The organism is Mucilaginibacter robiniae (assembly GCF_012849215.1).
GTDB classification, from domain to species: Bacteria; Bacteroidota; Bacteroidia; order Sphingobacteriales; family Sphingobacteriaceae; genus Mucilaginibacter; species Mucilaginibacter robiniae.
Genome location: NZ_CP051682.1, coordinates 4,381,435 through 4,439,105, shown reverse-complemented (window position 1 = coordinate 4,439,105; position 57,671 = coordinate 4,381,435). Strand labels below are relative to the sequence as shown.

58 protein-coding genes and 1 riboswitch (2 of these 59 only partly in view) are annotated in these 57,671 nt (G+C 38.1%); of the genes, 34 read left to right on the top strand and 24 right to left on the bottom strand.

Annotated features, from left to right (window positions below; genetic code table 11):
- The 4 genes from HH214_RS19390 to HH214_RS19375 all read left to right on the top strand — a co-directional run.
- On the top strand, positions 1-3,859 hold the 3' portion of the coding sequence (locus tag HH214_RS19390; protein WP_169610462.1) for a PKD domain-containing protein. Its footprint begins 1,733 nt before the window's first position; the window shows 3,859 of its 5,592 coding nt (coding positions 1,734-5,592); the start codon falls outside the window, past its left edge; it ends in the stop codon at positions 3,857-3,859.
- 11 nt (positions 3,860-3,870) lie between these two features.
- Entirely contained in the window at positions 3,871-4,893 is a 1,023-nt protein-coding gene (locus HH214_RS19385; RefSeq protein ID WP_169610460.1) for a PorP/SprF family type IX secretion system membrane protein, read from the top strand.
- An 88-nt stretch (positions 4,894-4,981) separates the two neighbouring features.
- A complete protein-coding gene (locus tag HH214_RS19380) occupies positions 4,982-5,389 on the top strand; it encodes an OsmC family protein (protein ID WP_169610458.1) in 408 nt (135 codons plus the stop codon).
- 373 nt (positions 5,390-5,762) lie between these two features.
- Complete coding sequence (locus tag HH214_RS19375; protein ID WP_169610456.1) at positions 5,763-6,893, top strand: mechanosensitive ion channel family protein; 1,131 nt, start codon at positions 5,763-5,765, stop codon at positions 6,891-6,893.
- Here the strand turns inward: HH214_RS19375 and HH214_RS19370 are convergent.
- Positions 6,890-7,375, bottom strand: a complete 486-nt coding sequence (locus HH214_RS19370) for a DUF4126 family protein (RefSeq protein ID WP_169610454.1) — start codon at positions 7,373-7,375, stop codon at positions 6,890-6,892. The genes HH214_RS19375 and HH214_RS19370 overlap by 4 nt on opposite strands.
- Positions 7,376-7,494: 119 nt before the next feature.
- Between HH214_RS19370 and HH214_RS19365 the strand changes: the two genes are divergently transcribed.
- From HH214_RS19365 to HH214_RS19355, 3 genes are all read left to right on the top strand, one after another.
- Positions 7,495-8,040: a hypothetical protein gene (locus tag HH214_RS19365; protein ID WP_169610452.1), complete on the top strand. Its 546-nt coding sequence runs from the start codon at positions 7,495-7,497 to the stop codon at positions 8,038-8,040.
- Positions 8,041-8,159: 119 nt separating this feature from the next.
- Positions 8,160-9,503, top strand: coding sequence for an adenylosuccinate lyase (gene purB, locus HH214_RS19360; RefSeq protein ID WP_169610450.1), 1,344 nt, complete (start codon positions 8,160-8,162; stop codon positions 9,501-9,503).
- Between the two features lie 83 nt (positions 9,504-9,586).
- A complete protein-coding gene (locus HH214_RS19355; RefSeq protein ID WP_169610449.1) occupies positions 9,587-10,135 on the top strand; it encodes a NifU family protein in 549 nt (182 codons plus the stop codon).
- 88 nt (positions 10,136-10,223) lie between these two features.
- On the opposite strand, the gene HH214_RS19350 is transcribed toward HH214_RS19355, so the two are convergent.
- The 8 genes from HH214_RS19350 to ppk1 all read right to left on the bottom strand — a co-directional run bounded on the left by HH214_RS19350 (position 10,224) and on the right by ppk1 (position 18,355).
- Positions 10,224-11,015 carry an inositol monophosphatase family protein gene (locus HH214_RS19350; protein ID WP_169610447.1) on the bottom strand — a complete coding sequence of 264 codons (792 nt, stop codon included), beginning with the start codon at positions 11,013-11,015 and terminating at the stop codon, positions 10,224-10,226.
- Positions 10,984-11,466, bottom strand: coding sequence for a GtrA family protein (locus HH214_RS19345; protein ID WP_169610445.1), 483 nt, complete (start codon positions 11,464-11,466; stop codon positions 10,984-10,986). Before HH214_RS19345 ends, HH214_RS19350 begins: the two co-directional genes overlap by 32 nt.
- The gene (locus HH214_RS19340; RefSeq protein ID WP_169610443.1) at positions 11,459-12,625 is read right to left on the bottom strand and encodes a prolipoprotein diacylglyceryl transferase; all 1,167 of its coding nucleotides are present in this window, start codon (positions 12,623-12,625) and stop codon (positions 11,459-11,461) included. Before HH214_RS19340 ends, HH214_RS19345 begins: the two co-directional genes overlap by 8 nt.
- A 28-nt stretch (positions 12,626-12,653) precedes the next feature.
- The gene (gene mtaB, locus HH214_RS19335; RefSeq protein WP_169610441.1) at positions 12,654-13,973 is read right to left on the bottom strand and encodes a tRNA (N(6)-L-threonylcarbamoyladenosine(37)-C(2))-methylthiotransferase MtaB; all 1,320 of its coding nucleotides are present in this window, start codon (positions 13,971-13,973) and stop codon (positions 12,654-12,656) included.
- Positions 13,974-14,103: 130 nt separating this feature from the next.
- The gene (locus HH214_RS19330) at positions 14,104-14,571 is read right to left on the bottom strand and encodes a PH domain-containing protein (protein WP_169610440.1); all 468 of its coding nucleotides are present in this window, start codon (positions 14,569-14,571) and stop codon (positions 14,104-14,106) included.
- Between the two features lie 126 nt (positions 14,572-14,697).
- Positions 14,698-15,264, bottom strand: coding sequence for a UbiX family flavin prenyltransferase (locus HH214_RS19325; protein ID WP_169610438.1), 567 nt, complete (start codon positions 15,262-15,264; stop codon positions 14,698-14,700).
- 155 nt (positions 15,265-15,419) lie between these two features.
- Positions 15,420-16,301 (bottom strand): Ppx/GppA phosphatase family protein, encoded by an 882-nt coding sequence (locus tag HH214_RS19320; RefSeq protein ID WP_169610436.1) that lies wholly within the window; start codon positions 16,299-16,301, stop codon positions 15,420-15,422.
- Positions 16,298-18,355: a polyphosphate kinase 1 gene (gene ppk1, locus HH214_RS19315; RefSeq protein ID WP_169610433.1), complete on the bottom strand. Its 2,058-nt coding sequence runs from the start codon at positions 18,353-18,355 to the stop codon at positions 16,298-16,300. The genes HH214_RS19320 and ppk1 overlap by 4 nt, the downstream gene beginning before the upstream one ends.
- 144 nt (positions 18,356-18,499) lie before the next feature.
- On the opposite strand from ppk1, the gene HH214_RS19310 reads away from it, so the two are divergent.
- On the top strand, positions 18,500-18,991 hold the full coding sequence (locus HH214_RS19310) for a YajQ family cyclic di-GMP-binding protein (RefSeq protein WP_169610431.1): 492 nt from the start codon (positions 18,500-18,502) through the stop codon (positions 18,989-18,991).
- A gap of 121 nt (positions 18,992-19,112) precedes the next feature.
- Here HH214_RS19310 and HH214_RS19305 read toward each other — a convergent pair whose 3' ends face one another.
- The gene (locus tag HH214_RS19305) at positions 19,113-19,553 is read right to left on the bottom strand and encodes an Hsp20/alpha crystallin family protein (protein WP_169610429.1); all 441 of its coding nucleotides are present in this window, start codon (positions 19,551-19,553) and stop codon (positions 19,113-19,115) included.
- A gap of 134 nt (positions 19,554-19,687) precedes the next feature.
- Between HH214_RS19305 and HH214_RS19300 the strand changes: the two genes are divergently transcribed.
- On the top strand, positions 19,688-20,134 hold the full coding sequence (locus HH214_RS19300; RefSeq protein ID WP_169610427.1) for an acyl-CoA thioesterase: 447 nt from the start codon (positions 19,688-19,690) through the stop codon (positions 20,132-20,134).
- A 25-nt stretch (positions 20,135-20,159) separates the two neighbouring features.
- On the opposite strand, the gene folB is transcribed toward HH214_RS19300, so the two are convergent.
- Positions 20,160-20,522, bottom strand: coding sequence for a dihydroneopterin aldolase (gene folB / locus HH214_RS19295; RefSeq protein ID WP_169610425.1), 363 nt, complete (start codon positions 20,520-20,522; stop codon positions 20,160-20,162).
- Positions 20,523-20,684: 162 nt separating this feature from the next.
- Here folB and HH214_RS19290 point away from each other — a divergent pair, with 162 nt between their 5' ends.
- Positions 20,685-20,915, top strand: a complete 231-nt coding sequence (locus HH214_RS19290) for a hypothetical protein (protein WP_169610423.1) — start codon at positions 20,685-20,687, stop codon at positions 20,913-20,915.
- A 28-nt stretch (positions 20,916-20,943) separates the two neighbouring features.
- Here HH214_RS19290 and HH214_RS19285 read toward each other — a convergent pair whose 3' ends face one another.
- Together HH214_RS19285 and lysA are read right to left on the bottom strand one after the other, a co-directional pair.
- Positions 20,944-22,302, bottom strand: coding sequence for a GH1 family beta-glucosidase (locus HH214_RS19285; protein ID WP_169610421.1), 1,359 nt, complete (start codon positions 22,300-22,302; stop codon positions 20,944-20,946).
- A gap of 207 nt (positions 22,303-22,509) precedes the next feature.
- On the bottom strand, positions 22,510-23,697 hold the full coding sequence (lysA, locus tag HH214_RS19280; RefSeq protein ID WP_169610419.1) for a diaminopimelate decarboxylase: 1,188 nt from the start codon (positions 23,695-23,697) through the stop codon (positions 22,510-22,512).
- 278 nt (positions 23,698-23,975) lie between these two features.
- Here lysA and HH214_RS19275 point away from each other — a divergent pair, with 278 nt between their 5' ends.
- From HH214_RS19275 to HH214_RS19230, 10 genes are all read left to right on the top strand, one after another.
- Positions 23,976-24,431, top strand: a complete 456-nt coding sequence (locus HH214_RS19275) for a DinB family protein (protein WP_211166266.1) — start codon at positions 23,976-23,978, stop codon at positions 24,429-24,431.
- Positions 24,432-24,668: 237 nt separating this feature from the next.
- A complete protein-coding gene (locus HH214_RS19270; RefSeq protein ID WP_169610418.1) occupies positions 24,669-24,875 on the top strand; it encodes a hypothetical protein in 207 nt (68 codons plus the stop codon).
- Positions 24,876-25,158: 283 nt separating this feature from the next.
- Positions 25,159-25,365, top strand: coding sequence for a heavy metal-binding domain-containing protein (locus HH214_RS19265; protein WP_169605383.1), 207 nt, complete (start codon positions 25,159-25,161; stop codon positions 25,363-25,365).
- On the top strand, positions 25,365-25,781 hold the full coding sequence (locus HH214_RS19260) for a hypothetical protein (RefSeq protein ID WP_169610416.1): 417 nt from the start codon (positions 25,365-25,367) through the stop codon (positions 25,779-25,781). Before HH214_RS19265 ends, HH214_RS19260 begins: the two co-directional genes overlap by 1 nt.
- The gene (locus HH214_RS19255) at positions 25,778-26,443 is read left to right on the top strand and encodes an SCO family protein (RefSeq protein ID WP_169610414.1); all 666 of its coding nucleotides are present in this window, start codon (positions 25,778-25,780) and stop codon (positions 26,441-26,443) included. Before HH214_RS19260 ends, HH214_RS19255 begins: the two co-directional genes overlap by 4 nt.
- A complete protein-coding gene (locus HH214_RS19250; protein WP_169610412.1) occupies positions 26,440-26,856 on the top strand; it encodes a c-type cytochrome in 417 nt (138 codons plus the stop codon). Before HH214_RS19255 ends, HH214_RS19250 begins: the two co-directional genes overlap by 4 nt.
- Before the next feature lie 194 nt (positions 26,857-27,050).
- A complete protein-coding gene (locus HH214_RS19245) occupies positions 27,051-28,445 on the top strand; it encodes an arginine decarboxylase (RefSeq protein WP_169610410.1) in 1,395 nt (464 codons plus the stop codon).
- A 70-nt stretch (positions 28,446-28,515) separates the two neighbouring features.
- Positions 28,516-29,247, top strand: coding sequence for a class I SAM-dependent methyltransferase (locus tag HH214_RS19240; RefSeq protein ID WP_169610408.1), 732 nt, complete (start codon positions 28,516-28,518; stop codon positions 29,245-29,247).
- A gap of 77 nt (positions 29,248-29,324) precedes the next feature.
- On the top strand, positions 29,325-30,176 hold the full coding sequence (locus tag HH214_RS19235; RefSeq protein ID WP_169610406.1) for a helix-turn-helix domain-containing protein: 852 nt from the start codon (positions 29,325-29,327) through the stop codon (positions 30,174-30,176).
- A gap of 84 nt (positions 30,177-30,260) precedes the next feature.
- Positions 30,261-30,962 (top strand): SIP domain-containing protein, encoded by a 702-nt coding sequence (locus HH214_RS19230; protein ID WP_169610404.1) that lies wholly within the window; start codon positions 30,261-30,263, stop codon positions 30,960-30,962.
- Here HH214_RS19230 and HH214_RS19225 read toward each other — a convergent pair.
- Complete coding sequence (locus tag HH214_RS19225; protein WP_169610402.1) at positions 30,959-31,681, bottom strand: RluA family pseudouridine synthase; 723 nt, start codon at positions 31,679-31,681, stop codon at positions 30,959-30,961. The two genes, HH214_RS19230 and HH214_RS19225, sit on opposite strands and share 4 nt — an antisense overlap.
- Positions 31,682-31,881: 200 nt before the next feature.
- Between HH214_RS19225 and HH214_RS19220 the strand changes: the two genes are divergently transcribed.
- Entirely contained in the window at positions 31,882-32,169 is a 288-nt protein-coding gene (locus HH214_RS19220; protein WP_169610400.1) for a hypothetical protein, read from the top strand.
- 52 nt (positions 32,170-32,221) lie between these two features.
- Here HH214_RS19220 and HH214_RS19215 read toward each other — a convergent pair whose 3' ends face one another.
- The 3 genes from HH214_RS19215 to gatB form a co-directional block, all read right to left on the bottom strand.
- Entirely contained in the window at positions 32,222-32,911 is a 690-nt protein-coding gene (locus HH214_RS19215; RefSeq protein ID WP_169610398.1) for a response regulator transcription factor, read from the bottom strand.
- Between the two features lie 87 nt (positions 32,912-32,998).
- Positions 32,999-34,117 carry a TlpA disulfide reductase family protein gene (locus tag HH214_RS19210; protein WP_169610396.1) on the bottom strand — a complete coding sequence of 373 codons (1,119 nt, stop codon included), beginning with the start codon at positions 34,115-34,117 and terminating at the stop codon, positions 32,999-33,001.
- Complete coding sequence (gatB, locus tag HH214_RS19205; RefSeq protein ID WP_169610394.1) at positions 34,118-35,587, bottom strand: Asp-tRNA(Asn)/Glu-tRNA(Gln) amidotransferase subunit GatB; 1,470 nt, start codon at positions 35,585-35,587, stop codon at positions 34,118-34,120.
- Positions 35,588-36,082: 495 nt separating this feature from the next.
- Between gatB and HH214_RS22010 the strand changes: the two genes are divergently transcribed.
- From HH214_RS22010 to HH214_RS19170, 8 genes are all read left to right on the top strand, one after another.
- Positions 36,083-36,268, top strand: coding sequence for a fatty acid desaturase family protein (locus tag HH214_RS22010; protein ID WP_211166265.1), 186 nt, complete (start codon positions 36,083-36,085; stop codon positions 36,266-36,268).
- Positions 36,269-36,512: 244 nt separating this feature from the next.
- Positions 36,513-36,881: a fatty acid desaturase gene (locus HH214_RS22005; RefSeq protein WP_211166264.1), complete on the top strand. Its 369-nt coding sequence runs from the start codon at positions 36,513-36,515 to the stop codon at positions 36,879-36,881.
- A gap of 337 nt (positions 36,882-37,218) precedes the next feature.
- Positions 37,219-37,337: riboswitch (SAM riboswitch) on the top strand.
- A gap of 246 nt (positions 37,338-37,583) precedes the next feature.
- Positions 37,584-38,909: an O-acetylhomoserine aminocarboxypropyltransferase/cysteine synthase family protein gene (locus tag HH214_RS19195; RefSeq protein ID WP_169610392.1), complete on the top strand. Its 1,326-nt coding sequence runs from the start codon at positions 37,584-37,586 to the stop codon at positions 38,907-38,909.
- 89 nt (positions 38,910-38,998) lie between these two features.
- Positions 38,999-40,057, top strand: coding sequence for a homoserine O-acetyltransferase family protein (locus HH214_RS19190; protein WP_169610390.1), 1,059 nt, complete (start codon positions 38,999-39,001; stop codon positions 40,055-40,057).
- On the top strand, positions 40,054-41,268 hold the full coding sequence (locus HH214_RS19185; RefSeq protein ID WP_169610388.1) for a homoserine dehydrogenase: 1,215 nt from the start codon (positions 40,054-40,056) through the stop codon (positions 41,266-41,268). The genes HH214_RS19190 and HH214_RS19185 overlap by 4 nt, the downstream gene beginning before the upstream one ends.
- A 169-nt stretch (positions 41,269-41,437) precedes the next feature.
- Positions 41,438-42,604, top strand: a complete 1,167-nt coding sequence (locus tag HH214_RS19180; RefSeq protein ID WP_169610386.1) for a glycosyltransferase family 87 protein — start codon at positions 41,438-41,440, stop codon at positions 42,602-42,604.
- Positions 42,601-43,557 (top strand): glycosyltransferase family 2 protein, encoded by a 957-nt coding sequence (locus tag HH214_RS19175; RefSeq protein WP_248282147.1) that lies wholly within the window; start codon positions 42,601-42,603, stop codon positions 43,555-43,557. Before HH214_RS19180 ends, HH214_RS19175 begins: the two co-directional genes overlap by 4 nt.
- A complete protein-coding gene (locus tag HH214_RS19170; protein ID WP_169610384.1) occupies positions 43,538-44,338 on the top strand; it encodes a polysaccharide deacetylase family protein in 801 nt (266 codons plus the stop codon). Before HH214_RS19175 ends, HH214_RS19170 begins: the two co-directional genes overlap by 20 nt.
- A gap of 80 nt (positions 44,339-44,418) precedes the next feature.
- Here the strand turns inward: HH214_RS19170 and HH214_RS19165 are convergent, their stop codons facing one another.
- From HH214_RS19165 to HH214_RS19155, 3 genes are read right to left on the bottom strand one after another with little or no spacing between them, the layout of a single operon-like run.
- Positions 44,419-45,846: a dihydrolipoamide acetyltransferase family protein gene (locus tag HH214_RS19165; protein ID WP_169610382.1), complete on the bottom strand. Its 1,428-nt coding sequence runs from the start codon at positions 45,844-45,846 to the stop codon at positions 44,419-44,421.
- A gap of 49 nt (positions 45,847-45,895) precedes the next feature.
- Positions 45,896-47,137 (bottom strand): competence/damage-inducible protein A, encoded by a 1,242-nt coding sequence (locus HH214_RS19160; protein WP_169610380.1) that lies wholly within the window; start codon positions 47,135-47,137, stop codon positions 45,896-45,898.
- Positions 47,137-49,857 carry a putative LPS assembly protein LptD gene (locus tag HH214_RS19155; RefSeq protein WP_169610378.1) on the bottom strand — a complete coding sequence of 907 codons (2,721 nt, stop codon included), beginning with the start codon at positions 49,855-49,857 and terminating at the stop codon, positions 47,137-47,139. The genes HH214_RS19160 and HH214_RS19155 overlap by 1 nt, the downstream gene beginning before the upstream one ends.
- A gap of 52 nt (positions 49,858-49,909) precedes the next feature.
- Between HH214_RS19155 and HH214_RS19150 the strand changes: the two genes are divergently transcribed.
- The 3 genes from HH214_RS19150 (at position 49,910) to HH214_RS19140 (ending at position 52,775) form a co-directional block, all read left to right on the top strand.
- Positions 49,910-50,815 (top strand): N-acetylmuramoyl-L-alanine amidase family protein, encoded by a 906-nt coding sequence (locus HH214_RS19150; RefSeq protein WP_169610376.1) that lies wholly within the window; start codon positions 49,910-49,912, stop codon positions 50,813-50,815.
- A 143-nt stretch (positions 50,816-50,958) separates the two neighbouring features.
- A complete protein-coding gene (locus HH214_RS19145) occupies positions 50,959-51,801 on the top strand; it encodes an N-acetylmuramoyl-L-alanine amidase family protein (RefSeq protein WP_169610374.1) in 843 nt (280 codons plus the stop codon).
- Positions 51,802-51,830: 29 nt separating this feature from the next.
- Positions 51,831-52,775: an MlaD family protein gene (locus HH214_RS19140; protein WP_169610372.1), complete on the top strand. Its 945-nt coding sequence runs from the start codon at positions 51,831-51,833 to the stop codon at positions 52,773-52,775.
- Here HH214_RS19140 and HH214_RS19135 read toward each other — a convergent pair whose 3' ends face one another.
- The 4 genes from HH214_RS19135 to HH214_RS19120 all read right to left on the bottom strand — a co-directional run bounded on the left by HH214_RS19135 (position 52,776) and on the right by HH214_RS19120 (position 56,204).
- A complete protein-coding gene (locus HH214_RS19135; RefSeq protein WP_169610371.1) occupies positions 52,776-53,702 on the bottom strand; it encodes a ribonuclease Z in 927 nt (308 codons plus the stop codon).
- Between the two features lie 22 nt (positions 53,703-53,724).
- Positions 53,725-54,102, bottom strand: a complete 378-nt coding sequence (locus HH214_RS19130; RefSeq protein WP_169610369.1) for an STAS domain-containing protein — start codon at positions 54,100-54,102, stop codon at positions 53,725-53,727.
- A 53-nt stretch (positions 54,103-54,155) separates the two neighbouring features.
- Positions 54,156-55,100 (bottom strand): phosphoribosylaminoimidazolesuccinocarboxamide synthase, encoded by a 945-nt coding sequence (locus tag HH214_RS19125; RefSeq protein ID WP_169610368.1) that lies wholly within the window; start codon positions 55,098-55,100, stop codon positions 54,156-54,158.
- Between the two features lie 141 nt (positions 55,101-55,241).
- Positions 55,242-56,204, bottom strand: a complete 963-nt coding sequence (locus HH214_RS19120; RefSeq protein WP_169610366.1) for a PhoH family protein — start codon at positions 56,202-56,204, stop codon at positions 55,242-55,244.
- Between the two features lie 102 nt (positions 56,205-56,306).
- Here HH214_RS19120 and HH214_RS19115 point away from each other — a divergent pair, with 102 nt between their 5' ends.
- Together HH214_RS19115 and HH214_RS19110 are read left to right on the top strand one after the other, a co-directional pair.
- Positions 56,307-57,083, top strand: a complete 777-nt coding sequence (locus tag HH214_RS19115) for an SAM hydrolase/SAM-dependent halogenase family protein (protein WP_169610364.1) — start codon at positions 56,307-56,309, stop codon at positions 57,081-57,083.
- A 126-nt stretch (positions 57,084-57,209) separates the two neighbouring features.
- On the top strand, positions 57,210-57,671 hold the 5' end (the start) of the coding sequence (locus HH214_RS19110) for an ABC transporter ATP-binding protein (RefSeq protein WP_169610362.1). 1,374 nt of this gene lie beyond the right edge of the window; 462 of the gene's 1,836 nt are visible here — the first part of the coding sequence; its start codon is at positions 57,210-57,212; the stop codon falls past the right edge of the window.

Genomic DNA, 57,671 nt, shown 5'->3' with positions numbered 1-57,671 from the left:
GAAGCTAACCGGTACAAGTAATGAGAACGAAAACACTTATCACTGGCAAGTTACCGCTGCAGATGGTAATATGCAACCAGTCACGTTTGCAGATGGAACAGCAGCAAACAGCAAGTATCCCCATATCTTATTCTCTAGTTATGGCACTTATTCAGTAACAGTATCTCAAAAAAATGATTGCGGCCAGGTAACCTCAAACACGCAGAACATTACCTTTAAAGAAGCACCAACTGTTCACCCGGGTGGTGATCAAACGGTATGTCCGGCTGATAACTTAACTGTACAGTTAAATGGTAGTGTGGATGGCAGCTATAATTCACTAAATTGGAGTACAAGTGGTAGCGGTTCTTTCTCTAACAGTTCTATCTTAAACCCGATTTATACACCTAGCGCAGCGGATAAGAGTGCAGGTAATGTAAAATTAACTTTAACAATCAATACTTCGCTACCGGGGGATTGTGCTACCATAAACGATTATTTAACGCTAACGATTAATCCAGCTAATACAGGTACCAGCACCACTACTAAAACTATTTGTACCGGTAACACCGTTACTTATACACCTACTTCAAATGTTGATGGTAGTATATTTACCTGGACAGTGACAGATCACTCTAATAGCGTAAGTGGCTATACCGCATCTGGTTCGGGTGATATTAATGATTTATTAACCAACTCATCATCTACCACTTCCGGAACGGTAACTTACCAGATTACTCCTCGCGCCAACAATTGTGATGGTACACCATTTAACTTGGTAGTTACTGTTAATCCGAAACCAGTGCTTACTGTAACTGGACCAGCCAATAACACCCTGTGCAGCGGCCAGCCAGCAGGTATTACCTTAGCTTCTTCGGTAAGTAGTACCCAATATACCTGGACTGCTGTTGCGAACGGCAGCATCACTGGTGCTATGAGCCAAACTACACCTACCAGCAACACTTCGATAAATGATGTACTGGTAAATAGCAGCACTACAGCTGGTACGGTAACGTATACCATTACACCAATTAATACAGCATCAGCCGACAATTGTGCGGGTTCGTCAGAAACTATCACCATCACGGTGCAGCCTGCAACACCAGATGCTGCTGCCGGCGATGATGCTGTTTTGTGTAATCAAAGCACCTATCAATTAGCTGGGAATAACGTAACAACACCTTTTTCAGGCGCCTGGACCTTAGTTTCTGGCCAATCAGGCGTAACATTTGACGATGCCAGCCAGCCTAATACTACCGTTAGCGGCTTAAGAGCTGGGCAAGTTTATACTTTTAGATGGACTATAAACGGCGTATCGCCTTGTGGTCCTAAATACGATGAGGTAACTGTTACTGTTAATCCACCTATCAGCAACAACACCATTACGCTGAACGATCAAACTACTTGTGCAGGGCAAACTATCAACATTACGGGCAGTAACCCAACCGGTGGTAGCGGAGCTTACACCTACTTGTGGGAAAGCAGCTTAGATAATATTAGCTGGACTCCACTTTCAAATCAGACCAACAGTAACTTGATTGTACAGGTAACGCAAAGCATCTACTTCCGCCGTTCAGTAAACTCAGCTACTTGTACTGATGATAAAAGTAACGTAGTGCGTGTAAACACTCTGGCGGCTATCAGTAATAATATCATTACTGCAGATCAAACTACGATATGCGTTAACCATACCGCTGGTCAGCTTACAGGCAGTACCCCAACAGGTGCCGATGGTAACTTTATTTACCAATGGCAAAGTAGTACTGATGGCGGTGCAACCTGGGCTAACATCAGTGGTGCTACCGATCTGAATTATACTACACCGGTGCTTATTAACTCTGTGCAGTATCGTCGTATTGTAAGCACTGTAGTATGTACAGGTGAGCAAAGCAATATCAGCAATATCATAACTATAACCGTTAACCCAGATGCGAAAGCAGTAGTTAACTGGACTACCGATGTAGGTTGCGTGCCCTTCGCACTTACCTCTCAAAACATTGTGGCTATCGATTATCCTGACCGTAACGGGCTATACACTTGGTATGCTAATGGCGTACAAATTGGTACAGGCGTTACCTTCCCGGGCTATACCATTGCCAGTGATGGCCAGTCGGTAGAAATTAAGTTGGAAGTTGCCAGCAAATTTGGTTGTGAGCCAGCAGTGTTTACCCATACCTTTACCACCACCAAAAATGTAACGGCCAGCTTTGTGCCAAGCGTTACCAAAGGCTGCGGTAGCGTAACAGTACAGTTCACCAACACATCTTCACCTATAGGCGGCGCTACTTACCACTGGGATTTTGGTAATGGTCAAACTTCGAACGAGGTGCAGCCTGCCCCGGTAACTTACACCGCCGGTACCGATGGTAAAGATGTTACTTACAACGTAGTATTAACTGCTATTACCACCTGTGGCAACAACACTACTACACCTCAGGTTATTACAGTTAAGCCAGCCATTCCTATAGCCCGGCTATCACCTAGTACCACTACAGGCTGTGCGCCACTAACGTTCACGGTTGATAATATATCACCCGGTACCAACACCAGCTACACTTACCATGTGGTAAATGCAAGCGGTATTGATGTACTAACACCAATAACCATTTCTGATAAATCGTCACAGCAAATCACAATTCCGAACTCAGGCAATTACTCGATCTACCTGGAAGCTACCAGTGAATGTGCAACCGGTAAAAGTACGCCTATAGCCATACAGGTATCACCGCGTTCCTTGTTCCCGGGCTTGGCAACAGCGCCTAATGCTGAAAGAACAGGATGTGCTCCGCTAACGGTTAGTTTCCAGAACACTAGCCAAGGGGCTACCTCATACGTGTACGATTGGAACGATGGCACTAAAACATCTGCCACAGATACTAATCCATACACGCATACCTTTACTACCGCAGGGGTTTACCATGTAGTGTTATATGCATCTAACGATTGTTCTCAAAATGCGCCATCGGATGCAATAACTATTACCGTTAACGCCAGCCCTGCTCCTGCTTTCACAATAGATAATCAGAATACCTGTAACAAATCTAATGTGACCTTTACCAATAACACGCCTGAAAACACCAGTACACAATCAAACGATTTAATTTATGCTTGGGATTTCGGTGATGCTAATGCTACAACTGATAATCCGAACACATCAACCTTACGCACACCGGCAGCACATACGTATGATTATACCAAATCGCCTTACACAGTAACCTTAACTGCTACCAGCAGAAGCACTGGTTGCAGTAGTTTTACTACGCAGCAGGTTATAGTAAATGCACCAGCATTAGCCGATTTCAAAGCTGAGCCCGATAGTGTAATCTCATATCCAAATTATGAATTTACCTTTAAAGACCTGACCAAGAACAATCCTGTTGCGTGGCAATGGAACTTCGGCGACCCTAAAGCTTCAGCGTCTCACCCGAACACTTCTACTTTGCAAAACCCAATTCACCTATATTCCGACACTGGCTTATATAAAGTAACATTAACCGCTATTAATAAATATTGCGGTACTACCAAGGTTCGCTATGTACGCATCAATGGTGTACCAGGGCAATTATACGTGCCGAATGCTTTTGAACCATCTAGCAGCATGTTGGAATTGCAAACGTTTAAAGCTAAAGGTTCAGGGTTAAGTGCATGGCATATGCGCATTTTCAACAACTACGGTCAGCTGATTTGGGAAACCACTAAGCTGGACAGCAAAGGCGCACCAATGGAAGGTTGGGATGGCACATACAAAGGCGCTGCCGTACCACAAGGCGTGTACATCTGGCAGATTGAAGCAGAGTTTATTAATGGTTCTTCCTGGAAAGGCATGACTTACGATAACTCATCACCTAAACGAACCGGAGCTATACATTTAATAAGATAAGCTAAGTAAACATGAAATATTTACGCTACCTGCTCATGTGGATGCTGATTTATGCCGGTGTAAGCCAGGCTCAGGATCATATGTATTCGCAATTTTTTAACTCACCTGTATATTTGAACCCTGCCCTGAACGGGCAGTTTGATGCAGATTTTAGGATGAACCTGATTTACCGTAGCCAGTGGACATCTGTACCAGGTTCCTTATCCTACATCACTGCTTCAGCCGATTATAACATCCCGAAATTTGGTGGTGGTGTGGGTCTGCTCTTTACAAGAGCTAACGAAGGTACAGCCTACTTTGTGCGTAATAATCTGGCAGGTATTTATTCATACAGTGTAGGGTCTGATAATTATGTATTATCCTTCGGTTTGCAAGCTGGTATCAGCAATCGTAGTATCGACCGCGGCAAATTGGTATTTGGCGATCAGATTGACCCAACATTAGGTTATATTCCAGGTTCTGTATCAGCTGCCGATTTGGGTCAACTAAACAATCGATTTTATTTTGATTCTGGCGCTGGTGTAAATTTAGTAGTAGGCGAATTTATGGTAGGCTCGGCTTTGCAACATATTAACCGCCCTAATGATTCATTTACTGGTACACCCTCCAAACTGCCTATGCGTGCTACTGCTCATGTTAGCTACCGTATCAACACCAACCGGTACAGCAATGGTGATGACAATGATTCGTATTTTATCCCTTCGGTTGTGCTATATAAACAAGGTTCTGCCAGCTCCATTAATGCTGGGGTACAGTATAAAAGACGGGGCGTTAATGCCGGTGTATGGTATCGTAATGGTGGTACTGATGGGCCGAGTGCTTTTGTTGTTTCATTCATATTTGACTTGTTCATCAACAAAGAGGGTGCTGAAAAAATACGTTTTGGTATTAGTCATGATGCCCCTACTTCTAAATTAAACTACAGCAACACCAGTGGTACTACCGAAGGCAGCTTAAGTTATGAAACTACTACACCATCACGTAACGAAGATCATAAGTTTCAGGGTTCACGCCGTTGTTATGATTTTTATTAATAGGTTAGCATAAACAAACAGCATGGCTGCAACAAATGTTGCTTACAGCATTATATATACTTGCTGTTGCAACTATCACTGATACCAGATGGACTTACAGAAAAAACTTATAACCAAAGGCTTTGCCCATATTGGCCGCGAACATTATCACACTACAGCAGGTAGCGGCAAACACACTATTGTAGTTGATGAACCTGCAGAAATGCAGGGAACTGATGCTGGCATGAACCCTTTTGGCTTATTGGTAAGCAGTTTGGGCAGCTGTACCATTATCACCTTGCGCATGTACATTGATCGCAAAGGCTGGCCAGTAGATGAAATACAAGTAGATTTGGCCATGTACTCAATAACTGGTGGCTACTTAATTGAAAGAAACTTGACAATTAAAGGTAATTTGACAGAAGATCAACTAAAACGATTGGAGCAAATTGCAGATGCCTGTCCTATACATAAAGTTTTAACCGGAAGTGTAATGGTTGAAACACATTTACAGTAACCCTACTTAAATAATAGAAGAATAAGTACTCACATAAAAAAACCGGCTGAAAAATATTCTCAGCCGGTTTCAATCACTCTAAAACAATCACCTCTAACTTTAAGAAGTACCTTTAATAATCTATATTGTAGTAAATTATTACTAATTAATCTCGGACAAAGAGACTGCTTATTACAGCATGTATAACTTACACCAACTGGGTTTTACGCCTGTATTACAGATAGTAAACCAAGTACATTTAATGTATGAAAACATAAACGCTGGCTCATAAAATATATTGCTTTATAAAAAGCTCGACACATACGTAACTTGTTCTTTAAGCATCATGCACAAACATTTACTGTATTAAGTAGTATATTCTATCAATTTAAATATGCTACTGTTTATACAAACTTCATTACCACCTGATATATTAAGCTGGTCACAACAGTTGCCAAGCTGGCTCTGGAACATCTCTATCGTGGTAATTACCATTATTATTGGTCTGGTTATAAAATTTATAGTTACCCGACTATTTAAATATTACGCCCGGCAAGAAGGAGATTACTCCTTATTCCGTTCTATGGTATTCCACTTGGGAGTACCACTATCTTACTTCATCCCGTTAGTAATGTTAAACCTAGCTATACCATTATTGCGTTTACAAGCGTCATTTCACCGGCCGCTTGAACATATTTTTGGAATAGCTTTAAGTTTGTCATTCGCCAGTGTACTTATTAGTGCCATTAAAGTATTTGAAGACTATGTATATCACGTTTATAGTTTAGATAAAACCGATAATTTAAAAGAACGAAAGGTACGTACTCAACTACAATTTATCCGTAAGTTATTAATTGCAGTTATCATATTTGTGACCATTGCTTTAATTCTGCTTAGCTTCAAAAGTTTGCGTGAAATCGGCACCGGTTTACTTACCGGTGTAGGTGTAGGTGGTATCATAATTGGCTTTGCAGCTCAAAACTCATTAGGCAATTTACTAGCTGGCTTTCAAATTGCTTTTACCCAACCTATTCGTATTGATGATGTACTGGTAGCCGAAGGTGAATGGGGCCGCGTTGAAGATATAACGCTTACCTACGTAGTAATGCGCTTATGGGATCAGCGCCGCTTAATTTTACCTATCAACTACTTTATTCAAAAACCTTTTCAGAACTGGACCCGCATATCAGCCGAAATTGTTGGAAGCGTTTTCCTTTACCTGGATTACAATACGCCTGTAAATGATCTCAGACTAGAATTTGAACGATTAATGCAAGCTACGCCATTGTGGGACCAACGAGTGAAAGCCTTACAAATTACAGATAGCAAAGAACATACTATTGAAATTCGGATGCTGGTAAGTGCCCGCAATTCATCTGAGGCTTTTGACTTACGCTGTTATATTCGGGAAAACATGGTGAACTACGTACAAAGGAATCATCCCAATAGCTTACCCAAGTTCCGTACTGAAATATCGGGCTTTGTTTCTCAAACAAAGCCCGATATTCCAAATACAAATATTTAAGCAACTTTTGCTAAACCTATACTACTGCCAGCAACCAAAGCATCTTCAATACCTCCAATTATTGGATCAATTATTTTTGTATTCTTTACGACAGACTTACGCAGGTAAAAACTACCAAAGGTAGAAAGCACAGCTGCACTGCCACCGATAAGTGCGCCCAAGTAAGCTTTATGCCCGCTGGCTTTGTAAATGCTTGCTCCAGACAATGCGCCCATCAGCATGCGTGCGCTAATACCTTGTAGTACTATACGGTTAGGTGTATTGGGCAATTTATCACCTACTACTTCGGTTAATGTTAACAGCTTTAACACGGTAGCTACTTTGTTAGACTGCATGTATTGCCAATGTGTGCCTTTAAGTGCATTAGAAGGATGATGACTTAAAATGTGGCTGGTTACCGCCGGTGCTGCTGTTGAGCGAAAACCAGCTAATGTACCTACTCCCACGGCTTGCCAGAACGGCTTTGTTAATTTGAGTGCCATAATTAAATGCTTTATATAAGTACCTATTGTTACACAAAAGCTAACATTCTGTTTTACAGAATATTTATCAAACCAATTATTGTTGTTTATTGTTTAAATCAGATAAACTACATCTATTTATGAAAGTAAAAGAAGAAAACATTTTAGGTGAATTAGGCAGTGCCTTAGGCAAAGGCCTACTTGCCGGGTTGGCTGGTACAGCAGCTATAACGCTATCACAAATGATAGAAATGCAGATTACCAAACGCGGTCCCAGCGAAGCTCCGGTTAAAGTAGCATCGGAAGTAACCGGTGTACAACCTACTTCTGAAGACAAGAAAGAAAAAGTAGGCATGGAAGTGCATTTTGCCTACGGTACCTCGTGGGGTGTTGCACGCGGCTTATTAGGATTGCTAGGTTTAAAAGGTTTACCAGCTACGTTAGTGCATTTCGGTGCTATTTGGGCTACCGAACTGATCATGTTACCTAAATACGATGCTGCTCCACCAGCTACCGAGCAAGAACCTAAAACCTTGGCTGTTGATGCTTTGCACCATGCCGTATATGCACTGGCAGCAGGCTTTGCCTATGATGCACTGGATGCGGGTGGCAAACATGAAAGAAAACTAAACAAGCTGGTTGACCAACTACATGTTAAAGGGATATTGGATAAATTCAAATCATAACATAAGTTGATTCTTTTAAAAAGCTGTCTGTCACTTCAGGCAGCTTTTTGTGTTTACAGCTATGATCAACACTAATTTGCACTACTTTGTTAACTTTGCGCAAATTAATGTTTCTCTATATGACGCTTACTTCTCTTTCGGCCATATCACCGGTTGATGGTCGTTACCACAATACTACAGCCGCACTAGCCGGATATTTTTCCGAATTTGCTTTAATCAAATACCGGGTTTTTGTAGAAGTTGAATATTTTATTGCTTTATGCAAACATCCTCTGCCTCAGCTTAAAGACTTTAATCCTACTTTGTTCAGCCAACTTCGTGATATTTATCAGAACTTTTCTGAACAGGATGCGGAAAGCATTAAAACTATTGAGAAAACCACCAACCATGATGTAAAGGCTGTAGAGTACTTTATTAAGCAAAAGTTTGATGCATTAAATTTACAAGCTTACAAAGAGTTTATTCATTTTGGCCTTACCTCACAAGATATTAACAACACGGCTATACCCTATTCATTCAAATTAGCATTACAGGAGGTTTATTATCCTGCTATTCAAGAATTAGTTAACAATTTAAAAAATTATGCTGGAGAATGGCAGCAAATACCTTTGTTGGCCCACACGCATGGGCAGCCAGCCTCACCTACCCGGCTAGGTAAAGAAATTGAGGTATTTATTGAAAGGCTAGAAAACCAACTTAGCTTATTACAAACTGTACCACATTCAGCTAAGTTTGGCGGCGCTACCGGCAACTTTAATGCACATCATGTAGCATATCCGGATATCAACTGGCAAGCTTTTGGCAATCACTTTGTAAATGAAATTTTAGGTTTAAAACGTTCACAACGTACCACGCAAATAGAGCATTACGATAATTTTGCTGCTCAATGCGATGCCTTAAAACGCATTAACAATATTATTATGGATTTGGATCGCGACATGTGGACGTACATTTCCATGAATTATTTTAAGCAGAAAATTAAAGCTGGTGAAGTAGGTTCATCGGCCATGCCGCATAAAGTAAACCCGATTGATTTTGAAAATTCAGAGGGCAATGTGGGCATTGCTAATGCTTTATTTGAACACTTAGCAGCTAAACTTCCAGTATCACGTTTACAACGTGATTTAACCGACTCAACAGTATTACGCAACATCGGTGTACCTTTTGCGCATACCCTTATTGCCATTAAATCAACCTTAAGAGGGTTAAATAAATTATTGCTGAACGAATCAGTTATACAACATGATTTAGAAAGTAACTGGGCTGTAGTAGCCGAAGCTATACAAACCATATTGCGCCGTGAAGACTATCCCAATCCTTATGAGGCTTTAAAAGAGTTAACCCGTACCAACCAGCAAATTAATGCAGAAAGTATAGCCACATTTGTTGACACATTGCAGGTAAGTGAAGATGTTAAGCAACAATTACGGCAAATTACACCGTTTAATTATACAGGTATATAAGTCATGTATAGGTCATAACCATAGTTGCTGTATAAATAAATCAAAATGGTGCTTAAATTTGTTTACACTCAAAATGCATAGCCATGAACATTAACGTATATACCGAATCTACGCCAAACCCGGCCACCATGAAGTTTATTGTAAATAAGCTCCTGATTAATGGTAGTGTAGATTATGCAACTAAAGAAAGTGCTGAACAATCTCCTTTTGCTAAGGAACTATATAAATTCTCGTTTGTAAATGGCGTATTCTTCGCCAGCAACTTTGTTACTATCACCAAAACTGAAGGTACTGACTGGGATGATATTGAATCTATATTAAAAGAGTTTGTAAAAGGTGCAGTAGAAGCTGACTTAAAAGTTCAGGAAGAAGCTCAGGAAGAAGTTTCTTTTGAAGGCACTGATGCTGAAGTAAAAATTCAACAAATACTGCACGATTATGTACGCCCTGCTGTTGAACAAGACGGCGGCGCTATTAGCTATAAATCATTCAATGAGGGCATCGTTACTGTAGAACTGCGTGGTTCATGCAGTGGTTGCCCATCTTCTACCATTACGCTTAAAGCGGGTATAGAGAACTTATTGAAACGTATGGTTCCTGAAGTTCAGGAAGTAGTTTCAGAAGCAATGTAATATAGCTTCTATTAACATAAAAAAAAAGGGTCTGCATATAATTTATGCAGACCCTTTTTATTGGAAAGACTTGTTTAGTAAGGTTGATTTACTTTACAAAATACTGTTGTATTTTATTCAGCAACTCTTGTGTTAGTTTCCCATTAGTAGCTAGTAACTCACGAGTATTCATGCATTCCTGACCGCCACTATAATTAACTGCATGACCACCTGCTTGCCTTAAAATTACAATACCGCCCGCTACATCCCAAGGGTTCAAGTTGTATTCGTAATAAGCATCAAACCGACCACAGGCAGTATAAACCAAATCAACAGCTGCCGACCCTAAACGGCGCAGGCCGTGACAATTACGCATTAAATCGGCAAATAAGTCAATGTACTGTGGTTGTTTACTAAAGTCGTAATAGGGAAAGCCAGTTGCAATCAGGCTATCAGCAATAGTAGGTGCTTGGCTCACTTTAATCTCTTTACCATTCAAGTAAGCGGGTGTATCGGAACAAGCATAAAAACACTCGTCCTGATTTACTTCATATACTACACCTGCTACTAACTGATCATTTTCCTGTAAACCTATACTTACCGAAAATACTGGTAAGCCATGTATAAAATTAGTAGTTCCGTCCAATGGGTCAATAATCCAGTTGTAACGTTCACCTATTTTAGTAGTGGTTTTCTCTTCAGTAATAAAGCCAGCTTCAGGTAATACTTTTTGAAGTGCTGCTACAATTTGTTGTTCAGCCGTTTTATCTACATAAGATACCAGATCATTCAAGCCCTTGTACTCAATCTTTTTTGGATTAAAGTTCTGGCGTTCTTGCCGGATAAATGCGCCTGCTTGGCGAGCTATTTCAGTTACCTGAAGGGTGATTTGTTCGAGCATGATGACGTAATGATAGATTAAAGGAAAATAATTTATGCACAAAGTAGCTGGCAAAAAACAAGCTTAATGCTGCTAATGGCCGCGCTACAGGCGGATATAAATGCAGGTATTTGATAAATACATGTAGTACGCCTAAATTGGCGAAGTACCCTATAAAAGCTACCGAAAAGAAGCGAAGAAACTGCTTAGCCGGCGGTAAGGTAGATTCGGAAAATACTAAATAGCGAGTAATTATAAAATTAACCAGAACCCCTAAAAAGAACGAAATAGTAAACGACAGCGTGTAGTTGCTGATGGTTGCCGAAAATATAGTATAATCTTTTTGTACAAACAGGTTATGATAAAAAATATAAAAGGATAATACATCAACCAAGAACCCCGACCCTGCAGAAAAAATAAACCGAACAAACTTGTTGTCGAAAAAAGGTTTACTTGGATGAACATTATTCATTATTCAAGGCAGTGGTTTTGGACTTAGCCGATACGGATACAATCAGGATAATACCAGCTAGAACTAAACATAGAGATATAAGTTCGGCCTGAGTAAAAGATAAACTACCAATATGATAACGAGTATTTACGCGTATTAACTCCACAAAGAAGCGTTCAATACCATTCAGAATCAGATAAATTCCAAACATCATGCCCGGTGTTTTAATACGATTCCGGATGCTCCATAGAAACAGGAACAGCAATATACAAACTACACACTCGTAAAAAGGTGTTGGATAAACAGGGGATTGCAACTCAGCACAGTATTTACCTAGGCAACCTGGAATAGCTACGCCTACTTCATTTACATTATGCGGGTATTTAAACGCCCACATCCAATCGGGTGCCCAGCTTAACCAGCTAGGTTTGGGCGCTAAATTAGTAATACCCCAATCACCATCACCAGCCATCTGGCAACCTATACGGCCTACGCCGTAAGAAAGCATCATGCCCGGGCCACCAATATCCAGCATAGTTAAAGGCTTAACCCCATGTTTGTTGGCAATGTATAAAACAGCTGCACCACCACAAATCAAGCCACCATAGAAGGTTAAACCACTAAAACCTATCAGCATGTCAACTGGATTGCGCATAAACTCATCCCAGTTTTCCAATGCATTAAATACTTTAGCACCAATAAACCCCCACACTGCAGCCCATATTAAAATGTTGCCCATCAGCTCGTAAGGATGTACGGTAATTTTCTGTTGTACAGGTTCAGCTAGCTGCTGCTTTTTCTTTTCGTAATAAGCCCAGTAAGCAATAGCAGCAGCGCCGATAATACCACCCAGGAAATTGCCCCGTGTAGATAAAATATACTCCTGCGGATTGCTGGTAAAAGCACTATAGTTTAAAATCAGATCTAGTATTTTGTAACCAACAATAAATCCAAATACCGCATTGCCTAACAAATCGACAGCAGTAGGCCCTTGTCCCACGGTAACTGTTGATTGAAAAGGATGTACATAGCCTAAACGTTCTTTGCGTTTAAACTCCTGCACAAAGGCCCAGTAAGCCGCTATGAAAGCTAAGCCTACAAAAAAACCAAATGTTTGTATCGGCAGCGGAATGTGAATACCAAACAGGTATTGGATAAGATGGGTAATGGTTGGAAACATCAGGTATTTTTTTGCAGCGAATATAAAGTTAATGAACTAATATTTCTTCGCTCTCAGTAATTTCAACGTCGCCATCAGAGCCTACAGCTGTTAACTTCACCGTTTTTAGTTCGTTAACCAGAACAGGATCATACTTGGCTTTCACTTTAACGTAGTTACGGGTGAAGCCATGCATATAGCCGTCTTTATTATCACCTTCAAACAATACTTCGCTATCTTCACCTATTTGGGTTGCATAAAAGGCCCGACGCTTTTTATCTGAAAGAATATGTAACATCTTACTACGGTCAGCACGAGTAGAACCAGGTACAGTGCCCTCCATCTCGGCAGCTAATGTATTTTCACGTTCAGAATATGTAAATACGTGCAAGTAAGATATATTTAATTCATTCAGAAAATTGTAGGTATCCAAAAAATCTTCGCGAGTTTCACCTGGAAAACCAACAATCACATCTACACCAATGCAACAATCAGGCATTAACTGTTTTATTTTTGCTACCCGATCGGCATACAATTCTCTGCGGTACCGACGTCGCATTAAACCCAGAATTTTATTTGAGCCCGATTGAAGGGGAATATGGAAATGCGGCACAAACCGTTGAGATGATGCCACAAACTCAATGATCTCATCCGTAAGTAAGTTTGGTTCAATAGATGAAATACGAATACGATCTATACCTTCTACCCTGTCCAGTGCTTTCACTAAGTCAACAAACTTGTCTTGCCGTTCACCATTGCGGATACCAAAATCGCCTAAGTTTACACCGGTTAACACAATTTCTTTAACGCCTGAGGCTGCTATTTGCTTGGCTTGGGCTATGGCATGTTCAATAGTGTCGCTTCGGCTGCCGCCACGAGCTAGTGGAATAGTACAAAATGAACAAGAGTAATCACACCCATCCTGCACTTTCAAGAATGTACGGGTACGATCGCCAATGGAATAAGAAGCTACAAACTGGTTAGCTTCAGAAACCGGCTGGTTATACACCAGCGTTTTTGGTTGCTTAGTTAAGTCGGTGATATAATCAACTAGCTGAAACTTTTCAGCAGCGCCTAACACCATATCCACACCTGGTATTTCAGCTATTTCTTGTGGTTTCAACTGCGCATAGCAACCTACAATAGTTACATAAGCATCAGGGGATATTTTAAGTGCCTCTTTAACAATTTTCTTACACTTCTTATCTGCATTTTCAGTTACCGAACAGGTATTAATTACGTATACATCGGGAATGTCGGTAAATTCTACAATCTGGTACCCGGCCTGTGTAAACAGGCGTCCCATTGCTGACGATTCTGAATAATTCAGCTTACAGCCTAAGGTATAAAAAGCAACTTTCTTGTTCATTATCAAGCTGCAAAGATACGAAAAAGTAAACATTGTGACTTAAATGTTGCTAGCTACATCTTTAAAAATAGCATTTAAAAAAGTCGATAACATATTCAGTTATCAGCTTTTTTATCAAGTATTATTTAACTTAATAAGCTTGTGGAGCAGTAGCTAGCACTACAGAGTTCTCAATAGCTTGATTAACTTCTTTCTTAAAACCAAATGGATTAGCAAGAAACGGGAATGATTCGGCTACACCACCTGTAGCAATTTTTACACTACCAAAGTTAAACATTCTGCCAAGAATGCTTTGCTCAACTACAAGCCCTTCTGCTCTGTTTAATTGTAACTCAATAAACTTCCTTTTTAAAAATCCTGTTTTTAAAATAACTCTACGATTAGTAACCACAAATTCGGTTGTTTTTGAAAGCACAATGTTAGATAACAAACTAATTATACCTAAGAAAAACAAAAAGCCCCCTAATGCATATGAAGACTTAATTACTAATGCCATAATAGCAAAAATGAAGAATGTTCGTGCATAAACATACCAATGGATTTTACCAGTGTACTGTACACGTTCGTTAGCTGTTAAATTCTTTTCTACGAAGCTCATGTGATAAGTATAAAATTGTTAAATTTTTAAAATTGCTCAAAATTACACAATTTACTTCTCACATTACAACAACTGTTTATAAACTTTATAATGAATTTTCTACGTGTTTGATATTATAAAAAAATTTTATTCATCCTCACTCCAGCGATAGCTCTCTTGCTCCAATCCGATCAGATCAACTATCCGATGTACAACAGTTAGAGCCACATCCTCAACAGTAATTGGTTTACTGTAAAATGAGGGTGTTGCCGGACAAATGATTCCACCAGCTTCAGTAACAGTTTTCATATTACGAATGTGAATCAGATTTAAAGGAGTATCGCGTGCTACCAGAATGAGTTTACGACGTTCTTTCAAAATTACGTCGGCTGCACGAGTAATTAAATCGTCAGACATGCCGGCGGCTATGCGCCCCAGTGTTCCCATTGAACAGGGTACAATAACCATAGTATCATATCGCGCAGAGCCTGATGCAAAAGGAGCCATGAAATCGTGCTTATCATAGTAGGTAAAAGGAAAATCAAAATAATCTTTGCTATCCAGTTCATATACCCAAACATCCTGAGCGTTTTTGCTCATCACAATTCCGACCTCGGCTATTTGGCTGCTTAGCTTTTGTAATTGCATGAGTAAGAGCCGCGCATATATAGCACCGCTGGCTCCTGTTATAGCCACTACAATCTTTTTCTTCATGCGAATACTACAAAGTAAAGGTCAAAAAGTTAGGCGCATAAAAAAGGGTCGAATAACTCGTACTCGACCCTACATCTACCTATGAAAAACATGCCCTTTGAGAGGGCATTACAAATGTAGCAATGTTTTTCATATTTGGAAAAATTATTTTTAATTTATTTTGAAAGGTTTTTCTCAATTAATGTTTGAATAATACCATCAGCCATTCCAATGCTCGGCACATAGATGTTTTTTATATTAGCCCACTTCATTACCGTAGTATAAATTTCGCAAGCCGGAATAATTACATCTGCCCGATCTTGATTAAGCTTCAATACATTAATACGATCTTTTAATGAATAAGAACTTAAATAACTATATAACGATTTAAGTTTGCTATAACTTAAGGCCTCATCATCTTTTAACTCCGACAGCTTAAACAACTTATTGATATTACCACCGGTACCCACACCATACAGCGTTTTAAACCTACGGGTATGTTGACGGATGAACTCATTCATTTCTTTCCAGGTTTCATCTTTATCTTGATTATCCAGAATACGAATGGTTCCAATGTTGAACGATTGCGCTGCTAATAATTCACCGTCTGAGAAGACAGTTAATTCAGTACTACCGCCGCCTACGTCAATGTACAGGTAGTTTTTATTTTCATCCAGATTAACATTGGTATGGCTTGCATAAATGATGTTGGCTTCACGCTCGCCCTGAACAATCTCCAGATTTAAATTCGCTTCTTCTTGAATGCGCTTGATGATTTCGGGCCCGTTTTTAGCTTCGCGCATGGCTGATGTGGCACAAGCCATATAATCTTCTACCCTATATACATCCATCAAGTTCTTGAAAGCCGACATTGTTTTTACCAAATCATCTGCTTTTTTATCAGAGATGTGCTGATGTAAAAAGGCATCATCACCTAAGCGTAAAGGCACACGAATGAGCGTGTTCTTTTTAAATGAAATTTTACCGTCATTATCAATAATGTCGGCTATCAGTAATCGAACAGCGTTCGAACCTGTGTCAATTGCTCCGTATCTCAAGGTGTTATGGTTTTAAGTTGTTTTAAATAATCATAGGTTTCAATCTGTGCCCGATGATTGGTACCATTTTTAGCTTTGCGGTACTTGTTAGTATTGGTTATGGTAATTTCACGGGCTTTGGTATTATCATGAAGCTGCAAATTAATCATGTCCCGTATCTGTTGCTGTAAAGAAGCATCATATACCGGGAAACCCACTTCTACCCTGTTATCAATATTGCGTGTCATGAAATCGGCCGAAGTTAAAAAAAATAGTTCCTGACCGCCGTTGGCAAATATATGTACCCGGGCATGCTCCAAATATTTATCAACAATGCTTATTACTTTGATGTTTGTACTGAAATTTTTAACCCCTGGTACCAGGCAACACATTCCTCTTACAATCAAATTAATTTTAACGCCTGCATTGCTGGCTTCATACAGTTTGGCAATTATCTGCTCATCAGCCAGACTGTTCATTTTCAATATCATGTAAGCTGGCTTACCTGCTTTAGCATTTTTTATTTCGTTGTCAATCAACTTATAAATTGCAGGGCGCGAATCAACTGGTGATACAATGAGGTTTTTGACATCTTTAGGCAGAACACCTTTGTTTATAGCCCGAAATACATGTACCAAATCGCCGGTTAATTTTTTGTTCGCCGTTAGCAAAGTATGATCGGCATAAATTTGAGCAGTTTTCTCGTTGTAGTTCCCGGTAGAAAGACAGGCATAATACGCGGGCTTTCCTTTTTCCATTCGTGTAACTAAACATATTTTGGCATGTACCTTATAGCCAGATATACCATGTATCACGTTAATGCCTTCTTCTTCCAGTCGCCTTGTCCAGTTAATGTTGTTCTGTTCATCAAAGCGAGCACGTAATTCAATCAGGCAATTTACTTTTTTACCGTTTTTAGCCGCATTTATTAATGCATGCACTACTCTTGAATTGGAAGCTAGCCGATATAAGCTGATGTCAATTTGCTTTACCTTAGGGTCGATAGCAGCCTCACGTAAAAACAAGATTATGTAATCGTAGGATTGATAAGGTGTACTCACTAGAAAATCCTGAGTGGCTATTAAATTAATCAAGCTCTTACCAACAGACAATCCTGGTACCGGCAAATTGGCTATGCGTGGGTACTCCAACTCAGGCCCACCCACATTTGGAAAATTAATAAAATCCTTAAAATTTTGGTATTTGTTAGCTGGAATCAAACTATCAGAACTTAATCCGACACGAGCATTAAGATAGTTTAACATTTCGGCTGGCATATTAGCATCATACAGTAGCCGCATGGGTTTACCCTTACGGCGTTTTTGCAAGCTTTTAGCCAAGGCGTCAATAAACTTTTCGCTTACTTCTTTATCCAGATCCAGTTCTGCATCACGTGTAAGCTGTATGGAATACGCTTCAATACTATCATATTCAAATATGAAGAAGATATCTTCCAGATTGTACCGGATAATATCATCTACCATGATGATGAACTTAAGCTGATTGGTTTCGGGTAAAACTAAAAATCGGGATAAATCATCAGGTAATTCAATTAAAGCCAAACGATCTTTTTTACCTTTCGTTAGTTTTACCAGAAAGTAAATAGCACGATCACGCAGTTCGGGCAGTGTTTGCTGATCATCCAACATAACCGGTACCAGTGTTGATAACAGCTTTTCGCGAAAATATTTTTTCACAAACAAGCCCCGGTTTACATTCAATTGCTTTTCATTAAGAATGAAAATTTTATGTTCAGCTAGTTGTTTAATAATAATATTATCGTACAGATTATTAAACTTATGCTCCAGCTTTACAACCAAGTTTTTAATTTGATTAAGAACTTTTTTGGGATTGTACCCCAGCAATGCTTTTGCTTTTTCGTTCAGGTTCGACAACCTGTTTAAAGTAGCTACCCTAACCCGGTAAAATTCATCCAGGTTAGAGGAGAATATGGCCAAGAACTTTATTCGATCAATCAGCGGTACAGTGGGATCTGCTGCCTCCTGCAAAACACGATCATTGAAGTACAGCCAGCTGATTTCGCGATTAATTAAAGGTATATGTTTATGAGCCATGAGTAAACATTGCAGCGCCTAACGTGTTGTAGCCACAAAGCTGCCTATTTTGATGTTAAGATAATATTAACTTAATTATTTTAAATAGTTGTAATAACTGTACTTCATATAGGCTACTTTTGTTTACCCTAAATACATTTACTAATGCCTTCATTTGATATTGTTAGCAAAATAGATGCGCAAACATTGGATAACGCCATCAACAACGCCAAAAAAGAAATTTTAAACCGCTTTGACTTTAATGACTCTAAAAGCACGGTTGACTTGGATAAGAAAACTAATGAGGTAACTATTGTTACTGAGAATGAGATGCGGTTGAAAGCCATTCAAGATTCTATCATCAGCCGCATGATTAAACAACAGCTTGATCCTAAAGCCCTCGACTTTGGTAAAGAACAGTACGCATCGGGCAACATGATCCGTAAAGAGATTACTATTAAGGAAGGTATTGATAAAGAGGCTGCCAAAAAGATCGTTAAGAAGATAAAAGATAGCGGATTGAAAGTTCAGGTTTCCATTATGGATGATCAAGTTCGTGTACAGGCTAAAAAAATTGATGATTTACAAGCTGTAATCAGTTTGTGTCGTAATGAAGATTTTGGGCAACCGCTTCAGTATATTAATATGAGAAGCTAAACTAGTTTAGTAGAATATTTCACATGAACCAATAGGTTGATAAATTAAAAAGTCCACTCTGCATATGCAAAGTGGACTAATCAAACTAAACCAACAACCTATATAAAAACAAACTTGCTGATTACTTTACCGCAATTTCACGGGTTTGTAATCGAGCTTCTTCTTTCTTAGCTACACTTAGGGTTAAAACACCATCTACATATTGAGCATCAATAGATGATTGGTCAACAGTTTCAGGTAAGTTAAATGAACGTTTAAATGAATAATAACTAAACTCTTTATTGTTATATTTTTTAGTTTCGGTAGCTTCTTCAGCTTTCACCTCAGCAGATACGCTTAAAACGTTTTTATCTAAATTAATTTTGAAGTCCTCTTTCTTCAAACCTGGAACAGCTAATTCAATAGCAAAACCTTTTTCAGTTTCGGCAATATTTACAGCCGGAACTTTATTGTATTGAGGTGCATTTGAAAAAGCTTCGTTGAAAAAAGGATTGAACACATCTTTAAATAAAGGGTTCACCAAAGCATTTCTATTTCCGTTTTTAAAATTCACTAATGTCATTTTTATATCCTCCGAAAAATTTCTTTTTATATTTTCGTTATTGATTATACAAGGCTTATACCAACGCTAAAATCAAGTTCTTTTACCGACAATGTGTCTGTAAATATATTTCCAAAACGACAATTTGACACTAAATGACTGAAGATTTAACTAATTATAAGTATAAAACGAATTTACCCATTCGATTTTCAGATATTGATGCTTACGGGAACGTAAGTAACACTATATATTTAACCTATTTTGAAATTACTAGGTTGAATTATTGGCGAGATGTAGTACAATGGGATTGGAACAATACCGGTGTTATTTTAGGTAGATCAGAAATAAATTATTTAAAGCCTATAACCATCCATGATCAGATTACTTGTTACATACGTGTTTCGCGTATTGGTAACAGCAGTTTTGATGTAATGTATGTACTGGTAAAAAACACAACTGATGGCGAAGAAATTTGCACTACGGGAAAAACCGTTTGCATTAGTTATGATTACAAAGCTAACAAATCGATACCCATACCTAGGGCTGAACGTCAGCGTATGATTGAGTATGACGAACCTGGCCTCATTACGAATACTAATTAACATTAGCACGCAATAATAAAAACACCTATACTGGTTTTTGATAAATAATTGTAACGCTTGAAGCTGCTACTACGCCTCCTAAAGGTGGATTTAGCTTTTTAACCCTGACACTCAGCTTTTCAAGGTAGACAAATTGGGCTAATAGTTGATCCATTATGGATTGCGCAACCGTTTCCAGCAACTGGCGAGCTACTTGCATTTCTTGTTGAGCGATCAGGTATAAGTGTTCATAATTAATGGTATTGTTTAGTTGATCCTGATGAAGGGCATCATCAGGTGTAAACTCTGCATCAATATCTACAACAAATCGATTGCCTAAAATCTGCTCTTCCGGATAATAGCCATGCCTCGCAAAAAATTCGGCACCATGTAAACTCACCTTAATCATAGCGCGCGAATTTATTATATTCTGCTAATAATATAAACTTATAATTCAGGCTGCTTAGTAATTCTTTATTATAAACGTTAAAAAGAACAATTTATGAAATAATTAGTTGCTTATTAAAATGGTTAAATTTATTAACCTTTAGTAAACCAAACATTTTTAATCATGGGAAACAACGTTGCAGGCCATACCGGAGAACATAAAGGTCAACCATCAGGTAATAAAAAAGAATCAAGCGGATTAAAAGATGCATTTGCCGGAACCGATCCGGAACTTGATAAAGAGATTGCCGCCGAATACACTAAAGAAGGTGATGAAGTTGCAGAAAATGTGCACATACTACATCACAATCGTAACGCCAACAAAGGCGATAGTACTAAAGACCTTCGCAAGTAGAAATTATGTTTTAAGCCAGTAGCTATTTCTATTGGCTTAAAAATTTTTGGTACCAGTTACCCGATGCTTTAACAATACGTTGTTGCGTAGTAAAATCAATATGTATCAATCCAAAACGTGGACGGTAACCCTCGGCCCATTCAAAATTATCTGTCAAGGTCCATACAAAGTAACCATTTACCGGACAACCTTCTTTTTTTGCTTTTAACACCTGACTCAAATTATCCTGCAGATAGGTGGTACGTAGTATATCCTGAACTTCGCCATTTTCTACAGTATCCTTAAAGGCAGCACCATTTTCGGTAATCAGGATGTTTTTAATCTGCGAGTAGGCGCTAAATTTTTTAATCACCTCATACATAGCTGGCGGATATACTTCCCAGCCCATTTCAGTTAAAGGTACATCACGTTTTTTAGCTTCCACTAAGGTAGCACTAATGTAAGGCGTAATAAATGAGTATTTAACTACTTCGCGAGTATAATTTTGTAAACCTATAAAGTCAAAATTGAAAGCCAACAATTCTTCATCGCCGGGTTGCATGTACTTTTCCAATTTCTTTAATACAGGCAAATCAGTTGCTGGATACCCTAAACCCATAATAGGTTCAATAAACAAACGATTAATCAATACATCAGCACGCTTTGCCGCAGCTACATCATTAGGCTTAGTACTCAAAGGTTCTACATGCGAACAAGAAAAAGTACTGCCAATTTGTACATCTGGTAACAGCTCACGTAAAGCTCTCCCTCCGGCTGCTATACTTAAAGTTACATGATGTACTGCTGGTAAAAAGCTTTTCAATCCGGTGCGCCCAGGTGCATGAATGCCTAAGAAATATCCTGCACCGGTAAATACTGCAGGTTCATTCATCACCATCCAATGCTTTACTTTATCACCAAAACTTTGTGCACAAACCTTAACAAAGTTGGTAAACCATTGTACGCTGTCGCGACTGGTCCAGCCGCCTTGTTCTTCTAAAGCTTGTGGTAAATCCCAATGATATAGAGTAATCCAGGGCTGAACACCTTGTTGTAGGCAGTAATCAATTACCTGATTATAAAAAGCAATACCTGCTTGGTTAACCGCACCTGTACCATGAGGTATAATACGCGTCCAAGCGATAGAAAAGCGGAAATTGGGAATACCTAGCTGCTTAATTAAATCAATATCTTCACGATAACGGTTATAAAAATCGCAAGCTATACGGGCATCCTCCTGCTTATGAATTTTACCTTTTTTCTGTGTAAAGGTATCCCAAATGGATGGACCTTTGCCATCATCAGCCCATGCTCCTTCAGTTTGGAAAGCAGCAGCAGATACTCCCCAGGTAAAATCCGGGCCAAAATGTTGTTTTTGCAAGGCAGAATTGTTGGTCGTATTATCCATTTGTTTACCAGACCTCAACGCTGCACAAATTGTTTAATAAATTTTGCTTAACAAAACTTATTATACCTAGTGCCGGAATGATGATTTGAAACTCTTTAACAGAACCCATTCACGAAAAGCATTGACTAATGTATATAAATAAGATGAGTTTTTCATGGTCGTACTGATTAGATGCAACAAAGAAAAACTTTTAATATTAGCTAAATTTTAAACTAGCGTTATGTTACCGGCGTAAGCATCCTGGCTATATACGCTCTCTACCCGATCTCGTAAGTTATAACCAGAAGCCATGACCTCACCATAAGCTCCTGCTGTACGTAAAGCCATCAAATCGCCACGATGCGATTCAGGTAAAGGTACATCAGTGCGGAAGCAATCTGTACTTTCACAGATTGGTCCTACTACATCGTATTTAACCGTTGCAGCAGTAACATCTTGCTTACTCAAGTTTTCTATTTCGTGATGCGCCTGGTAAAGCATTGGGCGAATGAGTTCCGTCATGCCAGCATCCAGTACTAAAAAGTTTTTAGCTTGGCCGTTTTTAACATACAGTACTCTTGCAATTAATGATGCACATTGCGCTACCAAAGCACGGCCTAATTCAAAATGCACTTCTTGTCCGGTTTTTACCTGTAAGTGATCGTGGTAAACTTTGAAGTAATCGTTAAAATCACATATAGTGTTAGTATCTGGTTTGTAATAATCTACACCCAATCCACCTCCTACGTTAAGTACCTTAATGGTTAAACCTTTTTGTTCAAACCAGTTTTGCAGTTCATTTACACGCAGACATAATTGTTTAAAAACATCCAGATCAGTAATTTGTGAACCTACGTGAAAATGAATGCCGATAAACTCCAAGCTAGAACAATCTTTTAAGGTGAACAACACATCATCCAGCTGCCAGGTATTAATACCAAACTTATTTTCCTCTAACCCAGTAGTAATATGATGATGTGTATGTGCATCAACATTCGGATTAATACGAATGGCAATGCGGGCAATTTTGTTTTTAGCTGCAGCCAAATCATTAATCACTAACAACTCTTGAACAGACTCTACATTAAAACAGAAAATATTAACATCAAGTGCTGCATTAATTTCTTTATCCGATTTACCTACACCGGCAAACACAATTTTCCCGGAATCAAATCCATGTGCAACAGCAGCCTTCACCTCATTTCCGCTTACACAATCGGCACCAAAACCTGTAGCTTGCACAGCTTCCAAAACTTTTAAATTAAAATTAGCTTTCAACGCATAGTGCACGTGGTACTGGTAAGTTTGAGCCGCTTTGTGGCATGCATTAAGTGTTTGTTGCAGCAAATTTAAATCATAATAGTAAAAAGGAGTTTCGTGTTGCTGAAGTTGTTGTATAACCTGAGATGAAAACATGATAATGAAGATATAAAAGCTAGATTAGTATAACTTAAAAAGCTTCTGCTAACTTGCTATAACTACTAGTTTTGTAAGTAAGCAAAAGTAAGCTTTCTATGCTATACATTTATACAAACCAGCAACATTTAAGCCCGCTCAACAAGTAAACAGTTGTGTGCTATTATAGCATACTGAAACGAGTAGTTTTAAAAATTAGCTGTATTATCAGGTAGTTTAAAATGCACATGCTTGTTTAACTTTCATGAGTTTAGTAGTTACTTTTATACAATTATCACATGAAAAATTATTTCATTCGATTATTTGATTATGATCGTCACGCTAATTTGCAGATATTAGATACTATTTTGGCTAAACCCTCCCCTGAAAAGCCAATTCAATTAATGGCTCATTTATTGGCCGCTCAGCAAATATGGTTACAACGTTGTAAGAAACAGCCTGCTGCAGGAGACGCACTATGGCCAGATTGGAAAGCAGATACATTTAAAAAAATAATTGAAGACAATCATGCTGCATGGATCGGCTTTTTAGAAGATTTAAAGGACAACGACTTTGCTGAATCAATAATCTATAAAAACAGCAAAGGTCAAACCTTTACTAACCGGCTAGATGATGTGCTTGCACACTTAATTAACCATGGCACCCACCACCGGGCGCAGGCAGGGCAGCATTTGAAGTTGGCAGGTACCCAACTACCTGTATCCGATTACATTTACTACTTACGCAGAATGTAGCTATACTGCAAGATTACCATTGTTGGAAATAGCTGTTGCTAGCTAAATGTAGATTAGTAACTTTGTGGCACAATGTTTCAGCGCTGTTTAGCTATATTATTAATGAGCCTTATACTCACAGCTAATTTTACTCGGCTGTTTGTATATGCTGGCTTTGAAGTTAATCAGAAATATATTGCTGAAAAACTTTGCGAAAACCGTAACCGCCCTTGGTTGCATTGTAATGGCCGCTGTTATTTGATAAAGAAGATAAAACAAGCTGAAGAAAAAGAACGTAGCACTGAACGACAGATACAAAAAAGCTTGTATCAAACAGCCCTTTATATACCAATTACTCATATAACATTCCAATCCACTTTGCTGCAAGTTATTCCAATTATTGATTTTCCTGTTGAAAGTCAGCAAGTTTATCAGACTTTGTTGCAGCCTCCGCAAGTTGCTTAAATACTATCTTTTGAAAGCAGGGCAGGTATATCTCTATTATACAATGCAGAGTATTTAGATATAATTATATCTGCGTTGCCTTCATGAGAGTAATTATCTATCGATAAACAATTAACGTATTATTACATAACAATGTACGTATTGCATCGATAGTAAACTTTTATATACATAAACTCCAATCAAAAATTCTATTGCTACACAGAGCACAGTTAAACATGCTGCTGCCAGTAACGTGTTAATTGTATCTTTGTTAAGCAGTGATAATATCATTAAAACTAATAGCATGAAAATAAAATTTGCTACCCTATTCCTTTTAGCATTTACAGCTTGCCAACAACAGCCTGCTAGTACGCAAAAACAAGTCCCAAAGGCAAAGCAGAACATAAAGGAAGTAGTACAATACACCTGTCCCATGCACCCAGAAATAATTACAAACAAACCAGGCACTTGCCCTAAGTGCGGTATGGATTTGGTTAAAAAAACTAAATAATGAAATATATTAAAGTACTTACAATTAGTGTACTAACAAGCCTTATATTAATTTCTTGTCAAGACAATAAAAAGCAAGAAACCGATTTATTAGATGGCATACTCAAAATGCATGATAAAGTTATGGCCGATGATGAGGCTGTAATGAAAAACAAAATACTGCTAGATTCACTGCTTAAAACTAAGCAAATACCAGAAAACAGTGCTACTGTTTTCCAAACAGTGCAAGAGCTTGACCACGCCAATGAAGCAATGGAGAACTGGATGCACCAGTTCAATGCTGATTACGCCGGTAAACCACATGATGAAATTATGCAATATTTAACTGACCAAAAGAAAAAGCTATCTGCTGTAGATATGCAATTGGACAAGGCTGTTAAAAATTCAAATACTTACCTATCTACCATCAAGAAATGAAAACATTAATTATAGCTATTGCTATAGCTTCCGGTTTATTTATGGAGACCGCATGTACCTCAAACAGCAATACACAAAAAGCATTACCTATTTACGGGAACCGAGAACCGGTGACCAAAACAGTAAATGGCAAAACTATAACCGATACCGTTTACCAAACTATACCTGCTTTTCAGTTTGTAAACCAGTATGGCAAAACTATTACTAACAAAAGCTTGGATGGTAACATTTACGTAGCTGATTTCTTTTTTACCAGTTGCCCATCCATCTGCCCTGTTATGCACCGTAACATGCTAAACGTGTATAATGCCTTTAAAGATGGTAATAATGTCAAAATTTTATCTTACAGCATAGACCCTAAGCATGACAGTGTAGATGTGTTAAAAAAGTATGCCGATAAACTAGGAATATCTGGTAATACATGGTGGTTTTTACAAGGCAATAAAGAAGAAACATACAAATTGGCGAACAACTATTTAGTAGCTGTTAAAGAAGATAGTAACACGCCTGGGGGCTATATTCACTCCGGTTACTTTGTACTGATAGATAAACAAAAACGCATACGTGGCACTTATGATGGTACAAACACAGATGATGTAAATAAACTCATTAACGACATCAAAACTTTACAATCAGAACCTGCCGAAACTATAGCTCAATGAAATCTATCTTAACTTTTTTTGCATTAGCAGCTTGCCTAATATTATTTTTTGCCTGCCAAAACGAGAAGCAAATTGAATTCAATCGTTACTATGCATCAGGCCAAGTGGTTTACCAAACCCGGTGTCAAAACTGCCATGGAGCTAAAGGCGAAGGTTTAGCTGCCTTAATACCTCCGCTTACTGATAGCATTTACCTGAAATCACATAAAGATGATTTGGCTTGTTATGTACAAAATGGATTGAAGGATTCTATTGTAGTTCACCAGAAATCATACTCAGGGCAGATGCCTTCTGTTGATTTAGCACCTGTTGAAATTGCTCAAGTACTTACTTATATTCAAAATTCTTTTGGTAATAAGCTGGGCTTATACAATGTAGAACAAGTAAATAACAACTTGACTAAATGCAAATAAGCTATTAATAATTAACACATTGCAGCTTACACGAGGGTTATATTAATCAAACATAATGATTAATATAACCCTCGTTTTTTACGCTATTTTTGTACAAATTTAATTTACATTATAGCGATAAATTTGTGAGTAACATCTTTAATGTTTTAATAAAAAAGTTACATTTTTGCTGAAAATTAGACGATTATACAAGAATGCAAAGCTACCAGGAATTTCTTGACCTCAGCGTGGGTTTCCCGCAAGAAGGTTTTGAAATTATAGATGACGAATTATACTTCAACGACCTTAACTTGATGGAGATGATTGAAACGTATGGCACACCATTACGCTTCACTTATTTGCCAATAGTTTCTAAAAAGATACAGCAGGCTAAGCTGATGTTTCAGCAGGCTATCATCAAAAACAATTACCGTGGTGGTTACAAGTACTGTTACTGTACTAAAAGCTCACACTTTAAGCACATTGTTGAAGAGGCGTTAAAAAACGATATTCACCTGGAAACATCATCAGCATTTGATATGCCCATGATTGATGCCTTGGAGAAGAAAGGGGTAGTTAAAAAAGATATAACTGTAATCTGCAACGGTTTTAAAACCTATCAGTATAAACAGTACATTGTAGATATGCTACATGATGGCTTTAACAACATCATACCGGTACTGGATAATAAAGAAGAGTTTAACATTTACGATGATGAAATCGAAATGGATACTCCTTGTAACTTGGGTATTCGCATAGCTTCTGAAGAGCAACCGGATTCACAATTTTACACTTCAAGATTAGGTATTCGTCAGGAAGATGTGATTGATTTTTATACCAGCAAAATCGAGAAGAATCCAAACTTTAGAGTTAAGCTATTACACTTCTTCATTAACTCAGGTATTTCAGATACCCCATATTACTGGAACGAATTAGAGAAATATGTAACATTGTATTGTAAATTCAAAAAAATCAATCCCGAACTGGATACGCTGGATATTGGCGGCGGTATGCCTTTTAAGGATTCATTAGTTTTTGATTTCGATTATGAGTACATGATTAATGAAATTGTGAGCCGTATCAAAGAGATATGTGCTGAACATGATGTGCTTGAACCAGATATTATTACTGAGTTTGGTAAATATACTGTAGCCGAAGCATCAGGTATCTTGTACAAAGTATTAGGGCGTAAGCAGCAGAATGATCGTGAAAAATGGTTAATGCTGGATGGTTCTTTTATCACTAACCTACCTGATGTATGGGCTCTAAACCAAAAATATATCCTTTTACCGGTAAACAACTGGGATGCCGAGTACGAGCGTGTAAATTTAGGTGGTATTACTTGCGATGGACAGGATTACTACAACCAGGAAGCACACATGAACAGTGTATACATGCCTAAAACACGTAAAGTTCAATACTTAGGATTTTTTAATACCGGTGCTTACCAAGAGGTATTAAGCGGATACGGTGGCATTCACCACTGCCTGCTACCTTCGCCCAAACATGTGTTAATTAGGCGTAATCGGGATGAAACCTTTAATTTTGAAGTTTTTGGTGAAGAACAAAATAGTAAACAGGTACTTAAAATATTAGGTTACACTGCATAAAGCACAAGCCCTCCTTACTAGAGGGCTTTTTTGTTGCAAACAAATGTTTAACCATAAATATTGTTAGCTTATGTTATCTTCTAAATATTCACTACTACTAATATCCTCTCTACTAATTTATTGCAAGCCTAAGCCAACTCGACAACAAACAACAAAACAGCAAGATTCTATTTACACATACAAAACACCCTCGGCTGATGGTACAGGTAAAATGTACAAAGGCCGGGAAATAGCTCGTGTGATGGGGTTTAGTGGTGCCGAATGGTTAGAACGTGATACGCGGCAGCAAGAAGAGAATGTAAAATTAGCCATTCAAAACTTACCTGTTACAACGCAAAGTACGATAGCCGATATAGGTGCAGGAACGGGTTATTATACTTTCCGAATAGCTTCCAAAGTTAAACAAGGAAAAGTGTACGCGATTGAATTACAAGACGATGCTATTACTTACTTAAAGAAACGTAGTCAGTCTATTCATCAAAATAATGTTGTTGTGGTAAAAGGCAGCGAAAGATCGCCTAACTTACCTGACAATAGTATTGATTTGGCTGTAATGGTTGACGTATATCATGAGCTAGCTTATCCACATGAATATTTGCAATCGCTACGTAAATGTTTAAAACCAGAAGGAAAAATTCTATTATTAGAATATCGTGGCGAAGATCCGGAGGTACCTATTAAAGAACTCCATAAAACCACCGTTATTCAGGTAAATAAAGAAATGGTAGCGAACGGTTTTAAATTAGTAGAAGATAAAGAGTTTTTACCCATTCAGCATTTTTTGGTTTACCAGAAAAGATAAGGCCTGTTCACTTTTATACAATATCATACAAGTTAATTAAGCTTCTATATTTGATTATATTGCAAGCATTAACCCTCATGAAGAGTATTCCGGTACATACTTTACGAAATAGCAATAAGCTAGGTTTGATGGTACATCATACCAACAACTTGAAATTAGCAGAGGATGAAAGTACAAAAAGTGCTCACCGGGATGATCATTACATATTCTTTTTTATTGAAGATGGTTCAGCCTCTATAATGGTCGATTTTGAGGAGGTTTATATTTGTAGCAGAGCTCTTTACTATATTTTACCTGGACAGGTACATCACCGCATTAAAGACGAACATGCTACAGGGTGGTTTATGGCTATTGACAGCACATTGATGCCAAAGGATTACCGCCCGGTGTTTGAAAGCCATTTGCTACTGCAGCAGCCTTGTTGCTTGAATACTCATCAATATCAACAGTGCCAAACCCTTTTACAACTTATCTACCAACAATACATTGTTGAAGAACAAAGTAATTTTCATATAAATCTATTACAATCTTTAGTAAGCGCCTTTTTAAGTATGGCGGCTGGTGCTTATAGTTTGAATACAGCACAACCCTTAAAATTATCGCGCCCCTTGCAAATAGCACACGATTTTAAAGCTTTGTTAAGGCTAAACATAAAATTTATAAAAAGTCCTTCCGACTATGCAGCCCGGATGCATATATCAGAAACCTACCTGAACGAAGTACTTAAAAAGGTTACAGGCTTTTCAGTATCTTATTGGATATTGAATGAAATCATGTTGGAAGCTAAACGCTTGTTATACTACAGCGAGCTTACTGTTAAAGAAATTGCACATCAATTAGGCTACGAAGACCATACTTATTTTTCAAGGCTATTTAAAAAAGCTAACCAACTTACACCTTTATCTTTTCGTAAGGCTTACCGCGAATAGTCCAATATCTTCCTTGTTCTATCTATTTCTTTGCGCCTGATTTACCAATTACTTTGTGGTATCAAATCAACAACGATATCACATATGCTACATAACATTAAAAGAAAAGCATTCGACTTATTGGAAAATCGGATGCTAAGAACAGGAAATGTACTTGAAACACGCCACTGGTCATCATCTGCCCTAGTTGAAGTTGACCTTCATTTGCCCACAGATAATATGAACAATTGGAACGAAGTTAATTACATCAAATGCAAGGTTAACGATTTTACCTATCGTGATTATACTCCTGCATCTTGGGATTCAGAAACACAAACTTGTACATTATATATTGACACTAACCATAATGGAGCCGGTAGTGAATGGGCTAAAAATTTGCAACAAGGTGATGCAGTTCACTACTTGAGTATTAAGAGTACCCGGCAAACACCGGTACATACTTCAGCCGTTATTTGCCTGGGTGATGAAAGCAGTATAGGGCATTTGTTGGCTATGCAGCAGTTAGCTAAACCTTTAACTCGCTTTTCAGGTGCAGTAGCCATTAGCGATGAAGCAAGCCGTAGCTTATTTAAAGAATACTTTACTTCTTCCCTACAAACGGTTTCTAAACTAGACCATTATGGGCATCATGCTCTTACCGAATGGTTATTGCAGCAAACGTTTCATCTGGAAAATACTATTTTCTACTTAGTAGGCAATAGCACTATGGTTACTCAATTGCGCAAAGTTTTAAAAAAATTTGGATATGGTTCCAACCAAATCAAAGCGCAAGGTTTTTGGCATTAAGCATCAAACTTATCCAGCAGCTTCAATAAAGTTTCAAAATCTTTAGAATATGGTGCATGTATATTTACTTCCTGGCCGTCTAGCAGCTTAAAGGTTAACTCAAAAGCATGAAGAGCAAAACGTTTCATAATGGGTTGCTCTTCCTGATCTTTACCCAAGTGGTATTTACGTTTTAATTGCGATAGGTAAACTGGCTTACCTTTGTACATTTCGTCACCAGCAATAGAAGCCCTTTGCGTAGCCAAATGGATGCGTATTTGGTGCATACGTCCGGTAACTGGCCTGCATTCTACTAAAGTATAATGTTTGAAATACCTGAGCGACTGGAACCATGTTTCAGCCCGTTTACCTTCTTGCCGGCTTATAGATACGGTACCTTTGCCTGTATTTAAAATAGGAAGATCAACCAACAATCCTTCAAATACATGGGTACCTTCAATTACAGCGTGGTACACCTTTTTAATTTGCCGGCGTTCAAACTGCATAGATACTGTGCGGTAAGCTTCCGGATTTTTGGCGATAATTAACGCCCCAGATGTTTCTTTATCCAAACGATGGCAAATTTGAGCATCTTCCCAATATTGTTTAGCCAGCCTCAACATGTTAATCTCGCTACCTTCGCCACGTTCATCCAGGGTGCTGATAAAGGGGGGCTTATTTACTACAAAAAGGTTATCATCTTCGTATATAATCAGGTCGGCAAACTTTGGTATCTTCATTATTCAACTATAGCCTGCAAAAATACGGTTATTCAATCAAATAATTACTTTAAGTTCATCAGACACTTGGTGTAGCCTGAAACAATATTTCAAACACCCTGTTGAACTTTCTACATCCCTCATCTTATTGCTCAACAAACATTTTAATTATTATGAGCTCAAAATCAGCAAGACCCGTTAAGTTTCAAACCGAAGGCTTTTTGGAAAAAGTAAAAAGCAGCATTGACAGCATTTGGAAGCAAACAGTTCACGAGACCGAAAACTTAAAAGAGGATGTAGCGGATATAGCAGAGCAATCAGGATCTGAAAATAAGCTTGCTGCCAACCAGAAGAAAACCGAAAACTCCAAAGCACCAACTCACACAAAAGTTGCTAACAACAAACCTACTTCAGTTGGAGCTAAACCATCAAGTATAACAATTGATGAAAAGGCTGCTGATACCACATCTTCCACAAAAAAGAAGAACACAGTTCGCAACAATAAATAATAAAACATTCTATAATCAAAAAGGCGCTGGGTTCAACCCAGCGCCTTTTTGATTAAGCTTCAAATTTGTATCCTACTCCTTTTACGGTAGATACATAGTTTTCACCTAGCTTTTCACGCAGCTTACGAATATGCACATCTATAGTACGATTCGTAACTACTACAGAATCCTCCCAAATGTTTTTTAATATTACCTCTCGGGTGTACACTTTACCAGGTTTTGAAGCTAACAGATATAGTAATTCAAACTCCTTTTTAGCCAATACAATTTTTTCACCGTTTTTATAAACCAAGTAAGTTTCCCGGTCAATTACTAAATCACCTACCTCTAACTTGTTATCTGAAACTTCATCAGGTGTATTGTTCCGACGTAATATTGCATTAATGCGGCTTACCAAAGCTCTGGGCTTAATGGGCTTAGCAATATAATCGTCGGCACCTACGTTAAAACCAGCAATTTCCGAGTACTCTTCACTTCGTGCAGTTAAGAAAACCATGAAGGTATTCTTGAACTCAGGCATAGTACGCATCATGCGGCAGGCTTCTATCCCATCCATTTTAGGCATCATAATATCTAACACAATCAAATCCGGCAATACTTTTTTAGCTTCAGCTACTGCTTCTTGCCCATTATGTGCTAAATAAACCTGATAACCTTCCTTCTTCAAATTATATTCAATCAGCTCCAATATATCAGGCTCATCATCAACAATTAATATCTTTTGTTTTGCAGTTGTACTCATCAGGTCGAATTTTGGGATAAAAGTAATACGGTTACAAAAGATAATAGTTAAGCGTGTGTTAATAAATTGTTAAAGCTTAATATTGGATTAAGATTTAGGAAAAGTTTTCTTTAAAAAGGATTCTAAATCAGCACCTGTAACGTTTTTAGCAATAATTTTTCCTTGCGGATCGATAATAAAGTTAGATGGTATAGCTTCAATATGATACAACCGTTCAGTTGGACCTTCAAAGTTTTTCAAGTCTGATGCATGCTGCCAAGTTAACTTATCAGCAGTAATAGCCTGCTGCCAGTTTGCTTTCTTTTCATCTAACGATATACCTAAAATATTTAATCCTTTGTCTTTGTATTGATTGTAGAGCTTAACTACATTCGGGTTTTCCTGACGACAAGGCATGCACCAAGAGGCCCAAAAATCAATCATTACGTATTTGCCTTTGTAGTCTGATAACTTGACAGGCTTGCCATCTACTCCGCCAACAGTAAATTCGGGAGCTTTCTGACCAACCGATACAGGTTTAACAGCTGCCATTTGCTGCTTAAATTTCTGTACTGAAAGATTGTCTTTAAACTCTCCTTTGATGTCATCAGCGTATTGTACTAATTGCGATTCGTATTGATTTTGATCTAGTGATAAGGCAGCATAAAAACCCGCTAATGAATTTTTATTATCATTAACAAACTTCCATACCGCAGTTCCATAATCGTTCATGTTCTTTTTGAAGATGGGCTGATAGTAATTAATTAATGAATCCTTATTACCATTTTGCTGAGCTTTAGCTTCATACTCTTCGGCTAGCTTAGCATTCTTATCAATATAAACATTACTTAAGGCATTGAATTGCTTTATCTTATCAGATTCATCTGAACCTGTAATTACATATTCATGCTTTTGATCTTGCAGGTCTGTTTTAAAAGTGACATCATCGCCATTTTTAGCAATCAAATCGAACGTTACTCCGCCAGCACGTAATTTAAACAAGTTTGCATAAGGGGCTTGATGCTGAAATTTGAATTGACCATCTTCACTTAACGAGGTAGAATCTACTACACTAATCTGTGTACTATCCGCTTGTAACAAATATACCTTTTTCACCTTATCAGGATGACTAATGGTGCCCGATAATGTAAAAGCAGATTTATCTTTACAGGCTACCAAAGCCGACAGGAAAAGCAGGGAACTATATTTTACAACTGAGTTTTTCATTTATTTAGCTTGTAGTGCTTGTATTAATAAGTCATTAGTTTTTTTAGGATCAATTTTACCCTTTGAACGTTTCATGATTTCGCCCATGAATAAGCCCAAAACGCCCTTTTTACCTTTATTATATTCTACCACTTTATCTGGGAATTTAGCTAAAGCATCCTGAATAAATTGATTTAACTCGCCTGCATTTTCTTGTATCAGCAAGTTTAGTTCGGCTGCAATTTCTTCAGCAGTTTTACCTATATGTTGAGTTAAAACCGGAAATATTTTTTGCGCTGCAATGGTATGGTTTACTTTGCCATCATCCACCAATTTGATTAAACCTGCTAATAGTTCAGGTTCAGGAGCAGCTTGTTCAATGGTTTTGCCTTGCTCGTTCAGGTGCGATTTTACAGGCCCCATCAACCAGTTAGCAGCAGATTTATAATTGTGAGTGTAAGTAATTAGCTTTTCAAAATACCCTGCTATTTCATGCTCAGCAGTTATCAATGCAGCATCATAAGCTGATAAACCTAATTCAGTTATATACTTTTGTTGTAGCTGATGAGGCAAAGCAGGCATACCCTTTTGTATGTGATCTACATATTCAGCTGTTAATTGTAAAGGCTGCAAATCAGGCTCTGGAAAATATCGGTAGTCGTTGGCCATCTCCTTCGTACGTAATACTGATGTTTCACCTGTATCCGCATTGAAGTTCAATGTATTTTGCTCAATATGCCCACCTGCTTCAATTACATTCACTTGGCGTACAAACTCATGTTCAATAGCACGTTGTACATTACGTATTGAGTTTAAATTTTTCACCTCACATCGGTTTCCCAAAGTAGTTTGTCCTTTTAGCCGCACCGAAATATTGGCATCGCAACGCATGCTGCCTTCTTCCATGTTGCCATCACAAATATTGAGATAGCGTAGCAAACGACGCATCTCAATCAGATACAAGCCCGCTTCTTCGGCACTATGTAAATCAGGTTCAGAAACTATTTCCAGTAAAGGTACGCCTGCACGGTTCAAATCAATCAACGAATGAGCATGATGCTGATCGTGCATGCTCTTGCCTGCATCCTCTTCCATGTGTATATGGTGAATAGCAATGTCTCTGCTTTCTCCACTACTTAATTTAACGTTAACATACCCTCCGCTACAAATCGGTAGTTGATCCTGGCTAATTTGATAGCCTTTAGGTAAATCTGCATAAAAATAATTTTTACGGGCAAAGTTGTTGTACAAATTAACATGACAATTACAGGCTAATCCCATTTTTACTGCATATTCTACTGCTCTTTTGTTCAAGAACGGCAAAGTACCAGGATGCCCTAGTGATACGGCACTTACGTACTCGTTTGGGCCTGCTCCGAAAGCAGCAGAATCTGAAGAAAAAGCTTTGCTTAAAGTAGATAGCTGGGCATGTACCTCTAAGCCTACAACAAGTTCATATTGCTCATATACAGGTGATAAATGATTTGTCATTATACTATATAAAGGCTCTGTTTGTGGTAACAGATGGTCAAATATAAAGCTATTATGCCGTTATTTAATAAAACGGAATTAACTTTGAATTTAGATACACATGGCTGACCAGGGTAAAAGTTTGCGGTGGTTGGGTAATGAAAAACAGCTAAACTAAACGTGTATATACGTGTTTAAACGTACAATTACACGAAAAAGCATATTAGAGTTACCAGTACATAAGCTGGCCTATATTTTATTTGTTTACTCATAAATACGGATACTTTAATTAAGTCCATATTTAAAAAAGCAGGTCCTGATGACTTTTTTTAAAGGCCCTTAATTTACAAGTACAGCAACGCGTACTGAACAATTGACTAGTACAGATACAGAACATTATTATTTTTCAAATCGCTAGTTATAGTATTGCTATACTTCACCTTATATGGTTGTATATTATTTTTCGGCGACTACACACCCTTATTGTACAGCCTTTATGTACTAACCGGGTTAACTATGATTATGGTTTTTCTGAACGGATTTCATGATGCAGCACATGGTGCTGATTTCAGAAATCATAAGCATAATGATTGGTACACTTATACGCTGGAATTATTTGGTAGTAATAGTTACATCTGGAAAAAACGTTACCTGTTACTGCATCACCTTATCCCAATATGCAACATTGGGACATTGATGTAAAGCAAAGTGATATTGTGCGTATTTTTTCAGAAAGCCCTCCTTTTAATTTTCACAGTTACCAACATTGGTACATGTGATTCTTGTACTTATTTTATACTTTAAACTGGCTTTTTGTACGCGACTTTAAAGATTTTTTTGGTACAAAAGACAACTACCTGATACCAATCACCAAGATTCCTAAAATTGAGTACGTAAAGCTTTTTGCAGCCAAACTGTTTAATTTAGCCTTAGTGCTTTTATTCCAATGCTGGTATTGAATCAGCACTGGTACACTGTACTGGTTGCCTTTTTAACTATGCATGTTACAGCTAGTGCATTTGGCGTGACTGCCTTATTATCTACACATGCTGATGAATATGCTGAATTTCCGTTGCCACCGGAAGATGTTAGCGTTAATATGACCTGGGCTATGTATCAGATTAGTGAGACTAAAGATTTTAGCCCCAACAGTAAAGTAGTCAATTTTCTGTTTGGTGAATTTAACCACCATGTAGCTCACCACTTGTTTCCAACGGTAGCCCATACCTACTATCCGGCAATTACACCAATAAATACGTATATGCGCAAAAGTATAATTTGCCTTATCGCAGTTATCCATTATCAAAAGCAGTAAAGTCACACTTTATGTTGTTGAAAGAAAGCGGAAGTCATGAAAGTTTATTTGTTCATGGCGAATTGTAAAATCGTTATTGAAATTTCACCTGCATTTGCCACAAGAATACTCCATTACTGTTATTAAGTCTTAAGCTTTGCAGTGGTACATCTTTGCTATTAAATCCATTACAACTTAACGCAGCACATAACACAACCATCTACATATTTAAGCAAATGTTGTTGCATATCAATGTATTACCATTTAAATAAAATAATATTTGCAAATGTAAAACATAACTATTTACATTTGCAGTAGCGAAAGCGATACCTATTTCAAATACCTCTTTAAAGGTTTTGATTTATAAAGAAGCGGCGAGAGATCAGGCTCACAGACCCGCTGGCAACCCTCCAATGTATCAGGAGAAGGTGCCAAATCCTGTCCCGATTAACAATTTACCATCGGGGAATATAAATGTGTAAAGCCATGAAACACGAATTTAATTTTACTCAGCATTACTCTACCTCATCTACGGGTGCTTACTTGTTAACCTATAACTCTTCTATTAGCTGTAAGTGCATGTGTTGTTGCTGTTGCTAAGCACACTCTAACACGTTTATTTCAGTCGCAAAACACAACGTGCTAAAACTATAGGTAAATTCTATCCTACTTTAACACCTGTACCATCACACTAGGTTTTAACAACTTTTAAATTCAATACTCATGCCTGCATCATCTTTAAAATTTGAAACATTACAGTTACACGCCGGTCAGGAAGTTGATCAAACAACTGGCTCACGTGCTGTACCCTTATATCAAACCACATCATACGTATTTAACAATGCTGAACATGGCGCCAACTTGTTTGCGCTAAAAGAATTTGGCAATATTTATACGCGTCTGATGAACCCTACTACTGATGTATTTGAAAAGCGCATTGCTGCATTAGAAGGTGGTGTAGCTGCTTTGGCTACCTCATCAGGTCAGGCAGCGCAGTTTATCGCTTTAAACAATATATTACAGGTAGGTGATAATTTTATTACATCGCCATTTCTATACGGTGGTACTTACAACCAGTTTAAAGTGGCTTTTAAACGTTTAGGTGTTGAAGTCCGCTTTGCAGCAGACGATCAGGCGGAGAGCTTTGAACCGCTTATAAATAAAAAGACCAAAGCCATTTATCTGGAAACTATAGGCAATCCTGGCTTTAACATACCCGATTTTGAAAAAATTGCAGCTTTAGCTCGTAAATATGATTTGCCAATAGTAGTTGATAATACTTTTGGGGCTGGTGGTTATTTGTTTCGCCCACTGGAGCATGGCGCACATGTAGTAGTTGAATCAGCTACGAAGTGGATTGGCGGACATGGCACCACTATTGGTGGCGTTATTATAGATGGTGGTAATTACAACTGGAGCAATGGTAAGTATCCGCAGTTTACTGAACCATCTGAAGGCTATCATGGTCTCATATTTAATGATATATTTGGTATAGGTGGTTCGTTTGGTAATATACAATACATTATTCGTGCACGTGTAGAAGGCTTACGCGATTTTGGACCATCTCAATCTCCCTTTAACTCCTTTTTACTTATACAGGGTCTAGAAACTTTGTCATTACGGGTACAGCGGCATGTAGATAATGCATTAGAGTTGGCTAGCTGGCTAGAACAGCACCCGCAGGTAGCTAAGGTAAACTATCCGGGATTGGTTTCATCACCTTATCATACTTTAGCTAAAAAGTATTTAAAAAATGGTTTCGGCGCTGTATTGTCTGTTGAACTAAAAGGCGGCAAAAATATTGCAGCACAGTTTATTGATAGTTTAAATTTAGTAAGCCACCTAGCTAATGTAGGTGATGCTAAAACATTAATTATTCAGCCTTCGGCTACCACACACCAGCAATTATCAGAGGCCGAGCAATTAACAGCAGGTGTAACACCAGCACTGTTACGCATAGCTGTGGGCATTGAGCATATTGATGATATTAGAGCTGATTTTGAACAGGCTTTTGCCAAAATTAAACAGCAGGAACCTGAATTAGCATAGTTTATTGTTTTGAAACATTTTTTAGTTTTTTTAATAGATTAATAGCTAAAAGTCTCTCTTGGTAAACAAGAGAGGCTTTGTATATTTATATGGATACACAAGTTTTCAGGCATACAGCAACTTTCGAACTGGAATTGGGTAAAGCCCTGAATGGCCTTGAAATTGGCTATCATACGTATGGCCGCTTAAACGAACAAAAAAGCAATGTGGTATGGATTTGCCACGCATTAACAGCCAATTCGGATGTTGCCGATTGGTGGAACGGCTTTGTAGGTAAAGGGTACTTGATTGATCCAGAACATTATTTTATTGTATGCGCCAATGTACTTGGTTCTCCATACGGAACCAGCAATCCACTAAGTATTAACCCTAATACATCACAACCTTATTATTTAGACTTTCCGCAATATACTATTCGTGATATAGTTAATGCTCACTATTTATTAGCAGAATATTTAGGTATTGAAAATATTGGTTTGCTAATTGGTGGCTCATTAGGAGGGCAACAAGCACTGGAATGGAGCATTATGCAGCCTGAACGCATTAAGAAATTAATATTAATTGCTACCAATGCACAGCACTCGCCATGGGGCATAGCTTTCAATGAATCGCAACGCTTAGCTATCAGTGCTGATCCTACCTTTTACCAGAACACTCCAGAAGGTGGCTGTAATGGTTTGAAAGCTGCGCGTAGCATGGCGCTACTATCATATCGTGGCTATGCTGCTTATAACAAAACGCAAGCAGAAAACGATGATGAGATTATGGATAATTATCGGGCTTCATCTTACCAAAGCTACCAAGGCGAAAAGTTGGTAAACCGCTTTAACGCTTATAGCTACTGGTACCTTACCAAAGCAATGGATTCACACCATGCAGGCCGCAACCGTAGCGGCTTAGAAAAGGCTTTAGCGTTAGTAAAATCGCAAACGCTGGTTATTGGTATTACTTCGGATATTTTATTCCCTCCAATTGAACAGCAATTTTTACATCAGCATATTGCTAACTCAGCTTACGCCGAGTTTGATTCTTTGTATGGCCATGATGGATTTTTAATTGAAACTGGCATATTAACTAAAATTATCTTCTCTTTTCTCACTTCTCAAGAGAAAGGCAAAGCCTTCTCTCTGCAAACTACTACTACATGAGTACTAAATTAAACATTGGGTTATTTGGCTTCGGCGTTGTTGGCCAAGGCTTGTACGACATTATCCGCACCAAAAACCTGAACTTAGAAATTAAAAAGATAGCCATTAAACATCCTGGCAAGCTCCGCAGTTTACCATCGGATATCTTTACTACCGATAAGAATGAAATCCTGAACAATCCGGAAATAAATACGGTAGTGGAACTTATAAACGATACCGAAGCAGCTTTCGATATTGTGTCTACTGCCTTAGCTTCTGGTAAAAACGTAGTATCAGCCAGTAAGAAAATGGTGGCTACTTACCTAGATCAGCTGATTGACTTGCAACAACAGCATGGCACTTCTTTATTGTATGAAGGTTCAGTATGCGGCAGTATTCCCATCATCCGTAACCTGGAAGAATATTATGACAATGAACTTCTACATTCGGTAAGCGGTATATTCAATGGTTCATCCAATTACATTCTTTCTAAAGTTTATCTCGAAAGTTTGGATTATGATACAGCTCTGAAACAGGCTCAGGATTTAGGCTTTGCAGAAACCGACCCAACGTTAGATGTAGGAGGATTCGATGCCAAATACAAACTGGTTATAGCTGCAGCACATGCTTACGGGATTGTTGTAAAACCTGAAGAAATATTAAATATAGGTATACAAAATGTGTCAACTCATGATTTACAACATGCGCGCGAAAAGAAATTGAAAATCAAATTGGTACCAGTTGCTAAAGAACTTGATGCTGAAAATGTTACCTTATTTGTATTACCGAAATTTGTTACCGAAAGTGAATTTTTATACAATGTGGAGTATGAATACAATGGTGTAACTGTACAAGCTGCATTTGCCGATCAGCAGTTCTTTTTTGGTAAAGGCGCTGGCGGCCACCCTACCGGTTCAGCCGTACTTTCAGATATAGCCGCGTTGCGCTATGGCTACCAATATGAATACAAAAAAGCTCTGCAAAAAAAAAGCTTGAATTTTACTAATAATGTTACGCTAAATATTTACTTGCGTTACCACGATGAACAGTTAGTAGAATTATTGAACTTTGAGCATATTTATGAGCGTTTTTATTCGGGTGATTACAAATTTATTACCGGAAAAATCAATTTGCAAAATCTGATTACTCATCAGCAACGTATATTGGATAATAAGGCTTTCATAGCCTTTGCCGACCAGCTAACGGGGGTTAGTTTAGCCACGGCAGAATAAGTGAAAATCAGATGTGTATTGGTGATGTTATCTGATTAAAACGAAAAGCTTTCAATATTTAGAAAGCTTTTCGTTTTTAACAGCTTTTAACTGTATGGCAGATTTATCTATAGTCGGTTTTCAATAATCCTGCTATATTTGTAACAAGTAGTTGACACACCCCCAATTAATGTCAAAGTTTCTGAAGCTTTTTACTAACCGCATTTTTATAACCATCTTATGGTTTAGCTTGAGCTTTTTGGCTGCTTTGAAGCAAATTTTACATCATCACATCAACAATTATCAGATTTATAAGTACACATTTATTAATCTGATTTTACATAAAAACTTATACGCTCCTCAGCCTCAAAACTTTCTAGATAGTAACCATTATGGGCCGCTATTTGCTTTATTTATAGCACCATTTACTTTATTTCCGGATGTTGTAGGCACTCTGCTTTGGGTAGTATTTAATGCCTGGGCTTTATACCAAGCTATTCTCATGTTACCGGTTACCATTCAGCAACGTACCGCTATTTTGCTGATCTGTACACATGAGTTGATGACGGCGTCGTTCAATGTGCAGTTTAACCCAACAATGGCTGCGTTAATTGTATTAAGCTTTGTTTTTATCCGCAGAAAACAAGATATATGGGCTGCACTGGCCATAGTAATTGGCACCTACATTAAACTTTATGGTATTGTTGGGTTAGCCTTTTTCTTTTTTTCACAGAATAAGTTAAAGTTGATTATGTGGCTCGTTGTGTGGGGGCTGCTTCTATTTGCATTACCTATGTTATTTTCTTCGCCAGCGTTTGTTATACAATCCTACTATGATTGGTACAATAGCCTGGTAGAGAAAAATGCACTGAATGCAACATCAACCATGCAAGATATTAGTGTGATGGGAATGATACGCCGTTTGTTCCATTATCCGCAACTATCTAATATGGTAGTTTTGTTACCTGGCATACTAGTATTTGCTTTATCTTATCTCAGAATATCTAGTTTCAATCAAACCAGTTATCAGTTACTAATTTTAACATCTACCTTAATTTTTACGGTAATTTTCAGCACCAGTTCAGAATCTCCTACTTACATCATTGCCTTTGTCGGAGTAGCTATTTGGTTTATGAACCTGGATAAACCAGTAAGTAATTGGGAAATTGCTTTATTGGTTTTTGCGTTGATTATTACCAGCATGTCACCATCTGACCTATTCCCACGGTTTATTAATAAAAATTATATAAAGCCTTACGCTTTGAAGGCATTGCCTTGTTTTATAATATGGCTTAAAATAGTATACGAAAGTTTAACCCGTAAATTTACTCACCCCCCATCCTACTCTGTTGTATGATGAGAAAAAAAGTTTCTGTAGTAATTCCTTCCTTTAATGAAGAAGGAAACATTGAAGTATTGGCCTTAAGATTAATTACAGCGCTAGAGAAGTTACCCTATGAGCATGAGGTAATTTTTGTGGACGATGGCAGTTCAGACAATACGCTGGAAAAGTTGAAAAACATAAGCGATATCAGCCGTCATTTATATTATCTGGAATTATCACGTAATTTCGGCCATCAAAATGCATTGAAAGCGGGTTATGACTACGCCAACGGCGATTGTATAATCAGCATGGATAGTGATATGCAACACCCACCCGAAATGATTGCTCAGTTTCTAGAGAAGTGGGAAGAAGGCTATGATGTGGTTTACACCTGCCGCGAGTACCAGGATGAGGCTACTATCTTTAAAACCAAAACATCTGATTTATTTTACAAGATGATTAACTCTTTATCGGACACTAAGCTGGAAAAAGGCACTGCCGATTTTAGGCTAATAGACCGTAAAGTAGCTAATGTATTAACTACGTTAAATGAAAATGGCTTGTTTATACGTGGTTTAATCAAATGGTTGGGTTTTAAACAATATGCTATTCACTATCAGTGTGATGCACGTTTTTCAGGAAAAAGTAAATACAACCTGAAAAAAATGGTAAAATTTGCCGTACAAGGCATAACTGCTTTTAGTGTACGGCCACTTTACATGGCTACAGGTATTGGCTTATTTTTCTCGATGGTAGCTGTGTTATACATACCATACATTTTAATCAGTTACTTTACTGGGCATGCAGTATCTGGCTGGGCTTCATTAATTGCTACCATCGTATTTTTTGGTGGAGTACAGCTTATGGTACTTGGCATTATTGGTATGTACCTGGGTAAACTTTTCATGCAATCTAAACAACGGCCTAATTATATTATACGTTCCACCAACTTACAAAGGGTAAATCATGATTTTGTTAAGCTTTGATATTGAGGAGTTTGACATGCCATTTGAATATGGCAAAGCTATTCAATTCAGCGATCAATTGTCTATATCTACAGCAGGCACTTTAAGCATATTAAATATTTTACGCAACGCTGGTATAAAAGCTACTTTTTATTGCACAGCCAATTATGCACAACATCAGCCTGAAATAGTTATGCAAATTGTAAAAGAAGGTCATGAACTAGCTTCGCATGGCTATTATCATTCTGATTTTAAGCCCGAGCACCTGTTGCAGTCCAAATTGAAATTGGAAGAAATTTCTGGTCAAATTATTAAAGGCTATCGCATGGCCCGGATGATGCCTGTAGATGAACAAGAGATTGCTAGAGCAGGTTATATATACAATTCATCTATAAATCCAACCTGGTTACCTGGAAGATACAATAACTTTAGTAAACCTCGCCGGTGGTTTTATCACCATAATATGCTGCAATTACCATCATCGGTTTCGCCAGTTGTACGCTTCCCGTTGTTTTGGTTAAGCTTCCATAACTTACCAATGGGTTTGTTAAAATGGCTCAGTAGCGTTACTCACCGCAAAGATGGTTATCTAAGTTTATATTTTCACCCATGGGAGTTTACCGACCTGAACCAACCTGAACGTTTTGGTTTTCCAAGTTATGTGGTAAAAAACAGTGGTGAACCCTTCATAACAAGATTGACAGAATTTATTGCTTGGGCAAAAACCAAAGGTTACAGTTTCTCATGTACAGGAGACTTTGCTGAAAAAGTTAACCTGCTTAAAGGCGAAGGTTGTTTATAATAAACGTCTTTATGATGCAAAGGGAAATGATGTTCAATCATTTCCCTTTGTAAAACCTCTACTCTATTACTGAATCTAAATTATATTTCTCTGTTGATATCCCAAGTTTCTAGATAATCAGCTACCCGCTTCAGGAAAGATCCTCCCAAAAAGCCATCAATAACACGATGATCGTACGACATAGACAGATACATCATGTGGCGAATAGCTATCACGTCGCCAGTTGGTGTTTCTAGTACAGCCGGTTTCTTTTTAATAGCACCTAATGCTAATATAGCTACTTGTGGCTGGTTGATAATTGGTGTACCCATTATATTACCGAACGTACCAATGTTGGTGATGGTAAAAGTACCATCACGTGTTTCATCAGGTTGTAGTTTATTATTTCGGGCACGATTAGCTAAGTCATTCACAGATTTTATCAATCCAATTATATTTAACTGATCAGCATTACGAATAACGGGTACAATAAGGTTTCCGTTTGGCAAAGCAGCAGCCATGCCAATGTTCACGTTCTTTTTCTTGATAATTTGTGTACCGTTTACTGATACATTAATCATTGGCATATCATGTATAGCCTTAACAACAGCTTCTACAAACATGGGTGTGAATGTAATTTTTTCACCTTCACGCTGCTCTAAGCGCTTTTTGTTTTTTTCACGCCACAATACCAGATTAGTTACATCAGCCTCCACAAAAGAAGTAACATGAGCCGAAGTCTGCACACTCATAGTCATGTGCTCGGAAATTAACCGACGCATACGATCCATTTCGATAATCTCATCACCTGCTGATAAAGATGCCGCTTTAGCTGATTGCTCAGGTATGGACGAGGATACAGGCTTTTCAGGTATAGGCGGAGCCTGAATAGTTACTTTATGATGAACTACTCTGTTTTCAGCTTGTGGTTGGCTTGGAGCAGATTGTTGCTGAGCAACAGATATTTCGATGCTACCCCTATTTTGTAGATAAGACAATAAGTCGTCTTTAGTTAATCGACCTTCTGCGCCAGTACCAGGTATTGTGTCTAATTCAGCAGGACTAATTCCCTCCTGCTGCGCTATATTTCTGACCAACGGTGAGTAAAAGCGTACTTGTGTATTTAATGGTTGTGTTGAAGGTGCAGCCATTTTTTGAGAAAGCTGTTCCATACCAGGAATATTGGTTGTAACTGCTTCCGGTTGGGGTGCGGCCGCTTGTGTTGATGTATCAGGTTGCTCTGTAGCTTCTGGTTCTTCTAATGATGATAGGCCACTACTTTCAGGCTCGTCGGTCTCAATGATAGCGATTACATCACCTACCTGTACTACTACATCTTTTTGGCATAATTGCTCTACTAAGCGGCCAGCTACAGGAGATGGCACTTCAGAATCTACCTTATCGGTAGCAATTTCAACAACGGCATCATCAGCCTCAATGTAATCACCGGGTTGCTTAAGCCAGTTAATTACCGTTGCTTCCGCAACACTTTCTCCCATTTTAGGCAGCAACAGCTGGTATTTTGCCATAGTAATGTATACAAGTAATAGGGCAAAATTAACTATTTATGCTTAGGTTTTATAGGTTGCCCAGCAAAGTATTCAACATTCCTAATGCAGTAATGGCTGTACGCTCGATATTTTGTTTACGCTTGTTGCCGAAAGTAAACCTACGAACAACAGTTTCAGCAGCACTAGCTACAGCAATCCAAACGGTACCTACAGGCTTTTCATCTGTACCCCCACCTGGGCCGGCAATACCTGTTACAGCAATGGCATAATCTGATTTGAAATTTTGCAATGCTCCCTGTACCATCTCGGTAGCGGTTTTTTCACTCACAGCGCCATGCTGCCAAAGAGTTTCGTTTTTCACCCCCAGAATGCTTTCTTTTAGTTCATTGGAATAGGAAACAGCCCCACCTAAAAACGCTTTAGATGAACCAGGATGTTGTGTAAACAAATGCGAAATATAACCGCCTGTACAGCTTTCAGCAACCGATAGGGTTTTACTTGAACTTTCTAATTTATCTAACAAAGCCTTTTCCAGTGCAATATCTTCTTGTGCTACAACTACTGTACCCAAACTTGATATAATTTGTTCGGCATAATGTTCTACTTCCGTAGCTAAATTATCCTGGTTTTCACCATATCCACTCAAACGTAACCGAACTTGGCCTAGCTTTGGTAAATAAGCCAGTTTAATATGTGGTGGCAAACTATCTTCTATATCAGCTATACGTTCAGCTAAAAATGATTCTCCCTCACCAACTGTAAGTATAGTTTTATGAATTATAAACGGTAACTTAAAAGTAGCTTTCAGTTTAGGTAGAACTTGATCTTCTACCATATACATCATCTCAAAAGGTACACCAGGCATTGAAACATACACTTTACCCTGGTGCTCAAACCACATACCCGGCGCTGTACCATTATGATTATTGATTACTTCACAATTTTCGGGTACAAGGGCCTGCTGCCGATTTACTTCCAGTAAGGGGCGGTTATACTTAGCAAAAATGCGCTTTACATTTTCCAGCGCTTCGGCATTTTCAATCATGCCCACCTGAAAGTATTCAGCTAAAGTTTTTTTCGTAATATCATCTTTTGTAGGACCTAATCCACCAGTTATCAGTATTACATCTACGCGCTCTTGTGCTTCCTTTAAAGCTGTTAGTATGTGTTGCCGATCGTCAGATACAGATGAAATCTGTTTAACTCGAATACCAGCACTATTCAGTTGCTGAGCTATCCAGGCTGAGTTAGTATCTACAATCTGCCCTATTAATATTTCGTCACCTATGGTTATAATTTCTGCCAGCATTATTGATTGTTATAATAATCTTTTCGCTTAGATAGTTTCAAATCCTGCAAAATACTAGCCTTTACCCTTAAGTCAACGCTGAACGATTTATAATAACCAAAAGGTAGCCACCGGAAAGACAAATCCCAGCAATGCAGATCGCGGTAAATTGAAAACGATGTTGTAGTAATTTTGGCTGCTTTTACGTCAAAACCCGTAGTATATTGCACCTTCCATTTGGGAGTTACGTTCACATCACCACTGGCATTTATTGTGTTAGAGATGGTTTTTGTAAGCCCTCCATTATTGTAAGTGAAGTTATAGTTAACGTTTACATTGTAAGGCACGTTGAAATCTACATAAGCTTCAGGATCACTATTGATTAAGGCTAATTCATCAGCTTGTTGTCGGTTCAAACTTTGTAAAGTATTGGATGGAGGCGAATTGGTTCGCTTGTTTTTTGATGAATTCAAACTGAAATTCATCGAAAAGTTCAACGTGTTTAATGTTGGGAACTTGCCATCTTGGAAAGTGTAACGATCAATACGACGGTAAAAACGTTGTATTTGGTTATTACTTATTGAATCTTTTATTTGTGAAGCATATGGATCTAGCACCCCATTTAAGCTTAAGCTAACTTTTTGGTTCAGTACAGTAGTATGTGCGTTGAATGAAATGGGTGATAGTCTAAAAGAATCGGCTGCAAAATTATAAGAGGTTGCAAAACTAAGCCCTTGTAATATAGATATCTTACGGTCTGCTCCTGATGTATCTGTACTTCTGGCTTTCAGCTTACCTTCCAATGTGTTATCCACATTCAGGTTTAAGGAAGCGGATTTACCCTGACTAGGTCCGCCATATACAGAATATTGGTAAATAGAATAACGGCTGGAAACAACTTGATAAGGCAAAACTGCACCACTGACTATTGTACGGTAATAGCCATATTTAGGATCGCCAAAATCTGGGCGATAGCTCAAACTTAATGATGGTGTTGATACTAAACGTAATTTTTTAAGAGTTCCCTTAAAACTAGCCTCACTATAAATTTTAGTGGACAAACCTGCACTCACATTGTAATCACCTGCTCGAGTAAATCCTTGTACTGTATCAACCAAAGGTGTAGCATTTCCAGAAATGCTACCACGCTCATAGTACTGTCTGGTGCTTTGAAAATACCACCTTTCGGTATAGGTACTGTTAGCATTAAATTGAAAATATTTTAATACATTCAAGTTTAAACCAATAGGTATTTGATGTTGGAAACCACTTTGTAATTTCTTTAACAAATTATCGCCTTTAAAAATTTGTGATTCCGGCTCGCTGTTAATCTTGTTGGTACCTTGCAAGCTATATGCCACAGTAATACGCTGATACCATTTCTGATCGCCAACTCTATCTTTTGAATCAAACGGGCTGATGGAAGTCATGTTGAAGTTGAAGGTAGGTAACTCCAGCGACACTGTTTTAGCAGTTAAATCCTGACTATGTGACAAGTTAGCCGTAAAATTAAACGGCGTTCCGGCCCAGGTTTTACTGTAAGCAATACTTGAACGTAAATTATTTTGAGTGATAGCTTGTACGTTGTAATTTGTAGTAGCTACGTTGTTTTGATAAAATGTTGAAGTAGCTGCATTTACAGAAGCTGAAAACGTGCTTCCAGGGTGAGCATTGGCATCCTGTGAGTGATTCCATATAACGCTAAAATCTTTTTGATAAGGATCTCCTTGTACACCATAATTGTGTGCACCAAAGTTAAATGTCAAAGTACCCTGATACTCATACCTTTTTAGGTATCGTGCTGTAGTACCCGCCTCAAATGATCCGCGTGAGTATAATGTACCAGTAGTAGTTAAATCCAGATTATCGTTAATACCAACATAATAACCAAACTGCCGCAGGTAAAAACCTAAGCGGGAATCTTCACCAAAACTGGGCAATATTACACCCGAGGTACGATGGTCGGGCTTCGGAAAGAAACCGAAAGGTATAGCAATTGGCAAGGGTACCCCTTCAATTTCCAAGTAAGCCGGTCCTGATATGATTTTGTTCTTTTCGCCAATTCCTTTTGTGATTACTATACCAAAATGCGTTTCAGGGTAAGGTAAAGAGCAGGTACTAAATAATATATTATTGTAAGCTACTTCAGTTTCGTTTAACTTTTTAGTTTGACCACCGGTAATATAATTCCCTTCCTGCTCACCAGAGGTATTCCAAGCTTTTATCTTTTTGGTTTCGTAATTATAATAAAGTGAATCTGCAATTACCGGATTTTGCCCTTTGCTTTTTGCTATGGGCTTGTTTTGATAACGGTGTGTTTTAGGATTAACCAAACCACTGGCAAAAATTAAATGTTTGTTTTTATCTACCCTAATAAAATCGGCATCTAACTCAAAATCTTCGTAAGTAACACGAGCATTGCCATAGTAATAACCAATATTCTTTTCAATGTCAAAGTATGATAAATCATCGCCTTTGGCATTTACTTGTGATTTAAGGCCACTTTTGCTTTTTTTAGTAGTGTCGTTAGTAGCAGAAGCTGACTTTGCACCTCCCTTTTTAGTACGCGCATTTTCACGGGCCTTGGCAGGCGCTAAAATCTTCTTATCTTTAACAGTATCTAGTTTTATAATGGTATCTGCCAATAAAACCGGCTTACTATAGCTGTGCCGACCTGCTATAGCTATACTATTTAAAATCAATATCGTACCTAACAGAAAAAAAAAGCTGACTAATTTCAAAATAAAATATGAATAGTATTTTTGCAGATAAAGTTAACGGCGCTCAAAAATAATGAAAATTAAAGCTTTCAAAACATCCATTTGTGGTTTATTACTCGGGCTCATTTGTTTTACAAACTATTCTTTTGGTATAACTTATCAGAACCAGCTAGATTCAACTAATACTGGCTTTAAGCTTAAAACTATTGTGGTTGATGCAGGTCATGGCGGACACGATCCAGGTGCTTACGGCTCCTTCTCGATGGAAAAAAATGTAACGTTGGCAATTGCATTTAAATTGCAACAAGCCATACAAAAAGATTTGCCAGATGTAAACGTAGTGATGACTCGCACCACCGATGAGTTTGTAGAATTACACAAACGCTCTGAAATTGCCAACAAGGCCAAAGGAAATATCTTTATTTCTATTCACTGCAACTCACTGGCTGATAGTCGGAGCAGTGAAATTGTTGATTATACCAAAGGGCGGCATGGTAAAAAAACACCGGTTTACAAGACGGTAGTGGTGCATAACCATTCAGGTAAAGGGGTTTTAGTGTTGGTGTACGGATTTAAACGCACTGGTGAACAACTAGAAGCTATACGCGAAAATGCTTCCATTTTACAAGAAAAAAACTATAAAGATTACTATGCTGATGACGACGATCCTACATCAGCCATGGTACTGAATGCTTTTCGGGATAAATACAGAAAGCAAAGCATTCATTTAGCTAATTTAATCAATTCAGAATTTACAGATACTGATGGCCGATATAGCAATGGTGTTAAAGAGCAAAGTTTACACGTATTGGCCAACAGTGGTATGCCGGCAGTACTGGTGGAAACTGGTTTTATTAATAATGCTGAAGAAGAAGAATACCTGAATTCAGATAATGGGCAAACGGAAGTAGTTAACTCTATTGTACGTGCTATAAAGCAATATAAACGTGAATTAGAACAAAAAGCTCAGCCGCAGTAAGTTGTTTGGAGACTATTTTGTGTAGAACAACTAATTATCATATCACCAAACTAAAAACGAAGCTGTAAGGTATAAGGTAATTACAATATTATTTTACCAGCGAATTGCTGACAATTCGTTCTCGATTCATAAGAGACAAATTTATGCCAAGCTTATTCTGTCGTTTGTTGCTTGTAATTACTAGTTTTAGTAGCTTATCTTTCGGCCATGGACATATTCAAACTGAAGATTCACCTGGTGGCAAATTCCGCATAAAAACCATTGTAGTTGACGCTGGCCATGGCGGACGGGCTGCCGGAGCCATGGGATCCTATTCGTTAGAGAAAAACGTAACCTTAGCTCTAGCTCTGAAATTACAAGCAGCCATAAACCGCGAAATGGCTGGTATAAAGGTTGTCATGACACGAACTACTGACGCTTACGTGAATAATGGGTACCGTGCTGTTATGGCTAACGAAAGTAAAGGTGACCTATATATATGTTTGCACTGTAATTCACTCCCTGATGCCAGAAAAAAAGTAAATGGCAAAACAGTTTCAGTTCGTAATCATTCAGGTAAAGGAGTGTTACTATTGGTATATGCATTTCACCGCACCAGAGAACAGTTGGCTGCTATACGTGAAAACGAAATGGCTGAACAAGAAGATCGCTATTCAAGCCGGCAAAAATTTTCTGTTGACCCAGCAGATGCAATAGTTTTAAATGCCTACCGGGATAAATTTAGAAAGCAAAGCATTCATTTAGCAGGCTTAATCAATAATGAATTCGTAAACCATGATAGTAGGCCAAGTTTAGGTGTAATAGAACAAGGTGTTCAGGTATTAGCTAATAGCGCCATGCCATCCGTGTTGGTAGAAACCGGCTTTATCAATAACCCTGAAGAAGAAGATTACTTAAATTCTGCATCTGGGCAAAACGAAATTGTGAATTCTATTGTTAGGGCTATAAAGAAATACGCAAAAGAAGTTGATCAAACGAATCAATAAAATAAATTACTCAACTAACTCTACTGATTTTGAAAATATCTAACGAAACTAAAATTGGCGTACTTACTGTATTTGCCATCACCGTACTAATATTAGGCTACAGTTACCTGAAAGGCAACGATGTTTTTTCCAGCGCCAATAAGTTTTATGCCATTTACCGAAATGTAGAAGGCTTAACCTTATCAAAACCAGTATTGGTTAACGGATTCCAGATTGGTCACGTATCAAACATGACCTTGCAACCTAGTGGCAGCACTACTGTTGAATTTAAAATTGATAAAAAGTACCCCGTACCCGCTAATACATTAGCACGCCTAGAAAGTACCGACTTATTGGGCAGTAAAGCTATTGTATTTGAAATGGGCAACAGTCGAGAGATGGCTGAAGATCAAGACACTTTACGTGCTGATATACAAGGTAGCTTGGCAGAAAGCTTACAACCAGTACAACGTAAAGCTGAGCTGCTGGCTGATAAGGTAGACTCAACTTTAAGCGCTGTAAATAAAATATTGAACCCCGAATTTCAACGTAATATAGATCGTAGCTTTTTAAGCATTGCAAACTCCTTACAAACATTAGAAGGAACTACTAAGAAAATAGATCGCTTGGTGGGTTCGCAAACTGGTCACATAAGTACTATTTTAACCAACTCAGAAGCGTTAACAGCTAATTTACGTGCCAGTACAGTACGTTTAAACACAGCTACAGCAAATTTTGAACGTGTCAGTACTGACATTGCTAATGGTAATTTAAAGCAAACTTTAGCAAGTGCTAATCAAGCAATGAACGATTTACAAGCTACCGTTAGTAAAATAAACAATGGTAAAGGCTCATTAGGTTTGCTGATGAATGATGATCAGATGTACAATAACCTGAATGCAGCCTCAGCAAATTTGAACAACTTGTTTATCGATTTGAAAGCACATCCTAAACGCTACGTAAGCTTTTCAGTGTTTGGTCGTAAAGGGGATTGATTAAACAAAATCAATCCCTACTTCATAAGTATAGCCTTCAAGTGCTAATTCCGTATTTGGGAATACATTACGAGCTTCATCCAGCAATTCATTAAGACTTTTATAACGAGCCGAGAAGTGCCCTATTAACAAGCTCTTAGCTTGGGTTTGTGATGCCACCTGTGCAGCTTGCCAAGCTGTGGTATGGTGAGTCTTGTTAGCTCTATCTAACAGATTATGTAAAAATGTAGCTTCATGATATAGCATATCTACATGACTAATCTGCTCAAAATATTGTTCATTATAGATGGTATCTGAACAAAAGGCGTAACATTTAGGGCGATCAGAATCAACAGTCAAATCTGTGTTCTTATAAACTGTTCCATCTGGCGCTGTATAAGGTGCTCCCTTCTTAAGCAATGCATAATTCTCAAGCGGAATATCCAAGGCTAATACCTTTTCTTTGATTAGTTTACGTAAACGTTTCTTTTGCTTAAATAAAAAGCCGGTACAAGCTATGCGATGGTCGAGCGGAATGGTTTCTACTACAACATCCTGATTATCTAGAATTACTTCAGATACATCAGGATTAGTGGGATAAAACTCAATAGGATAATGCAGGTTAGTTTCTGAGTGTTTAAACTGCACATCAATAATTTCTTTTAAAGGTGCCGGTCCGAATATCTTTATGGGTTTGGTACGGCCATTCAGATGCAAAGAAGATAGTAAGCCTACTAGGCCAAAATAGTGATCGCCATGCAAATGGCTGATAAAGATGTGATCGATACGACTAACTTTTACATCAAAACGTATCATCTGTAATTGCGTACCTTCGCCGCAATCAATCAGGTACAGGCGCTCATTAATGTTAAGCACCTGTGCCGTCGGATTTCTGTTATATACAGGTGTTGCTGAACTGCTACCCAGTATGGTTACCTCAAACTTCATATTAGGTAAACATACAAAAACGTTATTTTGCTTCTCTCTTCAACTCTTTTTCTATTTCTTCCATAAAAATGAAATCAATAGCTTCTTCTGTAGTTGGAACGATATTCAACACGCTATCTAGCTGTGATATGCTCACTAAGCGAGAAACAGCGTCGTTTAAGCAGGTTAATATAAAACTACCTTCAGCATTTTTGCATAATCGATGGCCAACTAATAAACTGCTTAATCCGGATGAATCAGCAAATTTAACTTGGCATAAATCCAATATGATGTTGCGTTGACCTTCGGTATTAATCAATATCAACTCAGACTTAAGTTGTGGTGTGATTAATGAATTCAGCTTTGACTCGTTTAGCTTAATCAAAACATACTTCTCGTGCTTATCAACAGTGAATTTCATTGTTATTTAATTATTATCGAGCTAAGATAAAACTATTTTATATAATACTAAAATCACAATTCAGCGATTGCGTGATTAACTGCATTTTCAACCCGGAATAATACATTGTCAGTATTTGATTTGACAAATGGATGGCCTGTAATCTGCTCATAGAGTTCAATATAACGTTCTGAAATAGATTGTACAATATCTTGGGTCATTGCTGGCACAACCTGCCCATCCTTACCTTGAAAACCATTTTCAATAAGCCATTTGCGTACAAACTCTTTAGATAGTTGTTTCTGCGATTCGCCGCTTTGTTGGCGTTCTGCATAGCCTTCACTGTAAAAATACCTGGACGAGTCGGGCGTATGAATCTCATCTATCAAATAAATAGTACCATCAGCTTTACCGAACTCGTATTTGGTATCTACCAAAATCAACCCTCGTTCAGCAGCTATCTCGGTACCACGCTGAAACAATGCACGTGTATAATTTTCCAATTGCTCATAATCATCAGCCGATACAATGTTTTTTGTTAAAATATCAGCTTTGGAGATATCCTCATCATGCCCTACTGATGCTTTGGTAGTTGGTGTAATAATTGGCTCAGGTAAGCGGTCGTTTTCTTTTAAACCTTCTGGCAAATTTACGCCGCAAAGCTCGCGCTTTCCGGCGCTATACTCTCTCCATGCATGCCCAGCCAGGTAACCTCGTATCACCATTTCTACTTTAAATGGTTCGCACATTCGGCCAATAGTTACACTTGGGTCAGGTACATTAACCACCCAATTAGGCACTATGTTTTTGGTGGCTTGCAAAAAATGAGCAGCAATTTGATTAAGCACTTGCCCTTTATAAGGTATAGGTTCCGGTAACACTACATCAAAAGCTGATATACGATCAGTAACAACCATCACCAAATATTGATTATTGATAGTATACACATCGCGCACCTTGCCTTTATAATAAGCAGTTTGTCCCGGAAAATTAAAATGTGTTTCTTTTATCGCGTCCATGATTTGCATCAAGAATATGGGTCAGCAATCCTGCCCCCGTGTACCTGTAAACTATTTTCAACAGGTAGCAAAGATAAGAGTCGGGAGCTAAAAAACCATTTCGATTTCTCCACACCCAACTCTTAGTTTTCAGATGTACAATTATTGTATATCTCCGTATGCTTCCAAAATGCGTTTTACCAACTTATGCCGTACAACATCTTCACCGCTTAGGTAAATTATTTCAATACCTTTAATATCGGTTAAAATGTGTAACGCTGTATGCAAGCCCGATTGTTGTTTTTTAGGTAAATCAATTTGGGTAACATCACCTGTAACAATAAACTTGGCTGAAGGTCCCATACGAGTCAGGAACATTTTCAACTGCATGTCTGTAGCATTCTGAGCTTCATCCAGTATCACAAAACAATTATCCAGCGTACGGCCACGCATAAAGGCTAACGGAGCAATCTCTATAGTACGGTTTTCCAGATAAGTTTTCAGTTTCTCGGCAGGTATCATATCATCCAAAGCATCATACAATGGGCGCAGATATGGATCAATTTTCTCCTTCAAATCGCCTGGCAAGAAACCCAAGTTCTCTCCCGCTTCTACAGCCGGTCGAGTTAATATAATCCGTTTGATTTCCTTGTTTTTCAATGCCCTTACTGCTAAAGCAACCGCTGTGTAGGTTTTACCTGTGCCAGCTGGACCAATAGCAAACATAATGTCGCTTTTGGTGATACTAGTTACCATACGGCGTTGGTTAGCTGTACGGGCCTTTACCATAATACCGTTAGGGCCAAAAACAATTACCTCACCAGTAGTAGATTTGTCACCTTGCGTGTCTGTTGGTGTTGCTGGCTCAATTGCTTTAGCACCTAAAATACGTTCAATATCTGTTATACTCAGGTTATCAAACTTTTCAACATGCTGCAGCAAATAACCAAATTTATCTTTAAAAGCTGCAAGTTCATTCTCATCGCCCAGCACTTTTACTTCGCTGCCGCGGGCTACAATTTTTAATTTAGGATATTGTTTCTTAATGATCTCAAAATGATCATTGTTCGGACCCCACAAAACCGCGGGGTTAATGTGTTCAATAGATAGCTTAAGTTCGTTCAACAGTAATTGATTTTGAGTTGCCGATTTTTAATGGTTAAATTTTTTGAATATTTGCACTTTCTTAATGCTAACACAAGATTAGCAATAAATATTTAATTAAGCATGGCAATAATAACTTTAACAACAGATTTAGGCGATAAAGATATTTATCAGGCTGTTTTAAAAGGCAGCATCCTAAAAGCTTTGCCAGGAGTTACTATTGTAGACATAACCCATTCGGTAGCAGCATTTAACCTCCAGCAAGCTGCTTTTGTTTTAAAAAACAGTTTTCACTATTTTCCAGAAGGTACGGTACACTTAATCGGTATTGATACCGTTTACCAAAACGAAACTAAGTTTTTGGCTACGCAGTACCGTAACCATTATTTTGTAGGTACCGACAATGGTATATTCTCACTGATTTTTGATGAGGCTCCACAGCAAATAGTAGAAATAAATATCCTTCAGGATTTAAAGTTTTTACATTTCCCACTTGCCGACATTTTTGTAAAAGCTGCGTGCCATCTTGCGCAAGGTTACAATATTAATGAAATAGGCATACCAGTAAATAGTGTAGAAAAGAAAATGAACCTGCAACCTACCGTTGAGCGTAACTTGATTCGGGGTATAGTTATTTACATTGATTCGTTCCAGAATGTGATTACTAATATCACTAAAGAGTTTTTTAATAAAGTGCAGCAAGGAAGACGATTTGTTTTGTACTTCAAGCGAAATGAAACAATTACTCAATTAAGCTGGCATTATAATGAAGTACCAGAGGGTGAAAAGCTTTGTTTGTTCGGTATTAGCGATCATTTAGAAATTGCCATTAACAAAGGTAATGCCAGTGGCTTGCTGGGTTTAAACTTAGGTGATAGCGTAATAATTGATTTCCAATAAATATTTTCACTAACTATCAATTACATAGTTTTCATTATAACGTCAATTTTCATGTTGCTTTCCTGTAAACGCATAGTTAAGCTTAAATTTACAGCTTCTATAGTATATTGAAGGAATTTATATTGTATGGCACGACAACGTTTGAATAGTGGGAATGCAGCTGAAAAAGAACTACCAAAAGCAAAATTGAATAAACAAAGCCTACAAAATGTAGGCAGGCTTTTAAAATACATACAACCGTATCGAGCTAAGTTTTTTGGAGGTTTAGTATTTCTGATATTATCCAGCTTAACAGGATTAGCTTTTCCAGGCTTCTTTGGTGCTTTAATTGATGCCGCACAAGGAAAACAGCGTTATGCCTTTATACCAGCCAATTTAACCACAATTGGTGAGATTGCGATTACTGTATTATTTTTACAGGGCTTCATATCCTATTTTCGAATTACTTGGTTTGTGCAAGTGGCCGAACAATCATTGGCTGATATACGCAGAGACACTTATTTTAAAATGGTAACTCTACCTATGGATTTTTTTGCTAATCGGCGTGTAGGTGAGCTGAACAGCCGTATTTCAGCCGATTTGTCACAA

What these genes read in the sequence shown, in the direction of transcription:
- HH214_RS19385 (WP_169610460.1), top strand. Translation starts at nt 3,871, where the DNA reads ATGAAATATTTACGCTACCTGCTCATGTGGATGCTGATTTATGCCGGT.
- HH214_RS19380 (WP_169610458.1), top strand. Translation starts at nt 4,982, where the DNA reads ATGGACTTACAGAAAAAACTTATAACCAAAGGCTTTGCCCATATTGGC.
- HH214_RS19375 (WP_169610456.1), top strand. Translation starts at nt 5,763, where the DNA reads ATGCTACTGTTTATACAAACTTCATTACCACCTGATATATTAAGCTGG.
- HH214_RS19370 (WP_169610454.1), bottom strand. Translation starts at nt 7,375, where the DNA reads ATGGCACTCAAATTAACAAAGCCGTTCTGGCAAGCCGTGGGAGTAGGT.
- HH214_RS19365 (WP_169610452.1), top strand. Translation starts at nt 7,495, where the DNA reads ATGAAAGTAAAAGAAGAAAACATTTTAGGTGAATTAGGCAGTGCCTTA.
- purB (WP_169610450.1), top strand. Translation starts at nt 8,160, where the DNA reads ATGACGCTTACTTCTCTTTCGGCCATATCACCGGTTGATGGTCGTTAC.
- HH214_RS19355 (WP_169610449.1), top strand. Translation starts at nt 9,587, where the DNA reads ATGAACATTAACGTATATACCGAATCTACGCCAAACCCGGCCACCATG.
- HH214_RS19350 (WP_169610447.1), bottom strand. Translation starts at nt 11,015, where the DNA reads ATGCTCGAACAAATCACCCTTCAGGTAACTGAAATAGCTCGCCAAGCA.
- HH214_RS19345 (WP_169610445.1), bottom strand. Translation starts at nt 11,466, where the DNA reads ATGAATAATGTTCATCCAAGTAAACCTTTTTTCGACAACAAGTTTGTT.
- HH214_RS19340 (WP_169610443.1), bottom strand. Translation starts at nt 12,625, where the DNA reads ATGTTTCCAACCATTACCCATCTTATCCAATACCTGTTTGGTATTCAC.
- mtaB (WP_169610441.1), bottom strand. Translation starts at nt 13,973, where the DNA reads ATGAACAAGAAAGTTGCTTTTTATACCTTAGGCTGTAAGCTGAATTAT.
- HH214_RS19330 (WP_169610440.1), bottom strand. Translation starts at nt 14,571, where the DNA reads ATGAGCTTCGTAGAAAAGAATTTAACAGCTAACGAACGTGTACAGTAC.
- HH214_RS19325 (WP_169610438.1), bottom strand. Translation starts at nt 15,264, where the DNA reads ATGAAGAAAAAGATTGTAGTGGCTATAACAGGAGCCAGCGGTGCTATA.
- ppk1 (WP_169610433.1), bottom strand. Translation starts at nt 18,355, where the DNA reads ATGGCTCATAAACATATACCTTTAATTAATCGCGAAATCAGCTGGCTG.
- HH214_RS19310 (WP_169610431.1), top strand. Translation starts at nt 18,500, where the DNA reads ATGCCTTCATTTGATATTGTTAGCAAAATAGATGCGCAAACATTGGAT.
- HH214_RS19305 (WP_169610429.1), bottom strand. Translation starts at nt 19,553, where the DNA reads ATGACATTAGTGAATTTTAAAAACGGAAATAGAAATGCTTTGGTGAAC.
- HH214_RS19300 (WP_169610427.1), top strand. Translation starts at nt 19,688, where the DNA reads ATGACTGAAGATTTAACTAATTATAAGTATAAAACGAATTTACCCATT.
- folB (WP_169610425.1), bottom strand. Translation starts at nt 20,522, where the DNA reads ATGATTAAGGTGAGTTTACATGGTGCCGAATTTTTTGCGAGGCATGGC.
- HH214_RS19290 (WP_169610423.1), top strand. Translation starts at nt 20,685, where the DNA reads ATGGGAAACAACGTTGCAGGCCATACCGGAGAACATAAAGGTCAACCA.
- HH214_RS19285 (WP_169610421.1), bottom strand. Translation starts at nt 22,302, where the DNA reads ATGGATAATACGACCAACAATTCTGCCTTGCAAAAACAACATTTTGGC.
- lysA (WP_169610419.1), bottom strand. Translation starts at nt 23,697, where the DNA reads ATGTTTTCATCTCAGGTTATACAACAACTTCAGCAACACGAAACTCCT.
- HH214_RS19275 (WP_211166266.1), top strand. Translation starts at nt 23,976, where the DNA reads ATGAAAAATTATTTCATTCGATTATTTGATTATGATCGTCACGCTAAT.
- HH214_RS19265 (WP_169605383.1), top strand. Translation starts at nt 25,159, where the DNA reads ATGAAAATAAAATTTGCTACCCTATTCCTTTTAGCATTTACAGCTTGC.
- HH214_RS19260 (WP_169610416.1), top strand. Translation starts at nt 25,365, where the DNA reads ATGAAATATATTAAAGTACTTACAATTAGTGTACTAACAAGCCTTATA.
- HH214_RS19255 (WP_169610414.1), top strand. Translation starts at nt 25,778, where the DNA reads ATGAAAACATTAATTATAGCTATTGCTATAGCTTCCGGTTTATTTATG.
- HH214_RS19250 (WP_169610412.1), top strand. Translation starts at nt 26,440, where the DNA reads ATGAAATCTATCTTAACTTTTTTTGCATTAGCAGCTTGCCTAATATTA.
- HH214_RS19245 (WP_169610410.1), top strand. Translation starts at nt 27,051, where the DNA reads ATGCAAAGCTACCAGGAATTTCTTGACCTCAGCGTGGGTTTCCCGCAA.
- HH214_RS19240 (WP_169610408.1), top strand. Translation starts at nt 28,516, where the DNA reads ATGTTATCTTCTAAATATTCACTACTACTAATATCCTCTCTACTAATT.
- HH214_RS19235 (WP_169610406.1), top strand. Translation starts at nt 29,325, where the DNA reads ATGAAGAGTATTCCGGTACATACTTTACGAAATAGCAATAAGCTAGGT.
- HH214_RS19230 (WP_169610404.1), top strand. Translation starts at nt 30,261, where the DNA reads ATGCTACATAACATTAAAAGAAAAGCATTCGACTTATTGGAAAATCGG.
- HH214_RS19225 (WP_169610402.1), bottom strand. Translation starts at nt 31,681, where the DNA reads ATGAAGATACCAAAGTTTGCCGACCTGATTATATACGAAGATGATAAC.
- HH214_RS19215 (WP_169610398.1), bottom strand. Translation starts at nt 32,911, where the DNA reads ATGAGTACAACTGCAAAACAAAAGATATTAATTGTTGATGATGAGCCT.
- HH214_RS19210 (WP_169610396.1), bottom strand. Translation starts at nt 34,117, where the DNA reads ATGAAAAACTCAGTTGTAAAATATAGTTCCCTGCTTTTCCTGTCGGCT.
- gatB (WP_169610394.1), bottom strand. Translation starts at nt 35,587, where the DNA reads ATGACAAATCATTTATCACCTGTATATGAGCAATATGAACTTGTTGTA.
- HH214_RS22010 (WP_211166265.1), top strand. Translation starts at nt 36,083, where the DNA reads ATGATTATGGTTTTTCTGAACGGATTTCATGATGCAGCACATGGTGCT.
- HH214_RS22005 (WP_211166264.1), top strand. Translation starts at nt 36,513, where the DNA reads ATGCTGGTATTGAATCAGCACTGGTACACTGTACTGGTTGCCTTTTTA.
- HH214_RS19195 (WP_169610392.1), top strand. Translation starts at nt 37,584, where the DNA reads ATGCCTGCATCATCTTTAAAATTTGAAACATTACAGTTACACGCCGGT.
- HH214_RS19190 (WP_169610390.1), top strand. Translation starts at nt 38,999, where the DNA reads ATGGATACACAAGTTTTCAGGCATACAGCAACTTTCGAACTGGAATTG.
- HH214_RS19185 (WP_169610388.1), top strand. Translation starts at nt 40,054, where the DNA reads ATGAGTACTAAATTAAACATTGGGTTATTTGGCTTCGGCGTTGTTGGC.
- HH214_RS19180 (WP_169610386.1), top strand. Translation starts at nt 41,438, where the DNA reads ATGTCAAAGTTTCTGAAGCTTTTTACTAACCGCATTTTTATAACCATC.
- HH214_RS19175 (WP_248282147.1), top strand. Translation starts at nt 42,601, where the DNA reads ATGATGAGAAAAAAAGTTTCTGTAGTAATTCCTTCCTTTAATGAAGAA.
- HH214_RS19170 (WP_169610384.1), top strand. Translation starts at nt 43,538, where the DNA reads ATGATTTTGTTAAGCTTTGATATTGAGGAGTTTGACATGCCATTTGAA.
- HH214_RS19165 (WP_169610382.1), bottom strand. Translation starts at nt 45,846, where the DNA reads ATGGCAAAATACCAGCTGTTGCTGCCTAAAATGGGAGAAAGTGTTGCG.
- HH214_RS19160 (WP_169610380.1), bottom strand. Translation starts at nt 47,137, where the DNA reads ATGCTGGCAGAAATTATAACCATAGGTGACGAAATATTAATAGGGCAG.
- HH214_RS19150 (WP_169610376.1), top strand. Translation starts at nt 49,910, where the DNA reads ATGAAAATTAAAGCTTTCAAAACATCCATTTGTGGTTTATTACTCGGG.
- HH214_RS19145 (WP_169610374.1), top strand. Translation starts at nt 50,959, where the DNA reads ATGCCAAGCTTATTCTGTCGTTTGTTGCTTGTAATTACTAGTTTTAGT.
- HH214_RS19135 (WP_169610371.1), bottom strand. Translation starts at nt 53,702, where the DNA reads ATGAAGTTTGAGGTAACCATACTGGGTAGCAGTTCAGCAACACCTGTA.
- HH214_RS19130 (WP_169610369.1), bottom strand. Translation starts at nt 54,102, where the DNA reads ATGAAATTCACTGTTGATAAGCACGAGAAGTATGTTTTGATTAAGCTA.
- HH214_RS19125 (WP_169610368.1), bottom strand. Translation starts at nt 55,100, where the DNA reads ATGGACGCGATAAAAGAAACACATTTTAATTTTCCGGGACAAACTGCT.
- HH214_RS19115 (WP_169610364.1), top strand. Translation starts at nt 56,307, where the DNA reads ATGGCAATAATAACTTTAACAACAGATTTAGGCGATAAAGATATTTAT.